Below are 53,322 nucleotides of genomic sequence, written 5' to 3' on the forward strand. Positions count from 1 at the left end.
GGGCGGGTGAAGTCCAGGTACGTGGCCTCCAGGCTCGGGCTCGCGTGGTCCGGCGGGACGAGCCAGAAGACGGCGTCCGCGCCGTCGAACGCCTTGCCGACGACATCGGGGTCGCCGTGCGAGCCCTGGACGATCTCGACGCGCTCGCGGGCGCCGGCCGCGAGCCGCGCCGGGTCGCGGACGACGACCCGCACGTCCTCGCCGGCGTCCAGCAGGCGCGCCAGGACCTTGCCGCCGATGGCGCCCGTCGGGGCGGTGATGACGATCATTTCGGAACCTCCGTGATGGGAACGCGCCCAGTCAACCCGGGGCCGCCGCGCACCTGAAGGACCGATCCGGGCACCATTGATACCCTCCGGGTATGGACGATCTGGAGGTCCGCCAGCTCCGCTATTTCGTGGCCGTCGCCGAGGAGCTGCACTTCGGCCGCGCCGCCGAGCGCCTCGGCATGGCGCAGCCGCCGCTGTCGCGCGCGATCCGCGAGATGGAGCGGCGGCTCGGCGTCGCGCTGCTGGAACGCACGACGCGGCAGGTCGCGCTGACGCCCGCGGGCGCGGTGCTGCTCCGCGACGCCCGCACCGCGCTCGACGCCGTCGCGGCGGCCGGGCACCGCGCCCGGCACGCGGGCCGCGCGCGGCCCGCCCTGCGCCTCGCGATGAAGGCCGACTACGACGCCGGGCTGCTGCCGGGCATCCTGGACGCCTACCGGTCCGAGCCGGCGGCGCTGCCCGTCGAGGTCCAGATGGGCGGTCCGGGCGAGCAGCTCCCGGCGCTCCGCGACGGCCGCGCCGACGTCGCGCTGCTCCCGACGCCGTTCGACGCCCGCGGCCTCGACACCGAGCCGCTGCTGACGGCGCCGCTCCTGGCCGCGCTCGCCGCCGCCGACCCGCTCGCGGCCCGCACCTCGCTGACGCTCGCCGACCTCGCGGGCCGCGTCCTGCCCGACGGCCTCCCCGCCGGCGAGGGACCGCGCCGGCCGTCCACCGCCCCGGGCGCGCCCCGCCGCGACCTCGCCCAGATCTTCAACCTGGTCGAGCTCGGCACCGCCGTCTGGTTCCTCCCCGACTGGCTCGCCGCCCGCCACCCCCGCCCGGCGCTCGCCTACCGCCCCGTCGCCGACGTCCCCCCGGTCACCCTCACCCTGGCCTGGCCCGCCGAGTCCCGCTCCCCCGCCCTCGCCGCCTTCGTCCGCACCGCCACCGCCCGCGCCGCCGCCCCGGCCCCCCGCTAGTCGCGGTGGCCGGTGCGCGCATCGATCACAGCCACTCCGCCGGGGGCGGGCCGAACGCGCGACGGCCGGCCCGCACGGTCAGTGTGGCGAGGGCCGCGTTCGCACCGCCGCCGATCGCGGCGCCGATGCCGAACGGCGCCACCCGGCCGAGGACGATGATCCCCTGCTTGGTCCCGTACTTCGTGACGAAGTTCTTTCCCAGGACCTTGTTGATCTGCTTCAGCGTCTCGACGGGCACCTTGGCGACGACCTGGCGCCCCCAGTGCTGCCCCGTGCGCTCGGCCATCTTGGTGATGGTCCCGCTGCCGGAGCCGCCGAGCATGATCCCCATGACGATCGTGCGGCGGCGCTCGACCTCGTCGAGGGGCACGCCGTGGACCTCGGCGATCGAGAGCGCGTAGAGAGTGCTCAGTTCGAGCGATGACAGGAACTCACCTGCCGACAGCGCCAGCGCCACTCCGGTGCCGACGCCGGGCGCGGCCGCGCTTCCCCCCACCGCCGCGCCCGATCCGGCCAAGGCGCTGACGTACATCCGCTCCAGGCTGCGGATCACCTGGGCGGGCGTCGCCTCCGGGTTCCGCTGGCGGGCGCGGGCGATGTTCTTGCTCACCAGCCCGCTCTGCGCCTCGATCGCCCTGTCGAGCAGTTGAAGAACCTTCCCCGCGGGGGCTTCCTCTACCGCATCCGGCCCGTCGAAAGCGTCTACCGCCATGTTCTGGACTCCTTGATTCATTCCATTCTGACCAAGCCCCCCATTCGACCAGTTGGACAGCTTTAACGCCATATAAACCGAGCAACCAAGGTTGTCCGTTAATGGCAACCGGGCGAGGAGCGCCCCCCGCTAGTCGCGGCGGCCGGTGGCGGCGATGGTGACGCCGAGGCCGATCATCATCAGGCCGCCGGTGCCGCCGATCGCGGCGAGGCGGCGCGGCGAGCGGGCGAGCCAGCCGCGGGCGGTCGCGGCCGCGAGGCCCCACGCGCCGTCGCAGAGCAGCGCGATCAGGCAGAAGACCAGCCCGAAGACCAGCATCTGGAGCGGCACGTGGCCGCGGTCGCGGTCCACGAACTGGGGCAGCACGGCGGCGAAGAACACCGCCGTCTTGGGGTTGGTGATCCCGACGAGGAAGCCCTGCCGGAGCGCCCGCCCGCGCTCGGCGGGGGCGCCGGCGCCCATCGCCTCCTGGAGCGAGCCGCGGTGCCGGAACGCCCGGACGCCGAGGTAGACCAGGTAGAGCGCCCCGGCGAGCTTCAGCGCCGTGAAGACGACGACCGACTCGGCGACGATCCGGCCCACCCCGAACGCGACCGCGGCGCTCAGCACCAGCGCGCCGAGCTCGTTGCCGGCGACGCTGGCGAGCGCGGTGCGGCGCCCGTGCGCGAGGGCCCGCCCGACGACGAACAGCACGGCGGGGCCGGGCACCAGGATGATGACGACGGAGACCGCGCCGAACGCGAGCACCTGCCCGAGAGAGACCATGCCCCGGATTATCGGACCCCCGCGCCGTCCGTGAGAAAGGGTTTTCCGTCGTCAGGCGCCGTACGGTCCGCCCGGACGCGTGCCGCTGCCGGGGCGGCCGCTCTCCGGGCGCGCGCCGCCGGGCCGGCTGCCGCTCGGGCGGCCGGCGCCGGGCCGGGCTCCTCCGGGTCGCACCGCGCGCCGTCAGCGGGGCCAGCGGGCCGGGCGGTGCCCGACCGGCAGCTTCCGCAGCTCGTGGAGGACGTGCGGCCTCTGCACGTCCAGCCAGTCCACCAGGTGGCGGAACGACACGCACCGCACCTCGGGCTTGCGGCACACCGTCCGCATGACGCTCTCGACGGCGTCCATGTAGACGCCGCCGTTCCACTGCTCGAAGTGGTTCCCGATGATCAGCGGGGCGCGGTTGCCGTCGTAGGCGCGGTGGAAGCCGCCCATGAGGCTCGCGCGCATCTGCTCGCCCGCGCCGAAGCCGCCGCCCTTCGGCTGGTTGGCCATGTAGTTGTAGTCCATCGACAGCACCTCGAACGGCCGGCCGGGCATCGGCAGCCGCTGGAGCGGCACGTCCCACAGCCCCTGGGTCCTGTCCGGCCACACCTGCGTGCCGTTGCCGCTGGAGTCGTAGCGGAAGCCGAGCGAGCGGCCGGCCGCGCGGGCGGCGGCGCGGCCCTCCAGGCAGGGGGTGCGGCCGCCGATGAGCTCCTTCTCGTAGTCGAAGGGCAGGGGCCGCATCCCCGTCCAGCCGGTCGTGGTCCGCCAGTGCTCGACGAACCACTTGGCCTGCCGGATCTCCGCGCGCCACTGCGCCGCGCTCCAGGCGTTCACGCCCGTCGCGCCGCAGAAGTGCCCGTTGTAGTGGGTGCCGATCTCGTTGCCGGCGAGCCAGGCGGCGCGCACCTCGTCCAGGGTGCGGTGCACGTCGGCGGGGCGGAACAGCCCGATGTCGGACGCGCCGCGCGCGTGGCCGGGCGGCCGGTAGCGCATCCGCTGCGACTTCGGCAGCACGTAGAGACCGCTGAGGAAGAACGTCTGGGTCGCGCCGTAGCGGGCGCCGAGGCGGCGGAAGTGCGAGAACAGCCGGTTGCCGTCCTCGCCCGCGCCGTCCCAGGAGAACACCACGAACTGCGGCGGGCGCTGCCCCGGGGCCAGGACGGACGGTCGCCGCGCGCCCGGCTGCGGCCCGGTGTCGGCGGTCGAGCCGTCGCCGATCAGCCGCCGCACCGCGGGCGCCGCCTCGGCGGACGTCTCGCGGCGGGCGGCGGACGTCCCGGCCGGCCGCTCCCGCGCGTCCGCCGGCCGGTCCGCGGCCTCGCGGCCCGCCCCGGCGAGCCCGCACTCGTGCGCCAGCGCGGCGGCGAGCGCCACGCCCGCCACCACGCCCGCCGTCTTGACCGCCGCCGTCGCCATCCCGGTCCCCCGCCCCTCGACGGTGTCCACCGTGGCAGCGCCCACCCGTAAAGATCTTGGACGCGGCGGCGGCTGACCGACTCCTTACCGCTCGTTGCCCCCCGCTTGCGCGGCCCGCGCCTCCTCCTCCGGCAGGCCGCGCAGCGCCGCCCGCCGGATCTTGCCGGTGGAGGTGCGGGGCAGCTCGGCCAGGAACCGCACCGAGCGCGGCACCCGCGTCTCGGGCAGCCGCCGCCGCGCGTAGGCGAGGAGCTCGCGCGCGGCGGCGTCGGCCGGCGACGCCTCCGGCCCGAGCACCGCGAACGCGCGGAGCGCCCCGTCACCGTCCGCGACGACGGCGGCCTCGATGACGGCGGGGTGCCCGCCGAGCACCCGCTCGATCTCCAGCGGCCGGACCGTCCCGCCCGCCGCCGGGACCTCGTCCGCCCGGCGCCCGTGCAGGTGGACGAAGCCCGCGGCGTCGACGTGCACGACGTCGCCGGTGGACAGCCAGCCGCCGGCGCCGAGCACCTCGGCGGTCCGGTCGGGCCGGTTCAGGTACCCGCGCATCACCGACGGGCCGCGCACGTGCAGCGCGCCCGGCTCGCCGACGGCGGCGGGCGCGCCGTCGCCGCGCCGCACCTCGATCTCGTAGGGGTCCAGCACGACGCCGAGGGTGCCGCGGGCGCGCCGGGCGACGGTGTTGGACACGAAGGTGTGGCCGACCTCGGTGCTGCCGAGGCCGTCCAGCACCGGGCAGCCGAGCATCCGCTCGATCCGGTCGGCGAGCGCGGGCAGCAGCGGCTCCCCGGCGGACGCCGCGGCGCGCAGCGACCCGGTGACGTCGGCGGTCCCCTCGGCCTCGACGAGCCGCGCGTACCAGGCGGGCACCGCGAACAGCAGCGTCGGCCGGTGCCGGCGGATCAGCGCGGCGGCGCCCGCCCCCGTCGGCCGGTCCGGCCACAGTACCGACGCCGCGCCACAGAACATCGGGAAGAACACCGACGCGCCGAGTCCGTACGGGTAGCACGCCTTGGCCAGGGAGAACGTGACGTCCCTGTGAGTCATACCGAGCGCGCCGATGCCGAGCGCCTGGAAGTACGCCTCGGGGTCGGTATGCGTATGCACGGCGCCCTTGGGCCGGCCCGTCGTCCCGGAGGTGTACTGCACGTAGGCGGGGGTGTCCGCGCCGGCGTCGGCCGGGTCGGGGACGTGCGCGGGCTCGTCGGCGAGGTCCTCGCCGGTCAGCACCTGCGCGGTGGGGAACCGGGAGGCCAGGTCCGCGCCGCACACGACGGCCCGCGGTCCGGCGTCGGCGAGGACGTGGGCGTGCGCCGCGGCGGACCGCTCGGGCCCGGTGAGGACGGCGACCGCGCCGAGCCGCAGGGTGCCGAGCAGTGCGGCGGCGAACCCGACCGAGTCGGGCAGCGCGATCAGGACGCGGTGGCCGGGCCGGACGCCCGCCGCGTGCAGCACCCCCGACGCGCGGGCGGCCGCATCGTGCACCTCACCGTGGCTGAAAACCGCCTCACCGGCGTAGAACAGCGGGTGGTCGCGCCACCCGTGGGTATCCGCGCGTCGAGCGAGCGCGGCCGCGAGATTGCCTGCCATGGCTGAGCTCCTCCTGCCTGCGAGCGACAAGCGGAGGTTACGCCGGGTGCGCGTGGCACCACGGGGCGTTCGCGCTATTTCGGTCCCGGTCCGGAGCCGATTAGGTCATACCTACGGAGGCCGCCGTTGTCATCCGGCAAAGATCTCCCAGCCGGTCCCCCGGCGCACCAGCAGGTCGCGGGAGAGCAGGCTGCCCGCCGGCACGTCCCAGTCGGACGCGGCGCCGTCCTCGCCGCGCTCCTCCGACCAGACGCGGCCGGTCGCCCAGCGCAGCTTGTCGATCCCGTCGGCGTGGCCGGTGCCCGAGGCGACGAACACGTCCCGCGCGGGCAGCGCCACCACGAGGTCGCCCTCGACGTCCTGGGCGAGCTTGTCGAGGAAACCGTCGTCGAGCGCGAGCCCGGCGGCGAGGCCGCCCTCGCCGAGGGTGACCGTGACGGCGCGCGCGTCGGGGTACCAGCTCAGCGACAGGTCGGGCCGCCGGTCGCGCAGGTTCACCACGGCGAGGCGCCGCAGGTCGCCGGGCGCGACGCCGAGCTCCTCGCAGTGCCGCGGCGCGACGTGCTCGTAGCGGCGGGCGTGCTCGTCGACGTGCTCCAGCGCGTAGGTGACGTAGACGTCGCCGGCGAGCGCGTCGCGGACCGGCTCCTCGGCCGGCGGCAGCGGGAACTCCAGCTGCACCTCGGCGGGCACCCGCGCCTTCATCAGCGGGACGATCAGGCTGGTCCGCGGAGCGGTCACGGGCGGTTCCTCCTGGGGGCGGACGGCAGCAGAGTGGATCACGATACCGGTGCGGCACCGGTGGCGGCCGGAACCCGCCCGTCCCCATGCGTGTCCCGCCCGCGGGGACGGCCCTAGCCGCCCCCGGACGAGCCGCCGCCCGGCGCCGGCGGGGCGCCGCCGGGCGCGACGACGGGCAGCCCGGCGGGCGCCCCGCCTTCCAGCAGGCGCCGCAGCGCGCCGGTGTCCAGGTGCTCGGCCACCAGGTCGCCGAGCACGTCGAGCGTCCGCTCGCGCAGCCCGGCGAACGAGGTAGCGGGGGCGGGCGTGAAGTCGCGCCCCGCGCGCGCCGCCACGTCGGCCAGGAACGCCCGCCGGAAGCCGTCGTTCTCCAGCGCGCCGTGCCAGGTCGTGCCGTAGACGGCGCCGTCCCGGCACCCGTCCAGGAACGGCTCGCCGCCGTGGACCTCGGCGATCCCGTGGTGGATCTCGTAACCGTCCACGTCCTTGCCGTAGGCGCTGCCGCGCGGCCGCGCGAGCGTCTTGTCCGCGCCGAACCGCACGCGCACCGGCAGCAGGCCGAGCCCGTCGACGACCCCGGCCCGCGACTCGACGTCGTCCTCGATCCGCTCGGCGAGCATCTGATAGCCGCCGCAGATCCCGAGCACCGGGCGTCCCTCCCGCGCCCGCCGCTCGACGGCCCCGGCCATCCCGTTGCCGCGCAGCCAGCGCAGGTCGCTCACCGTCGCCCGGCTGCCGGGCAGCACGACCAGGTCGGCGTCCGCCAGGTCCCCGGCGCCCGTCGCGTACCGGACCACCACGCCGGGCTCGCACCGCAGGGCGTCCAGGTCGGTGAAGTTGGAGATCCGGGGGAACCTCGCGACCGCGACCCGCAGCGTCTCCTTCCCGTACGGGGCTTCGGCGCCGCCCCTCGCCGCGTCCAGCGCCAGGCTGTCCTCGGCGTCCAGGTACAGCCCGCTCTGCCAGGGCAGCACGCCCAGCGTGGGGCGTCCGGTCAGCATCCGGAGCTGCTCCAGTCCGGGCGCCAGCAGCTCGCTCGCCCCGCGGAACTTGTTGATGACGAACCCCGCGACGAGTGCCTGGTCCGCCGGCTCCAGCAGCCCGACCGTCCCGTACAGCGCCGCGAAGACGCCGCCCCGGTCGATGTCGCCGACCACGATGACCGGCAGGTCGGCGGCCCGCGCGAGCCCCATGTTGGCGATGTCGCCCGCCCGCAGGTTGATCTCCGCCGGGCTGCCCGCCCCCTCGCAGATCACCGCGTCGTACGCGCTCCGCAGCTCCGCCAGGCTCGCCGCCACGGCCTCCCGCAACCGCTCCTTGAGCGCCCCGTACTCCAGCGCGTCCACGTCGGCGACCGGCCTGCCGAGCAGCACGACCTGGCTCCGCCGGTCGCTGCCGGGCTTCAGCAGCACCGGGTTCATCACCGCGCGCGGCGTCACCCCCGCCGCCTGCGCCTGCATGTACTGCGCCCGGCCGATCTCGGCGCCGTCCGCCGTGACCATCGAGTTGAGCGACATGTTCTGCGCCTTGAACGGCGCCACCCGCACGCCCTCGCGCGCCAGCCACCGGCAGATCCCGGCCGTCAGGACGCTCTTGCCCGCGTCCGACGTCGTCCCGGCGACCAGCAACGCCCCGCTCACGCCCGCCTCCACCACGCCGCACCCGCACAGACCACCGCAGCGCAGACCGTAACAGCCCGGGACAAACGCACCGCCCGCCGGACGTCGGCGACCTCGGGCGCCCGCCCGTCCCCCATCTCCGGCCGCCGCTCGACACGCCCGCCGTAGGAGTTCGTCCCGCCGAGCCGCACGCCCAGCGCCCCCGCGAAGGCCGCCTCGCACCGTCCCGCGTTGGGGCTCGGATGCTCGCCGCCATCGCGCCGCAGCACCCGCCAGGCGTCCGTCCGGGGCGCGCAGGCGACCGTCAGCAGGCCCGTCAACCGCGCCGGCACCCAGTTGGCGACGTCGTCGAGCCGCGCGGCAGCCCACCCGAACCGCTCGTACCTGGCGCTCCGGTAACCGACCATCGCGTCCAGGGTGTTGACGGCCCGGTACGCCAGCAGCCCCGGCACACCGGCCACGGCGCCCCACATCAGCGGCGCGACGGCCGCGTCCGAGGTGTTCTCCGCCACCGACTCGACGGTGGCGCGCGCGAGCCCGTCAGCGTCCATCCGCGCCGGATCCCGGGCGCACAGGTGCGAGAGGCGCCGCCTCGCGTTTTCGACGTCCCCCGCCTCCAGGAACCGGGCCATCGCCAGCCCTTCCCGGCCCAGCGACGTCCCGCCGAGAACGGCCCAGGTGGCCAGCGCCGTCACCCCGACCCGGGCCACGTCCCCCCGCGCGACCCGCTCGACCGCAACGCCGCCTGCCGCGACACCCCCGACGAGCGCCGCCGCGTACAGCACGCCGCGCGCCCGGGAGTCACCGTAGACCCGTCGCTCAGCAGCCCCAGCCGCCCGCCCGAACAGGGCCACCGGATGCCCGCGCCTCGGATCCCCGAAAACCCCGTCCAGCGCCACGCCCGCCAGCAGCCCCAGTGCTCTGCCCTCAGAGGCACGCATCCAGTTCGTCCCAGTTCCGTTCGAGCCAGTCCTGGGCGCGCCTGATGCGCGCCCCGGCTCCCCCGTGCCACATGCGCGCCCAGCCGCCGCCGTACTGCTCGGCGCGCCACTCCATCGCCCGGTAGGAGCGCTCGAACCGTACCCGCGACGCCGTCAGCAGCTCACCCCGGGTGGCACGGTCCAAACCGTAGGCGTCGCTGAACAGCCGCATCCGCCGACCCACGTCGACGCCGTACAGGCGCCAGTCCCGATCCGCCGGATCGGCGACCGGCGCCCAGTGCCGCAACGCCGTCACCACGTCGTACAACCTCGTCGTGGGCCGCGCCAGATCGAAATCGATCAGCCCGCAGACAACCCCACCCCGAAAGACAACATTCTCCGGCGTCACATCACAGTGCCCGATGAGCTCGGGCTCCCCGTCCAGGTTCGACGCCGCTGTGTCCCACGGCGCCCCCTCCGCCAGCCCGTACCCCTCGACCGCGTCGTGGTAGCGCCGCAACAGCCGGGCGACACCCGCCAGCGCCTCATCGCTCACCGCGTACGCCGGCAGCGGCCGCCGCGGCGTCTCCCCCGGCACCCAGCTGAGGACCTCGCGCCCGCGCCCGTCCACCCCGAGCACCCGCGGCGCGCCGTCGAACCCGACGTCCTCCAGATGGCGCAGCAGCCCGTGCACCGCCGGACTCTGCGGCCCGAGCGGCCTCCGCACGGTGTCCCCGACCCGCACGACCCCTTCGGTCACGTCCCCGCCGGACAGCGGGATCTCGATACTCGCAGCCACGAACGGCAACGATATGACCTTCACCCGACCGCCCCGACCGCATTACGATGATCCAGAGCAAGGCCGCGCCGCGCGGATCCACCCGTGCGAAGACCACCGGCCGCGCTCTACACTCGGGGCCGACAGGCGCCCATAGCTCAGCCGGATAGAGCATCGGACTTCTAATCCGACGGTCGGGGGTTCGAATCCCTCTGGGCGCGCCACCCGTGACGAGGCCGACGACAACGCCGTCGCGTCCGCCCGGTTCGCCTTCATCTCCGGCAGCAGGATGCCGCTGACGTCGCCGGTTCCCGCCGCTTCACCGTTTCCATAGACAATGAATATAAAATGGCTATGCTTCGGGCATGGGTCGTCACGATGCCGCCTCCGACGCGGCCGCCGCCATCGGGGCGGCGCTCTACGGGCTGGCCACCAGGGCCGCCCGGCGCCTGCCCCGGGACATGAGCCTGACGTCCGCCGCCACCCTGGCCACCCTGGACCGGACCGGTCCGCGGCGCATCACCCATCTGGCCGCGGTCGAGGGCGTCACCCAGCCCGCGATGACCGCCCTGGTCCGGGTGATGGAGGAGTCCGGCCTGGTCGAGCGGCGGGGCGACGCGGCCGACAAGCGGGTCACGCTGGTGTGCCTGACCGAGGCCGGCGCCTCCTACGTCCGGACGCGGCGCCGGGCGGGCGTCCAGGCGTTCGAGCGGTTGATCGGCGAGCTCGCCGACGACGAGGTCGAGGCGCTGGTGGCGGCCCTTCCGGCGCTGAAGCACCTGGAAGAGCTCGAAAGCCGGGAGCGCGAGGGGACGCAGCGGTGACGGGCCGGCCGGTCGGTGGGGGCGCGGTGGAAGCGTTACCGGCGGCGCGTCGGGAGGCGCGGCCGCTGGTCCCGGCCCTGATGTTCATCGCCCTGGTCGTGGCGGCGATCGCCAGCCTCGGGACGCCGCTCATCACCAGCGTGGCGACCTCGTTCCACGTCTCGCTCGGCAGCGCGCAGTGGACGCTGACCGTCGCGCTGCTCAGCGGCGCCGTCGCCACGCCGGTCCTCGGCCGGCTCGGGGCCGGCCCGCACCGGCGGGCCGCGATCCTCGCCACGCTGGCCGTCGTCGTCGCCGGCGGCGCGCTCACCGTGCTGCCGCTGCCGTTCGCGTGGCTGCTGGCCGGCCGGGCGGCCCAGGGCGTCGGGCTCGGGCTGACGGCGCTGATGATGGGCGTGGCCCGCGACCACCTCCCCGAGGAGCGCGGCGCGGCCGTGATCGCCCTGATCTCGGTGGTCTCGATCATCGGGGCCGGCGTCGGCTACCCGCTGGCCGCCTTGCTCGCCGAGATCGGCGGGGTGCGGACCGCCTACGGCTTCGGCCTGGCCGTCACCGCCGCCGCCCTCCTGACGGCGTGGCGCTCCATACCCGAAGCCCCCGAAGGCCGCTCCGCCCACGTGGACGTGGCGGGCGCGGTCGTCCTGGCCGCCGCGCTGCTGCTGGTGCTGTTCCTCGCCGGCGAACGGGATCTGTGGAGCCGTCACCCCGCCGTGGCGGCGGGCCTCGCCGTCGTCGCGGTGGTGCTGCTCTGCGTCTGGGCCGTCGTCGAGCTGCGCAGCACGACGCCGCTGATCGACGTGCGGGCGGTGCGGCACCCGGCGGTCGCCGGGGCGAACCTCGCCATGTTCGTCGGCGGGATCGGCATGTACCTGCTGCTCACGCTCGTCACCCGGTACGCGCAGACGCCGCACGGCGCCGGCTACGGCTTCGGGCTGACGACCTTCGTCGCCGGGCTGGTCCTCGTCCCGTTCTCGGTGCTGGGGTTCGTCGCCGGCAAGCTCACGCCGCGGATCCGGACGCGGATCGCGGGCCCCCTGCTCCTGGCCGGCAGCGCCGTCGTGGTCGGCGGCGGGTTCGCCCTGTTCGCGGCGGCCCGGTCGGACCTGGCCGAGCTGTTCGCGGCGATGGGCGTGCTCGGCTTCGGCGTCGGCGGCTTCTCGGCCGCGATGCCCGGCGTCATCCTGGCCGTCACCCCGAAGAGCGAGACGTCGAGCGCCATGAGCTTCAACTACGTCGTCCGCAGCGTCGGGTACTCCCTGGGCAGCGCCATCGGCGGCCTGATCCTCGCCGCGGGCACCGGGCCCGGCCGCCTCTTCCCCGACGACGGCGCCTACACCACCGCGGCGCTGGTCGGCATCGGCGCCATGGCGATCACTACGCTGGCAAGCCTCGCCCTCGCCCGGCGACGCCCGTCCACGACCGGCCCGTAAGTCAGACGCACGCATTCCCGCACTGGAGGTTCCATGCCCAAGGGCTACTGGGTCAGCGCCTACCGCGCCATTTCGGACCCCGAGAAGCTGGCCGCCTACAACAAGCTGGCCGGTCCGGCCGTCCAGGCCGGGGGCGGACGGGTCCTCTCCCGCGGCGTCCGGGTCGTCGCCCACGACGCCGGGATCGCCGAGCGCACCGTCCTGATCGAGTTCGACAGCTTCGAGCAGGCCGTCGCGGCGCACGAGAGCGCGGCCTACCAGGAGGCGCTGGCCGCGCTCGCCGACGGCGTCGAGCGCGACTTCCGCATCGTCGAGGGCATCGACTGACGGAGGGTTCCAGCGGCGGGTCATCGGATCAGGTGGGCGTGCGGGTGGTCGGGTGACGCCGGGCGCACGCGGAGCCGCATGTCGCGGGACGGGGGATCGGAACGGGGACGTCGATCGTCGAAGGTGGGGGTCGCGAGGAGGGTCCATGGCCGGGTTCTGGCTCGACATCGAGAAGGGTCTCGTCTCCGATGTGCTGTTCGCCGGGCTCGTGGCGTCGTCGGCGGTCGTCGTCGGGTGGTGGCTGCGGCGGCGGCGGGTGCGGAGGTTCTTCGGGGTCGTGCCGGGACGCGAGGTGATCCGGGTCGTGCTGCCGGGCATCGAGGTCCTCAAGAGCGCGACGCTCGGCACCGCACCGGTCCGCGAGGGCTTCTCCGGCGTGGCGATCAACGAGGTGGAGTACCGGTACGCGCTGGCCCTGGCCGGCGCCGTCGAGAGCAGACCGCTGGCCCGGGCCCTGTTCGCCGCGGGGGTGCTGGACCAGGTGACGTCGCGGCCGGTGGTCTGCAGGATCGAGCCCGGGCCGTCGGTGTCGGAGTTCCGGGCCGAGGTCGACGCCGGCCGGGAGCAGCAGGCCCGCGACCGCCTCCGGCAGGATCTGGGGTCCGAGTGCGTGGTCCTCGTCGGGGGCCCGGTCTACAACGTGCTGACCCACCTGGCGCAGTCCGAGCCGGGCTCGCCCGCGCGCACCGGTTTTCTGCGGCTCGAGGAGTCCGGACGCCCGGTGCGGGGCATCGAGATCACCGAACCCGGCGGCCGGGTCGAGCGGTTCCTCCGGAGCGAACCGGACGGCGACCGGTGGGGCGAGGAGTACCTCGCGCTGGAGTCGTTCCGATGGCACCGCACCCAGGTGTTCCTCTGCGCCGGCACCTGCACCGCGGGCACCGCCGCGGCGGTACGGATCCTGGCGGACTGGCGGACCCTGCAGCGCCGCTTCGGCGGTGAGCCGTTCACGCTGGTCTACCGGCTGCCGATCCGGGACGCCTCCGACCGGGAGAGGGAGCCGGACCTGGAGCGCGTCCAGCCCTGCTACGTGTCGCCGCGCCGCTGGTGAACCGTCAGCCCCTCGACCAGCGCGCGCAGCGTCCCCGGCATCGCGGCGGGGCCGTCCACGACGAGGTCGGCGTCCGCGCGCAGCGTGTCCCCGGTCTCCGGATTGGCCACCGCGACGCGGACGCCGAGGAAGTCGGGATCCCGCCCGGCCCGCCGCTCCAGGGCGGTGAAGGCCGCCAGGTCCGGCCGGCCGTCGCCGAAGTACCACGCGCAGCGGAGCCCCTGGACGGCGTCGGCCAGCACCGAGCCCTTGTCCGGCGTCATGGGCGGGATCAGCTCCGCCGTCATCGGCCCGATCTCCAGTCGCGCCCCGGTCCGCGCGGCCGCGTCCCGGACCCAGGACTCGGCGACGTGCTGCAGGTGCGGCGCCGTCCGGTAGTGGAGGGCCATCGACAGCCCCTTGTCCTCGACGAGCAGGTCCGGGTCGAGCTCGGCGCGGGCGCGTTCGACCAGCCGGGCCGTCGTGGACCGCCAGGGGACCACCGCCGGCAGGGTCCGCACCTCGCCGTCCAGGCTGCGCTCCAGCCCGTACAGCCCGTAGAGCGCCAGCCCGGGGACCGCGGCGAACCGGGACGCCAGAAAGTCCACGGGCCGTGCCGAGACGACGGCGGTCGTCCGGACGAGGCCGGCCAGCGCCGTCAGCGCGGGCAGCACTCCCGGGACGGGTTCGACGGCGGCGGGATCCTCCTGGATGGGGGCCAGCGTTCCGTCGAAGTCGAAGAAGAGCCCGGTATCGCGGGCGCGTTCCCGCGTCGACGCGGCCAACGCGATCAGCTCCGCCATGTCCGCCGTCCTCTCTCGCCCGCCGCCGGGCGCGCCGTACCGGTCCGACGATAGAGGGCGCCGTGTGCGTCAGGACTTGGCGCGTCCCTGCTTGAGGCGGAGCTCCTCTTCGCGGAACTTGGCGTAGGTGACGCGCTCGCGCTGGAGCCAGTCGGGGTTCTCGGTCTTGAGGGCCTCGATCTCGGCGGTGGTGAGGTGGCCGGTGACGCCGCCGCGGGCCAGGCCCGAAGCCGAGATGCGGAGCTTGGCGGCGGTGACCTGGCGGGGGTGGGGGCCCTCGCGGCGCAGCTCGGCGAGCCAGGTCGGCGGGTCGGCCTGGAGCGCGTTCAGCTCGTCCCGGGAGACCGTGCCCTCCTGGAACTCGGCGGGCGCCGCCGACAGCAGGATCCCCAGCTTCTTGGCCGCGGTCGCGGGCTTCATGGTCTGCGGGGTCTTCGCCTTGGACGCGCTCATGTCCCAAGGGTAGCCAGCGGCAGGGGGTCGTCCGGTCGTGACTAGGCTGGACGGGTGACCGAAGCTGAGTTCCGGCTGGCCTACGCGCCGGGTGTGACGCCCGCGAAGTGGGCCGGGGTGTGGGCCGAGCGGGTGCGGGACGTGCCGCTCCGGCTGGTCCAGGCGCCCGCCGCCGAGATCGTCCCCCTGCTGCGGGACGGCGGCGCGGACGCGGGGCTGGTGCGCCTGCCCGCCGACCGCGAGGGCCTCCACGTGATCCCGCTGTACGTGGAGACGACCGTGGTGGTCGTCCAGAAGGACCACGCGGTGGCCGCCGTGGACGAGGTGGAACTCGCCGATCTCGCCGACGAGGACGTGTTCGAGCCGCTCGACGACGTCTTGAGCTGGGACGTCCGTCCCGGCGAGCCCGCCTTCACCCGCCCCGAGGACACCGCCGGCGCGGTCGAGCTGGTGGCGACGGGGGCGGGCGTCCTCCTGGTCCCCCAGTCCCTGGCCCGCCTCCACCACCGCAGGGACCTCACCTACCGCCCCGTGACCGACGCCCCCCAGTCGCAGATCGGCCTGGCGTGGCCGGAGGCCGAGACGAGCGACCTCATGGAGGAGCTCATCGGCATCGTCCGCGGCCGCACCCCCAACAGCTCCCGCGGCCGCGCCCCCCAGCAGCCCGCCCGCGAGAAGCCCGCACAGAAGCGCCCCGCCCCCAAAGGCCGCCGCCAGCCCCGCCGCCGGTCGTGAGCGGAGAGCGATCAGCGGCCTTCCTCGACGGGTGAACGCCGAAGTCCTGGTGAGGCGCCGATCCTTCGGGCGATGGACGTCAAGGCAGCAGCTTGTGCTTGCGCGCCCAGCTGGGATACTCACCGCCGCTGCAGGGCAGCCGCATTCCGGTGTGGCGCAGAGCGTCGACGAGGCTGGCGACGTTCACCTCGGTGAGTTCGCCCTTCCTGCAGGCCCGGCTGAGCAGCCACAGTGTTCCGTGGACGTCGAGTCCATGCCTGCGGCCGACGGAGACCGCCTCCCGATCATCGGTGAGAGCCACGGCGTTCTGCAGTTCCGCCGTCGCGAAGATGCTGGCTTCGCCGCGGTCGCGGTCCCCGGAGCCGAGACGCTCGGTCCAGGTCACGAAAGCGCGGAGCTCCTCCAGCGTGTCGAGCCGTTTCACCTCCAGCCAGTCCAGTTCCTCGGCCTTGGCGAGAGCGAGCTGAGCGTTGGCTGCGCGGAGTTCCTCACAGACCACCCGGGTGGTGTAGCACGGCGTACCAGCGTGCAGATCCCGCAGGACGTCGATCCGATCCGCCAAGGCGAAATGGCTCAGCAGCATCGTGTCGAAGACCAGCGCCGTGGACGCGGGCGTCGGGGCTCTCATGGCGCGGTGTCGAGCTCCTCCCGGTCCGGGAGGTCGGACGCGTCCAGCTCGCCGCGCAGCATCTCGATCGCGCGAGCGCTGGAGATGAGGGAACCACGCCACGCCTGAAGCACGGCCTGCGCGTACAGGGGAGGCACCCGGATCGATTCCAGATCGGGTTGCGGCGCGAAGCGGACGGCTTCCATCAGCTCCGCCTTGGTGGGGCGGTCCTGGTGCCTGAGTTTCCGCCCGTCACCGACCCCCGCCTTGACGGCCTGGTGCACCGCGAGCGTCCACGACGTCCGGTACACGGCCGCCAGCCGGATCAGGTCGCGCCGGGAGCACTCGCCTTCCGTCGCCGCCTGTTCGACGGCCGACATGGGGAGCAGAAGCTCGGCCGCGAAACTGTTGATCACCCGTTCCCGGTGATCACGGGATGTGTGCACGCCGAGATCGCTGGAATACTCGTCGCCCAGCACGAAATGTCCCAGCTCGTGAGCGGCCGTCGAGCGACGCCGGCCGGGGTCGCCGGTCACGCTGACGACGGCGGCGGCCACCCCGCCCTCGATGAGCGAAGCGCCGTCCCCGGGTGTCTCCACCACGGCCACCAGTTGGCCCATCCGCTGGCACACGCCCATCAGGGACGCGACCGGGTCGGTGCCGAGATCGAGGACCCCCCGTACCCATTGCGCGGCCTCCACGGCGGAACGGTGATCCTGGACAGGCCGGTCGTAGGACTGGTGGGCGGGCAGGGCCAGACTTCCCAGCGCCACCAGCTGTTCGATGTCGGCGAGCCACGCCTGAAGCGCCGCTTCCAAACGGTAGGACTGGCCAGCCACGTCGCTCGTGGTGTCGTCGGAGAGTTCGACGCGGCGCGACAGCACCTCGGGCGGCCGGGTGAGGAAATGGGACATCGGCAGCTTGAGCACTTCGGCCAGCCTTGCGAGTTCCAGCGCGTCGACCTCACGCTTGCCGGCCTCGACCTTCACGACGATGGTGCGCCCCAGTCCCAACCGCTGCCCGAGCGCCTCTTGGGACAGGCCTGCGGCTATCCGAGCCTCGCGCACCCGCCGCCCCAGGTCAGGCCATGACCAGGTGCCATCCATAGTGCGATTTTGGCACACAGGCTCGAGATCGAGGAGAACGAATACGTAAAGAAAAGCTCTCGTCTCGACCGGTAGCCGGATCCGGCCAGAAGTGGCTTTTCAGTGATTTCACACCTTGATGGTCTTCGGAACAGCGGTCACCGTGAGTGGCGTGCATGCCTTCTTCCGGAGGTGAGCGTGGCAGGAGCCCCGCGACCCTCGACCGGGACCACCGCACGAGAGTGCGTGGCCGAGTTCGGCCGGACGATCGTGCAGAAGAGGGGGCTGGGCGGTGACGAGGAGGATCAACTCCGCGGCCCGCTGGAGACGTTGCTCCGCGCGCTCGGCTCCCTCATCGGCGTCGAGGCCGTCCCCTACGGGGAGGTCCGCCTGGCAGATCTGCGGGCGCGGCCCGACTACGCGGTGGACGTCGGAAGCGTGCGCGTCGGCCATCTCGAATTGAAGCGGCCCGGCAAGGGAGTTCCCGGAGCCCGGAATGGCGTCCGGCGAAGCGGGACCGCGAGCAGTGGGACAAGCTCCGCACCCTGCCCAATGTCATCTTCACTGACTCGATCACCTGGGCCCGCTACGAGTACGGCGAGCGCAAGGCGCTGATCAGGCTCGCGGACACCGTCTCCGGACTGCGCCGTCCGGCTGCGCGCCCTGTTGACGAACCGGTCGGCATGCTGCGCACGTTCCTGCTCTGGACCCCCGAGACGCCTCGAACGCTGAGCGAGCTCGTGAAGATCCTCGGTGGCCTGTGCGGCCTGCTGAAACAGGAAATGTACGCCGCCGTCACCACGCCGGCGCGGCGCCGGTCCCAGATGCGCTTGGCGCTGCTGGCCGACGAGATGAATCCCATCACGAGATCGCTCATCAGCTGAGCAAGCGGCATCTGCTGATGGGTCAGGCGTTCGGCGTTCTCACCGGCGGTGCGGACGGCGAACTGGACACGATCGAGACGCTGCGCCGTGTCCCTCCTTGGACGAGTTCAGGGCCGCCGGCCACGGCCGCTACGAGTCGGACCTCCACGGGATGCCGTGGGGCTTCCTGCGCTGGGCGACCTGGAAGGTCTTCGAGGCGGCGCGGCGGATGCCGGCGGGCGCGGTGGCGTTCGTCGTCCCGTCCAGTGTGATCACGAGCCGTGCCTTCCGCGGTCTGCGCGAGTATCTGCGGCGCCGTTGCGACCTCGGCTGGGTCATCGAACTCACTCCCGAGGGCAACCGGCCGCCGACCGCGACCCGGGTCTTCGGACCGGAGGTGGGTCGGCGGTTGTGCATTCTCGTCTTCGCCAGGAAGGCGGGCGCGGAATCGGCAGAGGCGAAGCGTGCTCAGGTCCGCTATCTGGAGCTGCAGGGGACGAGGACGGAGAAGGTGTCCGTTCTGGCGGGATTGACCACGACGGACCCGCGATGGCGGCTCTGTGACGACGGATGACAGGCTCCCTTCCTTCCTTCCGTCCGTCGATCCCGGCTGGGCGGCCTTCCCCGCCTTGGACGAACTGATGCCGTGGCGGTCGCGCGGAGTCACCCCGGGACGGACAACCGGCTCTTGGTCATGGCACGTCCGCCGGCGGACGTGCTGGGACACACGGTCCGCCCGGAGGACATGCTCGCCTATATCGCGGCCGTTACAGCCCATCCCGGGTTCACTCGCCGGTTCCGGGAGCAGTTGCGGCAACCGGGCGTGCGTGTGCCACTCACCTCCGATCCAGCGCTGTGGAACCGAGGAATCACGCTAGGACGCGAAATCCTATGGCTGCACACCTACGAACGACCGGACGGCGCAACCCCGCGACAAGCGCCGTTCGTCAGCTCTCGACGACTTCACGCAGATGTCCTGGAATCGGGACCTCACCGTGGAGTTCCTGGCCCTGCTGTCCGTCCTGACCGGATGCGTGCTACTACATCCGAACCAGGAAAGGCTTCTGGGCGAAATATGCGAGGGGCCGCTGATCAGCGGCGCCGATCTCGTAGCGGCCGCAGTGCTCCCGGTACCGGAGACGGCGACGAGAGCGCCCAAGGCGCCTCCTCCGGGCGATCGGCTCTCCGTGCAGGACTGACCTCCGCTGTCCTTGTCCTGGCTCCCAGGCCGCTCAGGCCTCGGTGGGGAGGCCGGTGAGGTAGAGCTTGCGGAGGCGGGTGGTGAGGTGCCAGGTGGTGCGGTCGCCGGCGCGGAGGTGGACGAGGGCGCCCGGGTTCAGGGTGAGGACGCTGCCGTCGTCGAAGGTGACGGTGCCCGTGCCGGCGAGGACGAGGAAGACCTCGTCGGCCTCGACGTCGGTGTCGGTTCCCGGGCCCGCCTCCCAGACGCCGATCTCCAGGGGGCCGCTCTCGTGCAGGACGGTGTGGGCCGTGGACAGGGCGGCGGAGGCGCCGTCGGGCTCGGCGGTCGCGGCCGCGAGGTCCTGGACGACGAGGCGGGCGGCGGCGATGCGAGGCGTGGTCATGGGGGCCTTTCGGGGTCGGTGCGTCCGCCGATCCTCGCGGACCGGCGGACGCGGGCGGGCGGCGGGGCGGCCGGTCAGGCGGTCGGGGCCGTCCGGTCCTGGACCTTGGTGCGGTAGAGCCAGAGGGCGACGGCGGCGACGAGGACGAGCAGCGCGATCACCAGTTCCTTGTAGCCGCCGTAGCCGGTGATCGAGAAGCCGGTGGCGCCGACGACCAGGACGACCAGCAGGAACGCCGCGAGGAGCCAGGCGAGCGGGACGAAGGCGTTCGGCAGCCGGATGGGGCGCGGGGCGTCGGGCCGGTCGCGGCGCAGCAGCGCGAAGCCGGAGATCGCCAGGACGTGGGTGAGGATGTAGCCGAGGTTGCCGGTCACGATGATGGCCAGCGGCGTCTTCAGCACCACCAGCACCACGACGTTGATCACCAGGGCGACGGCCAGCGCGCGGGCCGGGACGCCGCGCTTGTCGAGCACGCCCATCTGGCGGACGGTGGTGCCCTCGGTGCCCATGTTGTACAGGACGCGGGAGCCGTCGGCCAGGCCGGTGATCATGATGAGCAGCAGCGAGGCGATGAGGAAGACCGTCATGACGTCGGCGGCGCCGCCGACCAGGTCCTGGAAGGCGCCGACGTAGAAGGTGGTCGGGTCGTCGGCGATCTTCTGCTCGCCGACGTACCCGGCGAGGGCGAGCGGCAGCAGGACGAACACGCCGAGGGAGAACAGGACGCCGGCGCGCAGCGCGCGGGAGGTGTCGCGGACGGTGTCCTTGTACTCGGGGGCGAAGGTCGCGCAGACCTCGACGCCGAAGGACGTCCAGGCCATCACGTACAGCCAGACGAGCGCCTCGCGCAGCCCGGCGGCGCCGTGCAGGTTCCAGTGCAGGCCCGAGGCGCTCCAGTCGCCGGACGCGAACGGCAGCACGAGGAACACCGCGAGCGGGATGAGCAGCATGCCGCCGGTCAGGTAGACGACCCACAGCGCGACGTGCAGGCCGATCATGGCGGCGGCGAACAGCAGGACGATCACCGCGACGCCGACCAGGATCGGGAAGCTCAGCTCGGCCGGGCCGAGCGAGAGGGACCAGTCCTGGTCGGGGAACCACTGTGCCTGGACGAGCGAGCCGATGATGCCGGCGTAGACCGACAGCGCCGTCGTCCAGGGGAACCAGTAGCCGATGCTGGCGATCGGGCCGACGGCGGGGACGCGGCTGCGCCAGCCCTCGGCGGCGTAGTGGGCGATGCCGCCGGAGGCGTCGGGGAACATCGCGGCGAGCTCGGTGTAGATCCAGTTGGTCGCGGTGGCCAGCACCATCGACAGCGCCCAGATGGCGATGGCGCCCCAGGCGCCGAGGCCGCCGATGGACGCGCCGAGCGAGGCGATCAGGGCGGCGGGCATGGTCAGGGACATGGCGAAGCCGTCCCACCAGCGCATCTTCTTGGCCAGCGCGGGCGGTCCGGTGTCGGCCGGGGCGGCGGACTCGGGTGTGGCGGTCATGCGGGGGTCCTCCCGGAGGGGAGCGGGTCAAGGGGTGCTCCGAGTTATAGATCCAACAAAAGTTCACCGTCAAGACTCATGGATGAGCAATCGAAGCGGATCGTAAATAACGACTCGTGAGTATTGACAGGCATCTTCTGTTGATTGCAGGGTGAGGACCACGTGATCGCGGCCCGCCGGCCCGGTCGTCCCGCTCCCCGGTAGAGAGGCCGTTCCATGAGCAGCACCAGCCCCTTCTTCATCAACGGCGCTCCCGCCGCCGGGCAGGGCGGCGGGACCGTCGAGGTCCGCAGCCCCGGCACCGGCGAGCGGGTCGGCGCGATCCCGGCGGCGTCGGCCGCCGACGTGGACGCCGCGGTGCGCGCGGCCCGCGCCGCGCAGCCCGCCTGGGCGTCCACCAACGTGTGGGAGCGCGCCGAGCTGTGCCACCGCATCGGCGACGAGCTCGGCGAGCGGGTGGACGAGCTGGCGCGGCTGCAGAGCCTGGAGCAGGGCAAGCCGCTGGCGGAGTCGGTCGCCGACATCGAGGAGGCCGCCAAGCTGTTCCACCTGCACGCCGAGGACGCGGTGCGGCTGCACGGCGAGACGATGCCCTCGACCGACTCGCGCAAGCGGATGTTCACCTTCCACCGCCCGGTCGGCACCTGGGCGATCATCACGCCGTGGAACTTCCCGCTGCTGATGATGGCCGAGTTCGTCGCGCCCGGCCTCGCCACCGGCAACGCGCACGTCGTCAAGCCGCCGGAGAACACCCCGCTGACGGTGCTGAAGGCCATGGAGGCGTTCGAGGCGGCGGGCGTCCCGGCCGGGCTGGTCAACATCATGCCCGGCGGCGGGCAGGCCGGCGAGGCGCTGGTGACGCACGACGGCATCGACGCGATCGGCTTCATCGGGTCCTCGGCCACCGGCGCGCGCATCCAGGCCGCGGCCGGGCTGAAGCGCTCGGTCATGGAGTGCTCGGGCAACGGCCCGGTCGTCGTGCTCGCCGACGCCGACCTGGACGCCGCCGCCCGCGCCGCCGTCGACGGCGCCTACCTCTGCGCGGGGCAGGTGTGCTGCGCCACCGAGCGCGTCGTCGTGCACGCCGACGTGCACGACGCGTTCGTGGAGGCGCTGCTGCGCGAGGCCGGCCGCGTCGTGCTCGGCGACCCGTTCGACGCCGAGACCAACCTGGGGCCGCTGAACAACGAGGGCGTGGCCGCCAAGATGGACCGGCACATGGCCGACGCCCGCGAGCGCGGCGCGCGGATCCTGGCGGGCGGCGGGCGCCGCTCGGGCATGCCGACCGACCTGTACTACGAGTTCACCGTCGTGGACGCGGTGCCCGAGGACAGCCTGCTGTCGCGCGAGGAGTCGTTCGGCCCCGTCGTGCCGGTCATCACCGGCCGCGACGACGACGACCTGCTGCGCATCGCCAACGACGACAAGCTCGGCCTCCAGGGCGCGGTGTTCACCCGCGACATGGGCAAGGCGTTCCGGTTCATGGAGGAGATGGCCGTCGGCCAGGTCGTCGTCAACGACAGCAACTCCTGGTGGGACGTCAACATGCCGTTCGGCGGCGCGGGCGGCCGCGGCACCGGCTGGGGCCGCATCGGCGGCAAGTGGACGCTGCTGGACATGACCGACGTCCGCACCGGCGTCATCAGCGTCTGACGCCCTCCCCCGGGCCGGCCGCCCGGCGCCGGCCCGGGGACCTCCCGCCCCGCTCCCGCCGCACCCCCCGAGGACCGATGAACCCCACCGCCCCGCACCGCTCCCGGCTCGGCGGCGCCGCCCCGACGCCGTTCTGGCTGGACCGCCCGGACCGGCCCGCGCCGCTGCCCCGGCTCACCGCCGACACCCGCTGCGACCTCGCCGTCGTCGGCGGCGGCTACACCGGCCTGTGGACGGCGCTGCTCGCCAAGCGCCGCCGGCCCGGCCTGGACGTCCTGGTCGTCGAGCAGCGGACCTGCGGGCACGCCGCCAGCGGCCGCAACGGCGGGTTCTGCTCGCCGAGCATCACCCACGGCCTGGCCAACGGCGCCGAGCGTTGGCCGGACGAGATCGGCGACCTGCAGCGGCTCGGCATGGCCAACTTCGCGGCCATGGAACGCGACCTGGAGACCTACGGGATCGACTGCGGGTTCGTCCGGTCGGGCAAGGTGTCGCTCGCCGCCACCCCTTGGCAGGAGCGGGCCCTGCGGCAGGGCGCCGAGCTGGCGCGCCGCCACGGCGAGCGCGCCGAGTTCCTGGAGGGCGCCGAGCTGCGCGCCTACGTCGACTCGCCGCTCTGGTCGTCGGGCCTGCTGCTGCGCGACTACGCCCTGCTGGACCCGGTGCGGCTGGTGGACGGCCTGCGCCGGGCGTGCCTGGACGCCGGCGTCCGCATCGCCGAGAACACCGAGGTCACCGGCCTGCACGCGCCCCGGCGCGGCCGCGTCCGGCTGCGCACCCCCTACGCCGAGGTGGCGGCGGTTCAGGTGGCGCTCGCCACGAACGTGTACCGGCCGCTGCTGAGGCGGCTGCGCCTCAGCTGGATCCCCGTCTACGACTACGCGCTGGTCACCGAGCCGCTCAGCGAGGAGCGGCTCGCCGAGATCGGCTGGACGGGCGACCACGGGCTGTCCGACGCCGGCAACCAGTTCCACTACTTCCGCAAGACCGCCGACGACCGCATCCTGTGGGGCGGCTACGACGCCGTCTACCACTGGGGCGGCCCGGTGGACGAGGCGCTCACCCAGCGGCCGGAGACCTTCGACGTCCTCGCCGCGCAGTTCGCCGAGGCGTTCCCGTCGCTGGCGGACGTCGCGTTCACCCACGCGTGGGGCGGGATCATCGACTCCACGACCCGGTTCGCGATGTTCGCCGGGACGGCGTCGGGCGGCCGGATCGGCTACGCGCTCGGCTTCACCGGGCTCGGCGTCTCGGCCACCCGGTTCGGCGCCGAGGCGATGCTGGACCTGCTGGCCGGCCGCGCCACCGAGCGCACCCGCCCGGCGATGATCCGCCGGCCGCCGGTGCCGTTCCCGCCCGAGCCGGTCCGCTACCTCGGCGTGCAGGCGACCCGCCGGTCGCTGGACCGCGAGGACCGCACCGGCCGCCGCGACGCCTGGCTGCGGCTGCTGGACCGCCTCGGGCTCGGGTTCGACTCCTGACCCGGCATGATGGTGCGCCGGACCGACCACGACCCGAAGGGCGGAACGCCGCGATGGGCAGCACCAGCGCCGGCCGGCTCGACGACATCGACCAGCGGATCATCGCGATCCTGCAGGCCGACGGCCGCCGGCCCTACAGCCAGATCGCCGAGGACCTGGCGATCCCCGCCTCCTCGGTCCGCTACCGGGTGCAGCGGCTGGAGGAGACCGGCGTCCTGCAGATCGTCGGCATCGCCAACCCGCTGACGATCGGCTTCGACCGGTTCGCGATGGTCGGCCTGCGGGTGCGGCCCGGCACCGCCCCCGAGGTGTGCCGGGCGCTGCGCGAGCTCCCCGAGACCTCCTACGTGATCATGACGGCGGGCGGCTACGACGTGATGGCCGAGGTGATCTGCCGCGACACCGAGCACTTCACCGACCTGATGAACCGCCGCCTGCACCTGATCGACGGCGTGGTGTCGACCGACTCGTTCTTCGTGCTGGAGGTGCACAAGCTCGCCTACGGCTGGGGCGTCGGCGAGGTCGAGACCGGGCTGCCGAACGCCCCCGAGCCCCCGCGCGAGGCCGGCCTCGACCAGCGCTGACGCCGCCGCCCGCCGCGTCAGGCGAGCGGCACGGGCGTCCCGTGCTCGTCCCGGGGCCGGGGGCCGAGGATGCGGCGGTCCCGCTCGTCGATCGGCACGTCGTTGATGCTCGCCTCGCGGCGGCGCATCAGGCCCCCGGCGTCGAACTCCCACAGCTCGTTGCCGTAGCTGCGCCACCACCGGCCCGAGGCGTCGTGCCACTCGTACTGGAAGCGCACGGCGATCCGGTCGTCGCCGTAGGCCCACAGCTCCTTGCGCAGGGCGTAGTCGAGTTCGCGCTCCCATTTCGCGGTGAGGAAGCGCTCGATCTCCTCCCGGCCGGTGAGGAAGGTGTCACGGTTCCGCCAGACCGAGTCGGGCGTGTAGGCGAGGGCCACCCTCGCCGGGTCGCGGGTGTTCCACGCGTCCTCGGCGGCCTGGACCTTGGCGCGGGCGCCGGCTTCGGTGAAGGGCGGTACGGGCGGGCGGGTCATGGGTTCCTCCGTGGGAGCCGTCGGTCGTGTGCCCCCATGCTGGCGGCCCGCGCCGGCGCCCAGCCATGGCCGTCCGGCCTAGAATCCCTCGTATATGGACATCGCGGTGCTCGCCTACGACGGCGTGCGGCTCCTGGACGTCACCGGGCCGCTGGAGGTCTTCAGCACGGCGGCGCGCTTCGGCGTCCCGTACACGGTGCGGCTCTGCTCGCCGGACGGCGGGCCGGTCGCCACCTCGGCGGGCGTCCGGCTGGAGACCGCCGCGCCGCCCGCCCGCGCCCACACCCTCATCGTCCCCGGCACGCCCGAGCTGCCCGCCGGGCGGCCGCCCGCGCGGGTGGTCGAGACGGTCGCCGGGTTCCGGGCGGAGCGGTACGCGTCGGTCTGCACGGGCGCGTTCGTCCTCGCCGAGGCGGGCCTCCTGGACGGCCGCCGTGCCACCACCCATTGGCGCCACGCGGCCGCGCTGGCCCGGCGGTACCCGTCGGTCGAGGTCGAGCCGGACGCCGTCTACGTCCGGTCCGGCGCCGTCCTCACGTCCGCCGGGGTCAGCGCGGGCGTCGACCTGTCGCTGGCCCTGGTGGAGGACGACGCGGGGGCCGGGCCGGCGAGGGACGTCGCCCGCGATCTCGTGGTGTTCCTGCGGCGCCCCGGCGGGCAGTCGCAGTTCTCGGTCGCGGCGCGCACGCCGTCCCCCTCTCACGCGGCGCTCGGCGAGCTCGTGCGCGAGGTCGCGGCCGCGCCCGCGGCCGACCACTCCCTGGCGGCGATGGCGGGACGCGCCGGGCTGAGCGTCCGCCACCTGACCCGGCTGTTCCACCGGCAGATCGGATCCACGCCCGCCGCCTACGTCGAGGCCGTCCGGCTGGAGGCCGCCCGGATGATGCTCGACTCCGGCGAGACCGTCACCGGCGCGGCCGCGCGGTCGGGCATGGGCAGCGACGAGACGCTGCGCCGCGCCTTCATCCGCCACCTAGGAGTCACACCGTCCGCCTATCGCTCGCGCTTCCGCAGCTCGGGCGACGGGTCGTGATGGGCGCCGGCCACGACATCGGCGGACAGGGGGAGCACGACGGCGGCGATGGCGGCGATGGTGTCCTGCGGGACGCCCGCTGCGGTCAGGGAGGCCACCAGGTGCTCGGCCACGCGGTCGAAGTGGCGCTGTTCGATGCCGAGGCCGTGGTGGACCGCCTCCATCGTGCGGCCCTGGTAGACGGGCGGCCCGCCGAGGGCCTGGGCGAAGAACTCGACCTGGCGGCCTTTCAGCTTGTTGAGGTTGGTGCCGACGAAGAACGCGCTCAGCGTCCCGTCGGCGAGGATCCGCTCGTAGAGGTCGTCCACCACCGCGGTGAGGGCCGGTTCGCCGCCGATCGACTCGTAGATGCTCATGCCGTTCTCCTCCGGACCGCGCCACCCCCCTAATTGGCGCACCGCCAATAGGTGTGCCGGACAGGGTACGTCGGACGCCGCCAGGACGCCAGGGCGCGTGATCGGGCTCTCGCTTTTCGCAAGCGATACGGGATGGTTCTCGATCAGGAGGTGCCGATGAGGGCCGCGGTGCCGCGAGGCGGGACCGTCGAGGTCGTCGGCTACGGTCCGGGCACCCGGCGGTGCTGTCGCCCTGCGCGACCCGGCGGGAGGCCGCCTGGGCGCGTGACTCCGGCGGCCCCGGGACGCGAGCATCGACGCGCGCGTCCTGGAGGCGACCCGGGCCCTGCTGGCGGAGCGGGGCTTCGACGCCACGACGGTGCAGGCGATCGCGGAGCGCTCGGGCGTGCGCGCCTCGGCCGTCTACCGCCGCTGGGCGACCCGCACCGAGATCATCGAGCGGGCGGTGCTCCCGGGGCCCGCCTCCGTCAGCGTCCGCGCGACCGGCGACCTGCCCGCCGACCTGCGCCGCTTCGTCGGCGCCTACCTCGCCGTCCTCGGGGCGCCCGCCGCGCGGGCCGCGATGCCCGGCCTGCTCGCGGCCCACGACGGGGCGCACGGGCACGCGGGCCGGCCCGAGAGGTGGCTGGCCGTGTCGGCCCGCCCGCAGTTCGCCGACATCCCGGCCGCCGCGCCCCTGAACGGCGGTCACCGGGCCGCGGCGGTGCGGAAGGTGCGGCGGTAGGCGTCGGGCGGGACGCCGACGGTGCGGTGGAAGTGGCGGCGCAGGGTCGCGGCGGTGCCCATGCCGGTGGCCTCGGCGATCGCGTCGATGCCGTCGTCGGTGGTCTCCAGGAGCTCCTGCGCGCGGTGGACGCGCTGGGTGAGCAGCCACTGCAGCGGGGTGGTTCCGGTCATGGCCCGGAAGTGGCGGCCGAGGTGGCGGGAGCTGAGGTTGGCGCGGCGGGCCATGTCCTCGACGGTGAGCGGGCGGTCCAGGCGCGCCGACGCCCAGGCCAGCACGTCGCCGAGCGGGTGGTCGGGCCGCTCGGGGACGGGCGCCGCGACGAACTGCGCCTGCCCGCCGGGGCGGTGCGGCGGGACGACGAGGCGGCGGGCGATCGCGTTCGCGGCCGCCGAGCCGTGGTCGCGGCGCACCAGGTGCAGGCAGAGGTCCAGCGCGGCGGCCTTGCCGGCCGAGGTGAGGACGCTGCCGTTGTCGATGTAGAGGACGTCGGGGTCGACGTCCACCTCGGGGTGGCGGGCGGCCAGGTCGCCGGTGTGCGCCCAGTGCGTGGTGGCGCGCCGCCCGTCCAGCAGACCGGCGGCGGCGAGGACGAACGCGCCGGTGCAGAGGGACGCGACGCGGGCGCCGGCCCGGTGCGCCGCGCGCACGGCCTCGACGAGGTCGGGCGGCGGCGGGACGTCCACGTCCGCCCAGCCGGGGACGATGACGGTGCCGGCGGTGGCGAGGCGGTCCAGGCCGGCGTCGGGCTGGAGCAGGAAGCGGCCGTCGGTGCAGACGGGGCCGGCTCCGCACACCGCGAGCTCGTACCAGGACGCCGCCGCGGCGGGCGGCGGCGAGCTGAAGACCTCGTGGGCGAGGGACAGCTCGAAGTGCAGGATCCCGTCGGTGACGGCCAGCGCGACAGTGCTCACGTCCGGAATTGTACGCATCATGTCGTTCCGGACGCTCGTGCGCGGACCCCGGCGGCCGCCACGATGAGGTCATGGATCGTGAAAGCGGGACGCGGGTGGCGGTCGTCGGGGCCTACGGGCACACGGGCCGGTTCGTGGTGGCGGAGTTGCGGCGGCGCGGGCACGTCCCGGTCCTCGTGGGGCGGGACGCGGCGAAGCTGGACGCGCTCGCCGCCGCGACGGGACTGGAGGCGCGGCGGGCGGACGTCACGGACGCCGCCGCGCTGGCGCGCGCCCTGGCCGGCGCCGCCGCGGTGATCAACGCGGCGGGGCCGTTCGCGGTGACGGCGGGGCCCGTCATCGAGGCGGCGCTGGCGGCGGGCGTCCCCTACGTGGACGTCGCCGCCGAGATCGAGGCGAACGCCGACACCTTCGCGCGGTTCGCCGGGCCGGCCCGCGCGGCGGGCGGGGTCGTCGTGCCCGCGATGGCCTTCTACGGCGGGCTCGGCGACCTGCTGGTCACGGCCGCGCTCGGCGGCCTCGCCGGGGCCGAGGAGGTGCACGTCGCCTACGGCCTGGAGAGCTGGCACCCGACGGCCGGGACGCGCGCCGCGGGCGCGGTCTCGCACGCGCGGCGCGGCGGGCGGCGCGTCCGTTTCAGCGGCGGGCGGCTGGAGTACCGCGACGACGCGGCGCCGCGCGAGAAGTGGACGTTCCCCGAGCCGCTCGGCGTCCGCGACGTCGTCGGGGAGTTCTCGATGGCCGACGTCGTGACGGTCCCGAGCCACCTGGCCGTCCCCGAGGTGCGCACGTACATGACGGTCGAGGCGGCCGGCGACATCGCCTCCCCCGACACCCCGGCGCCCGTCGCGGCCGACGAGCACGGCCGGTCCGCGCAGCCGTTCGTCGTGGACGTCCTCGTGCGGGCCGGGGGCGGGGAGCGGCGCGCCGTGGCGCGCGGGACCGACATCTACGCGGTGACCGCGCCGCTCGCCGTCGAGGCCGTCGAGCGGATCCTGGACGGCCGGACGCGCGCGGCCGGCGTCGCGTCGGCGGGCGAGATCTTCGACGCCCCGGACTTCCTGCGGGCGCTGGCGCCCCACATCACCGTCGAGTTCGGCGGGGAGGCCACCCCGGCGCGCAGTTAAAAGACACATGTGTTTGTATGGGTGCGAACGCCGGCCCGCGAAGCGGAAGGACGCCAGACGGTGCAACCCGCGTACGGAGGCCCGCCCGCCCCACCGTTCCCTCCCCCGCCGCCGCCCGCGCGGCGCGTGCCGCCCGCCGTCCTCGCGGTCGTCGTCGCGGCGGTGCTCGCCGTCATGGCGGCCGCCGCGTTCGCCGTCTACGCGATCGCCGACCGGCGGAACGCGCCCTACGAGCGCAACCTCCGCGAAGCCCGCGCGCTCGGCGCGCCCGCCGGTTTCGCGCGGCGGGCCGAGCGCAACGCCGGGGGCGGGACGGCGCGGGTGACGTTCGCCAGGACGTGCGCGGGCCGCCCCTGCGACAGATCCGACATCCGCGACGCGGCGCTGGCGGTGACCGGCTGGCTCAGGACCCGGCAGGGCATCCAGGCCGTCATCGCCATGCCCGCGCAGGACGGCGAGAGCTGCGCCATCGGGGTCCGGACGTCGCCGGGCCGCCCCCCGATCACCCGCGCCGGGGTCGCGCTGACCCCGGCACGGTCGATCGAGCTGGCGCTCGATGTCGGCTGAGGACAGGTCGGCCGAGGAGGAGTTCGCCGCGCGCCGCGGCCTGCTCATGGGCGTCGCCTACCGCGTCCTCGGCCGGGTCGCCGACGCCGAGGACGTCGTCCAGGACGCCTGGCTGCGCTGGTCGGGCGTCGCGGCGGGGACGGTCGCCGACCCTGAGGGGTTCCTGGTGACGGTCACGACGCGGCTCGCCATCGACCGGCTCCGCCGCGTTCAAGCGCGGCGCGAGACCTACATCGGCGAGTGGCTGCCCGAGCCGCTGCTGACCGAGCCCGGCCCCGACGTCGCCGAGGACGTGATCCGGGCCGAGTCGGTGTCGCTGGCCCTGCTGGTGGTGATGGAGACGCTGACGCCCGCCGAGCGGGCGGTGTTCGTGCTCCGCGAGGTGTTCGCCTTCCCCTACCCCGACATCGCCGCCGCGCTCGGCAAGAAGGAGCCGGCCGTGCGGCAGCTCGCCGCCCGCGCCCGCGCGCACGTGCAGGAGCGCCGCCCCCGGTTCGAGGTGGCGCCCGACCGCTGGCGGCAGGTCACCGACCTGTTCGCGGGCGCCTGCCTGACCGGCGGCGTCGAAGGGCTGATGGACCTGCTCGCCCCGGACGTGCGGCTCGTCGCCGACAGCGGCGGCAACGCCGTCGCGCCGCGCCGCGCCATCGTCGGGCGCGAGGAGGTCGCGCGGTTCGTCCTGCACATCATCAAGCTCAGCCCGTCGTTCCTGCGGTCGGTCGGCGTCGGGCCCGGCACCCCGACCGAGTACCGGCTCGTCACCGCCAACGGCGGGCCGGCCTTCCAGGTCGTGGCCGGGGAGCGCCCGATCGTGCACTTCCAGGTGCAGGCCGAGGCGGGCGAGGGCGGGAAGGTCGCCGCCTGCTACCTGGTCGTCAATCCGGAGAAGCTCGGCGGCGTCCTGTCACAGGACGGGCCCGCGCTGCGTCCTTGACGGCATGACGACCGACATCACCATCATCGGCGGCGGCCTCGCCGGCCTGACCGCGTCCGTCGCCTGCGCGGAGGCGGGCGCGAACGTCCTGCTGTACGAGGCGCACCGCACGCTCGGCGGCCGCGGGCGGGCGACGCCCCCGCCCTACATCGCCCACGACGGCGCGCACGTGTTCTACGCCGACGGCCCCCACTACCGGTGGCTCGCCGAGCGCGGCTTCGTCAAGGGACTCGGCTGGCCGTCGCCCGCCGCCCTGGCGAAGGCGCGGTTCCGCGTCGGCGGGCGGCTCCGCCTCGCGCCGCCCGCGCGGATGCTGCGCGCGCAGTCCCGCCGGTGGCTGAAAGCGCCCGTGGACGAGGACTTCGGCACCTGGGCGGCGGCCCGCTGGGGCGAGGACACCGCCCGGCACATGGCCAACGCCATCAGCGTCGTCACCTACGACGCCGACACCGGGCGGCTGTCGGCGGCGTTCGTCTGGGACCTGTTCCAGCGGGTCCTCGGGCCGAACGTGCCGGCGATCCGCTGGGTGCGCGGCGGCTGGCAGACCGTCATCGACCGCATGTCCGCGCGCGCCGCCGAGCTCGGCGTGAAGATCGAGACGGGCAGCCGGGTGGACGCGCTGCCCGAGGGCGGCCCGGTCGTCGTCGCGACCGGGCCGGACGCCGCCGCCCGGCTCCTCGGCGCGGCCGCCGGCGACCTGGCGTGGCCGGGCGGGCACGCCGTCCTGCTCGACGTCGCCGTCCGCGCGAGCCGCCGCGACCGCACGCTGGCCTTCGACCTGGACGAGGGCGGCTTCCACGAGAGTTACACGATGCAGGACCTCGGTATGGCCCCGGCCGGCGAGTCGCTCTACCAGCTCCAGATGCCGGTGCGGGACGGCGAGCCCCACGACGGCGCGCACCGGCGCCTGCGCTCGTTCGCCGACGAGCTGCTGCCCGGCTGGGCGGACCGCGTGACCTTCCGGCGCAGCGCCGTCGCCAAGGGCCGCACCGGCGCGCTCGACCTGCCCGGCCGGACCTGGCGCGACCGCCCCGCCATCGACCGCGGCGGCGGCGTCTACCTGGCCGGGGACACCGTCGCCGCGCCCGGCATGCGCGGCGAGATCTCGATCAACAGCGCGCTCGCCGCCGCCCGCCTCGCCGCCGGCGCGCCCTAGAGGTCCTTGGCCATGCAGATGGAGAACGTCAGCCACTCGTAGGGCGGGAAGACCGGGACGCGGACGTAGCCCGCGCGCTCGTACAGGCGGACGGCGTCGGGCTGCCGGTCGCCCGTCTGGAGCACGACGCGGGACGCGCCGAGGGCGCGGGCGGCGTCCTCGGCCGCCGCCAGCAGCGCGGTCGCGACGCCCGTGCCGCGGGCGGCGGGCGCCACGTACATGCGCTTGAGCTCGACGGCGCCCTCGCCGTAGGCGCGCAGCGCGACGTGGCCGACCGCCGTCCCGCCGCCGTAGGCGACGCCGACGTACACCACCTGCGCGGACTCGACGCCGAGCGTGCCCTCGACCCGCTCCTCCCGGTCGGCCGCCCCGGCGAGGACGGCCGCGATGCGGTCGGCGTAGCGGCTCTCCATCTCCTCCTGCATGGCGTCGCGCAGCCCGGCGCCGGCGGGGTCGTCCCAGCCGGTGGTGCGGACCTCGAAGCGCGGGCCGGCCACCGCGGTCATCGGCATCCCCTTCCGAGCACGGACCGGTCGATCACCCCATGCTAACCAAAACGGTAGGTATTGGAGGAAAATCACCTCAAGCTCCGGTGGTCAGGACGACGAGCCGCCGCGTCGCCCGCGTCATCGCGACGTAGCGGTCGACCGCGCCTTCCACGCCCCCGCCGAGCGCCGCGGGATCGACGAGGACGACGAGGTCGAACTCCAGGCCCTTCGCGAGGACGGGGGTCAGCGACCGGACGCGGGGCCGCTCCCGGAACGCGGGGGCGCCGATCACGCAGGCGGTCCCGTCGGCGTGCCCGGCGAGCCAGCCGTCCAGGACCGATTCCAGCTCGGCGGCGGCGCCGTAGGCGACGGGGACGCCGGTGCTGCGGACCGAGACGGGCACGTTGGCGTCCGGGAGCGCGGCGCGGATCACCGGCTCGGCCGCCGCCATGACCTCCGCCGGGGTGCGGTAGTTGACCGTCAGCGAGGCGAGCTCGACCCGGTCGAGGCCGGCGCGCGCCAGCCGCTCCCGCCACGACCCGGTGAACCCGTGCCTGGCCTGCGCCCGGTCGCCGACGATCGTGAAGCTGCGGGACGGGCAGCGCGACAGCAGCATCCGCCACTCGGCGTCGGTCAGCTCCTGCGCCTCGTCCACGACGATGTGCGCGAACGGGCCGGCGAGCGCGTCGGGGTCGGCGGCGGGCAGCGCGTCCTCGTCGACCAGGGTGTTCTGCGCGTCCTCGCCGCGCAGCATGGTCACCAGGCCCTCGCCGTCGTCGTCGGCGGCGATCAGGTCGTCGACGACGCGGTTGCGGTGCTCGCGCTCGGCGGCGACGGCGGCGTCGTGCCGCTGCCTGCGCCGCGACGCGCGCGGGTCGCCGAGCCGCTGCCGGGCGGCGTCCAGGATCGGCAGGTCCGCCGCCGTCCACGCCCGCGGGTCGGCGCGCTGGAGGCGGCGGACGCCGGCGGCGTCCAGCCAGGGGGCGCAGAGCCGCAGGTAGGCGGGGACCGTCCACAGGTCCCCGACGAGGTCGGCCGCCTCGATCAGCGGCCAGGCCCGGTTCAGGGCGGCGACGAGCTCGCGGTCGCGCAGCAGCGCGGCGCGGAGCAGGTCGCCCGGGACCTCCTCGTCGCCGTCGTGCTTGTCCCTGATGATCTCGACGAGCTCGTCCCAGACGCGGTCGCGCGCCTCGTTGTGCGGGGTGCCGGGGTCGGGGGCGGCGAACGCCTCGGCCCAGTCGGCGGCGGTCAGCCGGACGTCCGCCCAGGGCGTGGCGACGTCCATCCCGTCGGCGGGCGGCCGCTCGTAGAAGCGGACGGCCTGCTCGACCGCTCCCACCAGGTCCGCGGACGCCTTCAGGCGGGCGACCTCGGGATCGGGCTCCTCCCCCGCCGCCGCGCCCTCGGGGACGAGGTCGCGCAGCGTGCAGGTCCGCACGCCCTCCTCGCCGAGGCTCGGCAGGACGTCGGCGACGTAGGCGAGGTAGGGCTGGTGCGGACCGACGACGAGGACGCCGCCGCGGCGGCGGCCGAGGCGCGGGTCGGCGTAGAGCAGGTAGGCGGCGCGGTGCAGGGCGACGACGGTCTTGCCGGTGCCCGGCCCGCCGTCCACGACGAGCGCGCCGCGCGACCCGGCGCGGATGACGGCGTCCTGGTCGGCCTGGAGGGTGCCGAGCACGTCGCGCATCCGGGCCGACCGGGACGTCCCGAGGCTCGCGATGAACGCCGACCGGTCGTCGAGCGCGGCGTTCCCGTCCAGGCCGCCGGGGGTGAACGCCTCGTCCCAGTAGTCGTTGATGCGGCCGCCGGCCCACCGGTACCGGCGGCGGCTCGCCAGCCCCATGGGGTCGGCGTGGGTGGCGCCGAAGAACGGCTCGGCGGCCGGCGAGCGCCAGTCGAGGAGCAGGCGGCGGCCGCCGGCGTCCTTCAGGCCGAGCCGCCCGATGTAGACGGGCTCGCCGCCGTCCTCGGCGACCATCCGGCCGAGGCAGAGGTCCAGGCCGAAGCGGCGGAGGGCGCGCAGGCGGCCGTTCAGCCGCCGCACCTCCTCGTCCCGGTCCAGGGCCTGCTGCCCCGCGCCGCCGGGCTTGCGCAGCTCGCCCGCGAGCCGGTCGGACAGGTCGGCGACCGACCGCTCCAGGCTCGCGCCGATGGCCGCGAAGTGCCGCTCGTCGGCGGCGATCAGCGCCGGGTCGGCCTTGGCGGCGAGCCGCTCGGGCAGGTCGAACACTCCGGTCGTCATGGTCATGCACATCCCCCGTTTCCGCAGGCCGCGGGCCTCGGCCGACGATTGTGCGGCACGAGGGGGGCCTTGCCGCAAGCCCCGGGGTGCGCTATACGTTGGTAATGGCGGGGAGTGCGCTCCCCGCCTTTCGCATGCCCGGACCCGGCTGCCCCTCCGTGAGGGCGGTCAGGGTGGCGAGGAGCTCGGAGGCGGTGACGTCGTCCAGCTCGCCGAAGGGCGTGCCGTAGTCGTGCGGGGTGCGCGCGTGCGCCAGGGGCGCGAGCAGGATCCACCGCAGCGTCTGGTCGGACCACATGCCGGGCAGGCCCACCTCGATCCCGGGGTCCAGGGAGAGGGTGACCCACCGGTCCGGCGCGACGCGGCCCGAGACGTCGTGCTCGATGCCGGTACTCATGCCGGCCCGCGCTAGGGCAGCGCGCCGACATTGTTGATCCTTTCGCCGGGAACCGGCCACCCCGCCTTCGGCGCGAAATGCCCCATTAGTCGGCTCGGGTGCGCCATGATCGGGACCGGTGGCGCCCGGCCACCCCTGGCAACGGCTCGCGTTGGGACTCCGGTTGAAGAAGAGACTCGTCCTCGCGGGCGCCGGCGTGGCCGCCGGCGCCCTCGCCTGCGGCGCCGCCGTCGCGCTGGCCGGCCACGGGCCGGAGGCCGCCGCGCGGCCCGGCCAAGTGCGCTCGATCGCGCTCGGCGACCTGCCCGGCGGCACCGCCGCCCGGCCCCTGAAGGGGCTGGCGCGCCCGAAGACCGAGCCGTTCAGCCTCCTCGGCGTCACCTGGGACCGGCCCGGCGCGGCGCTGGCGGGCACGGTGCAGGTCCGCACCCGCGCCCAGGCCACCGGCGCGTGGACGGCGTGGCGCCCCGTCGCCGCCGAGGCGCAGGACCGCCCCGACGGCGCCGAGGGCGCGGGCACGCGCGGCGGGACGGCCGGGCTGTGGGTCGGGCCCTCCACCGGCGTGGACGTCCGCGTCGCCGGGAGCCGCGCCCTCCCGGCGGGCCTGCGCGTCGACCTCGTCGACCCCGGGACGCCCGGCCGGTCCCGGCGCGGCGACCGCCCCGTCGCGCTCGCCGCCGCGACCGACGCGGCCACCCCCGCCGACCCGTCCGAGCCGCCGTCCGAGACGCCGGCCGAGGACCCGTCCGGAACCCCGTCCGCGACGCCCTCCGAGACCTCCACCGGCACCGCGACCCTCTCCCCCGAGGCGTCCGCGGCGCCCGAGCCGTCCGGGACGCCGCCCGCGAGCGCCGCGCCGTCCGCCCCCGCCGCCGCGGAGCCCGCGCCGACGGCCTACCCCACGGTCGGGACCGCGCCGCGTCCCGCCATCGTGGCGCGCGCGGCCTGGGGCGCCGACGAGTCGATCGTCAAGGCGCCGCCGACCTACGACACCGACGTCAAGGCCGTGTTCGTGCACCACAGCGACACCGGCAACGCCTACACCTGCGCCGAGTCCGCCGCCGTCGTCCGGTCGATCATGCTGTACCACGTGCGGACCGAGGGCTGGGACGACCTCGGCTACAACTTCCTCGTCGACAAGTGCGGCACCGTCTTCGAGGGCCGCGCGGGCGGCACCGAGCGGGCCGTCCACGGCGCGCACACCTACGGCTTCAACACCGACACGACCGGGATCGCCGTCCTCGGCACCTACACCGCCGCCGACGACAAGGACACGCCCGGCGTGGCGCCGGCGCAGGCCGCGCTGGACGCCGTCGCCAAGGTCGCCGCCTGGAAGCTCGGGCTGACCGGCCGCGACCCCGGCGGCAAGGTCACCCTCACCTCGGCGGCGCCGGACGGGACGGGCGGCAAGTACCCCTTCGGCACGCCGGTCTCCTTCGACGAGATCGCCGGCCACCGCGACGGCTACGCCACCGCCTGCCCCGGCGTGCAGCTCTACGGCAAGCTGCCCGCGATCCGCGCCATCGCGCAGCAGTGGAGCAGCCCGGCCACCGGCATCGCGCTGGCGTCCCTCGGCGGCGCCGCCAAGAGCGGCGGCACCTACTACACGCGCGGGACCGTCACCCCCTCCTGGAAGCCGGGCCCCTTCGCCTCCGTCCAGGTCCGGGTGGACGGCGCCGCCAAGGCCACCGTGACGAGCGCGGCGACCTCGGCGCCCGTCACCCTCGCGCCCGGCGCCCACACGCTGGCGCTCCGCGCCGTCACGCTGGACGGCAAGACGCTCGACTCGCCGTCCTACCCGGTGTACGGCGACGCGACGGCGCCGAAGTTCGGCTCGCCCGCCGCGCTCTGGCTGCGGACCGGGACGGTCTCGACGACGTACGTGCCGCTCGCCCTCGGCTGGAAGGTCACCGACGACCGCGCGCTGAAGTCGGTCGTGGCGACCGCGCCGAGCAGCGCCTCCTTCGCCCTCACCGCGACCCGCTGGAACGCCGGCGCGCGCCCCGGCGCCCGCACCTGGACGCTCGCCGCCACCGACGTGGCGGGCAACCGCGCCACCTCGTCGGTGACCCGCACCGCCGCGCTCGTCGCGGAGACGTCCGCCACGCGGACCGGGACGTGGAAGACCAGCACGACCAGCTCCTACCTGGGCGGGCGCGGCCTGTACAGCAGCGCCAAGGGCGCGAGCGCGACGTGGAGGTTCACCGGGCGGTCCGCCGGGCTGATCGTGAAGCGGGCGTCCAACGTCGGCGCCGTGTACGTCTACGTCGACGGCAGGAAGGTCGCGACGCTCGACACCCGCGCGGCCAAGACGGCCTACCGGCAGCTCGCCTACACCAGGACCTGGAGTTCCAGCGCCGCCCACACCATCAAGATCGTCGTTGCGGGCACGGCCAAGCGGCCCACGGTCGGCATCGACGGCATCGCCTACGTCAGGTAGCGGGCGAGGGCCTGCACGGCGTAGCCGTTGACCATCGTGTCGCACCAGTAGGTGAGGCCGTTGTAGTAGTAGCCGACCTGGCTGCCGTCCCATCCGCCGTCCGCGCGCTGGTGCGCGGCGAGCCACGCCGCCGCCGACGCCGCCGCCGGCTCGTCCGCGCGGCCCGTCGCGGCGAGGCCGAGGAGCGCCCACGCGGTCTCCTCGGCCGACGAGGCGGCGCCGTGGCCGTCGCCCCAGCCACCGTCGGGCGACTGGTGGGCGAGCAGCCAGCGCGCGCAGCCGCGGGCGACCGGGTGGTCGCCGAGGCCGAGGCGGCCGAGGGCCTCCAGGACGTGCGCGGTGCCGGCGGCGGTGTCGCGGAACCAGACGCACGACATCGACCCGTCGGCGTTCTGGTGCCGGGCCAGCCAGCGCACCGCCCGGTCCAGCCGGTGGTCGCCGCCGACGGCCTCCAGCGCGAGGATCGCGTGGCCGGTCAGCGCCGCGCACGGGGCGTCGAACATGGTGCGGCCGTTGCGGATGAAGCAGCCCCACGAGCCGTTGCGGTTCCGCATCGCGTGCAGCCAGTCCACGCCGCCGCGCACGTGCGGGTCGTCCGCGGGGACGCCGAAGCCGGCGAGCGTCGCGACGGCCAGCGAGGTGTCGTCGACGTCCGGCCACGACGACGGCATCGCCCAGCCCCAGCCGCCGGGCGGGCAGCCGGTGGCGAACAGCGGCTCCCGCCGCTGCGACGCCTTGATCCAGTCGATCGCGGGCCGCAGCCGCGCGTCGCCGCCGAGCCCGGCGGCCTGCATCCCCTGGCTCGCGTAGCAGGTGCCCGACAGCTCCAGGTCGCGGTCGATCGGCCAGGACCCGTCGGCCCGCACCGCGTTCCGCAGGTAGCGCAGGTAGTGCTGGACGATGTCGTCGCCGACGCCGGCGAGCGCCAGCCCGAACACGATCAGCGCGACCATGAACGCCGACTCCTCCGAGCCGCCGTCGGGGCCCTCGAACGCCAGCATCTCGCGCAGGTAGGCCAGGGTGCGCTCCTCGGCGCGGGCGTTGATCCGCGACCGGACCCGGCCGAACTCGCGGGTGTGCACCTGCATGATCGCCCACGAGTAGATGCCGGGCAGGATGAACGAGACGCGCTGGTGCAGCCGGTGCGGCAGCAGCACGATCTCGATCGGGATGCGCTTCACCCGCGCCGGGTCCCACAGCCCGGCGAAGATCAGGTAGACGCGCACGATGACGTTCAGCGTCGCCTTGGTGAGGTCCTCGATCGCGGCCTCGCCGCCGAGCGCCTCCAGCGCCGCCCTGCCGCGCTCGATCTCGGCGCGCGCCGACGGCCGCACCGCGTGCAGCGCCGACAGCGTGATGGCGGTGCCGTTCACCGAGGACGGGCCGCCGGGCACGTCGCCCCAGCCGCCGTCGGCGTTCTGCTCGGCGACGATCCAGTCCAGGCCGCCGTCGATCAGCGCGGCCGAGCCCGCCGGGTCGGCGACGTGCAGGGCGATGACGACGGCGGCGGTGGACACCGCCGAGGAGGGCAGGTATCCCTCCCAGGAGCCGTCCGGCCGCTGGGCGGACCAGAGGCCCGCCACGGCGGCGGCGAGGGCGCCGTCCAGGTCGGGCTTGGCGGGGGTGACGCGGGGAGCGGTCATGTGCGGTTGTCCTCCATGATCGGAGCCGGCCGGCCGAACTCGTGGTGGGCGCGCATCCGCGCCTGGAGCAGCGCCGTCACCAGCACCGCGGGCGCCGCGGCGAGCAGCGCCGCGGCGGGGCCCGCGGCGAGGCCGACGAACGCGCAGGCCAGCACGGTCCGCTCGACGACCAGCAGGGCGTGGGCGCGCAGCGCGACGGCCGGCGGCATCGGCTCGGGCGACCGCACCAGCAGCGCGATCGCCGCCGCCGCCAGCGCCGCCGACACCGCGAGCAGCGCGTAGCAGGCCGCCCGCCCGGCGGCGGAGGCGGGCGTGAACGCGGGCACGGCCGCGGCGACCGCCGCCCACGCGAGCGTCATGCCCGCGACGACGCGGAGCGCGGGCCGCGCGCCGTGCCGCACCGGGAACGTCTCGTAGCCGGCCGCGCGGTCCCCGGCCACGTCGCGCAGCGTGCCGACGAGGTTGGACTGGGTGTCGTGCAGCAGGAACACGAGCGCGACCGGCAGGACGCGGAGCGGCGGCCACGTCGCCGCCATCATCGCGCCGAACGCCACCACGAACGCGGTGAGGCTGCCGCGCACCAGGTTCCCGCCGATCCCGCGCGCCTTCAGGACGGCGCTGTAGCCGATCCCGGCGGCGAGCGCGGCGGCGACGAGCAGCGGCGTCCACGGGTTCGCCCACACCGCGAGCAGGCCGCCCGCCGCCACCAGGACGATCATCATGGCGAGCGCCGTCCCCGCGCGCAGCCGCCCGGACGGGATCGGCCGGTGCGGCTTGGCGCCGGCGTCCAGCTCGCGGTCGAAGTAGTCGCCGCCGTAGTGGCCGCCGATCCAGCCGAGCGTCGGCACCAGCCAGGCGAGGGTGAGCGCGGCCGGCCCGGCCGACCCGTCGGTGAGCAGCGCCCCCGCCAGCCCGACCAGGCCGATGTAGAGCATCGTGTAGGGCCGCCAGGTCTCGACGTGCGCCGCCAGGGTGCGCTGGAAGGCCACGGGCGCCTCCTCCCGGGAGTGCCGGCTAGGGATGCGTGCGGCGGCCCACGACGCCGACGTGCACGGCGGATTCGGCGTCGCCGTCGGCGTCGAAGGGCACGCCGAGCGGGTCGGGGGCGAGGTCCAGGTGGTGCAGGATCGTGGCGACGTTCACCATCACCTGCGTCTCGGCGATGCCCGACCCGAGGCAGGTGTGCCCGCCGACGCCGAACGGGGCGTAGGCGCCGGGCTGCCGATGCTCCATGCGGGGCGGCGCGTAGCGGTCCACGTCGAACTCCGCGGCGCGCGGGAACAGCTCGTCCAGGTGGTGGGAGACGTCGTAGACGACGATGACGCTGTCGCCCTCCCGCACGAGGTGGCCCTCGAACACGAACGGCTGGACGGCGGTGTACCACTGGCGGGACGGGCCGGGGTAGAGCCGCAGCGCGTCCATCATCGCGCCGCGCAGCGTGTCGGCGCCCTTCAGCCGCTCCCAGGTGAGCGGCCCGGCGAACCACTCGTCGGCCTCGGCGCGGACGCGCGCGGCCGCCTTCGGGTCGTTGAGCAGCAGGTACAGCAGGAACGCCGACCGGTAGGACGCGGTCTCCAGGCCCGCGAGGAGCGGCCCGACGGTCGCGGCCATCAGCATCGGCGACGGCTCGTCGTCCGGGCCGAGCGCGTAGGCGGTCAGCAGGTCGGTCAGCAGGTCGTCCGGCCACGCGTCGGCGGGGATCGCGCGGCGCGCCTGGATCGCCTTGTGCCCGAGCTCGAAGACGCGGTCGCGGGCGCGGATGTAGGCGGGGTCGGACAGGGCTGCGGCGGCCTCGGTGCGCAGCAGCGTGGCGACCTTGGTCGTCCGCACGAAGATCACCAGGTCGTCCAGGTAGCCGCCCGCCGGATGGCCGATGAGGAGCCGCCCGAGCTGCTCGGACACCACGCGCTGGATGGCGGGGACGACGGCGGTGCGCTCGCCGGGCCGCCAGCCGAGCACCTGCTCCTCGACGTAGCGGACCATGTCGCCGATGCGGCCGGTGACGGCGCTGCGGGCGTAGCCGCGGCTGGTCAGCGTGCGGTGGCGGCGGTGGCCCTCGCCCTCGCGGGTGTGGCCCTCCATCTTCAGCTCGCTGCTGAAGTCCTCCCAGTGCCGGTCCGAGCGCAGCTTGACGTCGCTCTGGTGCATGCTCGCGGCCTTCATCGTGAAGGTGTTGGCCGCCGGGCCCGCGAGCACGGTGAAGGACGCGCCCTCCTTGCGGGCCAGCTCGCCGGGCTGGTCGATCAGGAAGATCGGCCCGTGCGCGCGGTAGCAGTCGATGAGGTAGGCGAGGTCGTCGACGCTGCCCTCGCGGGCGGCCCGCGGGGGGCGCGGCGCGTCCTCGACCGGCGGCTCGGGCGCGGCGGGTCCGGGGCCGGGTCCGGTGTCGGTGGCGTGCCCGGTGGCGGGTTCGGTCGTCATGCGATCCTCCTTGCGGTCGGGGCCGTCACCAGACGACGCGGAGCTCTTCGAGGCCGCTCACCATCAGCCCGGTCCGGCGCGGCGGCTCCGCGCCGGGGTCGGCGAGCCGCAGGCCGGGGAAGGCGCGGAGCAGCGTGCCGAGGGCGATCTGCAGTTCGGCGCGGGCGAGCGCGGCGCCGAGGCAGAAGTGGGGGCCGAGGCCGAAGGACAGGTGCGGGTTCGGGTGGCGACCGACGTCGAGCTCCTCGGCGTCGGCGAAGCGGGCGGCGTCGCGGTTGGCGGCCATGACGCCGGCGAGCACCATCTCGCCCGCCCCGATCGTGACGCCGCTCAGCTCGACGTCCTCGCGGGCGAAGCGCTGGCGGTCCACGTCGCCGAGCGTCTGGAAGCGCAGCAGCTCCTCGACGGCCGGCTCGACCAGCGCCGGGTCCGACCTGATCCGGTCGGCCTGGGCGGGGTCGCGCAGGAGCTGCAGGACGCTGAGGCCGATCGCGTTGATCGTCGACTCGTGGCCGCCGATGAGCAGCCCGACGGCGAGGTAGACGAGCTCGGTCTCGGTGAGCCGCCGCTCGCCGTCGCTGGCGGCGACGAGGGCGCTCAGCAGGTCGGTGCCGGGGCGCTCGCGCTTGCGCGCCACCATGTCGGTGAAGTAGCCGATCAGCCCGCCCCAGGCCGCGACGACCTCGTCGCGGCTGTAGGCGGTGACCGACAGGGTCCGGTCGGACCAGCCCCGGAACTTCTCGGCGTCCTCGGCCGGGACGCCGAGCAGCTCGCAGATCACCGTGATCGGCAGCGGCGCGGCGAACATCTCGACGAGGTCGGCCGGCGGCCCGTGGCGGCGGAGGCCCTCCACCAGCCCGTCGGTGAGCCGCTGGATGGCGGGGCGCATCGCGTCGATGCGGCGGGGCGTGAACTCGCTGCCGACGACGGCCCGCAGCGCCCGGTGCGGGGCGCCGTCCATGCCGAGCGTGCGGGCCTCGCCCGCCTCGTTCGGCGGGGTGGCGCGGTCGCCGTGCCGGCCGGACGAGCCGCCGGGGTTGAACAGGCGGCTGAAGCGCGGGTCGGACAGGACCGCGGCGACGTCGTCGTAGCGGGTGACCAGCCAGGCGTCCTCGCCGTTGGGGAGGCGGACGGGGCAGACCGGCTCGCTCTCGCGGAGCCGGCGGAGGCGCTCCGCCGCGCCCGGACCCATGATGTCGTCGAGGAGGTGGGGCTCGCGTGGCCGGACCATCGGGCGGCTCCTTCCCGTCGTCGCCCCTCGACGATGGCACGGCGGCGGGGCCCGCGGACCGCCCGGTATCCCTAGTGTTGCCCTAGGAACTTCCTGAGGACGGGGCCGCGCCGCCGGGCTCGGCCGGGGCCTTGCGGGCCTTCTTCGGGATGGGCGCCTCCTTGAGGAACAGGCTCGCGACCAGCGGGATCACCAGGATCAGCGCGGCCAGCAGGAACACCTGGTGCATGACGTCGGCGAGGCCCTCGCGGACGGCGGCGACGGCGGCGTCGAACTGCGGCTGCCGGGCCGGCGGCAGCTTCGCCCGCAGCGCCTCCAGCCGCCCGGGGTCGAACAGCGCCTGCACGTCCTGCCGCCCGCCGCCGCTCCCGCCGCTCCCGCCGCCGGCGAGGGCGTCCGGCGGGAGGTGCGCGGCGGCGAGGCGCTCGCGCACCCGGTCCGCCATCCCGCCGGTCAGCACGGCGCCGAGCAGCACGACCGCGACGGTCCCGCCGAGGTTGCGCCAGAAGTTGACCTGGCTCGTCGCCACGCCCACCACCCCGCCCGGCAGGGCCGCCTGCACGATGGCGGTGGACAGCGGCCAGACGAGGCCCATGCCGGCGCCGGTGAGGGCGAGCGCGGCGACGACCGTCCCGTGCCCGGTGTCCGGCCGGGTCGCCGACAGCAGCCAGGTCCCGGCGATCATGCAGAGCACGCCGGCGGTGCCGAGGAAGCGGTAGCGGCGGACCCGGGCGAGGAGCTGCCCGGCGAGCGGCGCGGCGACCAGCATCCCGACGAGCAGCGGCGCGAGCAGCGTGCCCGAGCCGGTCGCGCTCACCCCAAGCACGCCCTGGTAGAGCAGCGGCACGTAGACCGCGAGGCCGTACAGCCCGACCGAGGACAGGCCCGCGATGACGATCGCGAGGGTGAACACCGGCCGCCGGAACAGGCCGAGCGGCACGATCGGGTCGGCGGCGCGGTGCTCGGCGAGCAGCAGCACCGGCAGCGTCCCGGCCGACACCGCCAGCAGCCCCAGCATGAGCGGCGACGTCCACCCGTGGTCGCCGCTGATCGACAGGGCGACCAGCAGCGGCACGACCGTCGCGGTGAGCAGGACGCCGCCGGCGAGGTCCAGGTGGCGGCGGTCGCCGCGGTTGGGCAGGTAGGGCAGGAACGCGACGGCGAGCGCGGTCGCCAGGAGCCCGACCGGCACGTTGATGTAGAAGATCCACCGCCAGCCCCAGCCGTCGGTGATGTAGCCGCCGAGGGCGGGCGCCGCCGCCGACGCGAGCCCGATGATGGCGCTGAACGCGCCGTGCAGCATGACCCGCTGGCGGAGCGGCCAGATGTCGGCGAGCACCGCGAACGTCACCGCGGTCAGCACCCCGCCGAAGACGCCCTGCACGCCGCGCATGGCGACGAGGACGAGCGCCGTCGAGGACGCCCCGACCAGCCAGGAGGTGACGAGGAACCCGGCGAGGCCGCCCACCACCAGCGGCTTGCGGCCGAACAGGTCGCCGAGCTTGCCGGCGATCGGGATGACCACCGTGGAGGTCACCAGGTAGGCGGTGGTGACCCAGGAGTAGTAGCCGAGCGCCCCGAGCTCGCCGAGGATGCGCGGCATCGCGGTGCCGACGATCGTCCCGTCGAGCGCGACGACGAGCAGCGCGATCGCGACGCCCACCGTCGCCGCGACGCGCCGGGCGGCCGGCAGGCCGGGCGCGCCCGGCGCGGTGTCGCGGACCGTCCCCTCGGTCCCGTCAGCCACGGCCCCTCCCCGTGCCGCGGTCGCGGGCGCGCCGGGCGGGCGCGCGCCCCTCGCCGGCGGCGCCCGCCGGGCCGTCCGTGCCGTCCGGCCCGTCCCCGGGACTGCTGCGGGCGGCCTTGGCCTCGGCCGTCGCGCTCTTGATGTTCGCCAGCAGCCGCAGGCAGAGGTGGCGGAGCCGGACGAGCTCCGCCTCGCCGATGCCCTCGGTGACGCCGCGCTGCTGCGCCACCCGCCGCGGCCAGATCTCGTCCACCCGCTCGCGGCCCTTGGCGGTGAGCCGGGCGCGGACGAGGCGGCGGTCGGCGCTGTCCTGGCCGCGGCGGGCCAGGCCGTCGGCCTCCAGCCCGTCGATGAGGCCGGTCAGCGACGGCGGCGCGATCTCCAGGAAGTCGGCGAGCTGGACGAGCGGCATCCCGGCCGGCTGCTGGCGCAGCACCAGCAGGATCTGCAACCGCGCCTCGCTGAGGCCGTGCGCGGCCGCCCAGCGCTCCATCGTGGTCCGGCTGACGCGGGCGGCCCGCCCGATCGCCGAGAACGCCTCGACGACCGCGAGCACCTCGGGCGGCAGGTCCGCGCCGACGAGGGCGCGCACCCGCGGGTCGTAGAGCAGGCCGTCGCCGTCCTCGGCCAAGCCGTCCGGGACGCGGACGCGGGGGGCGGGGTCGTCCATCGAACTCCTTAGGTCCCTGTTCATGAGGAACCTAACTATAGGCGCCGGCGCGCCGCCGCCCCGGACCCGCTATGGGATCTCGCAGCACCGGCCTAAGGAATCCAACGGCCGCCTTCCGATTCCGTTGACACTTCGCGCACCGCTCCCAAAGATCCGATATCAGCGCCCATGGAAGAGGGACGGGAAAATGTTCGAAATTCGCTTGGTCCAGCAGGCCGCCTGGGACGTTCCCGTCGACAGTATGCCGCTGGCCTCGGGATATCTGAAGGCCGTCCTGGACTCCCGGGACGACCTCGGCACCGAGACCAACACCGAGATCTGTAATTTCCGGGGCGGTGCGAAACTCACCGAAATGGCCCGCGAATTGCTGGGCGACGGCCGCGCCCCCGATCTGGTGGCGTTCTCGGTGCTCGGCTGGAACTACCGCAGCTTCGGCTGCCTGGCCGAGACCTACAAGCAGCTGAACCCGCGCGGGACGGTGGTGTTCGGCGGCGTCCACGTCGCCAACCAGGCCGAGCGGGTGTTCCGCGAGTTCCCCTGCGTGGACGTGGTCGTCAACGGCGAGGGCGAGCTGACGTTCGCCGACCTCGTCGGGTACCTGCTGGAGCGGCGCGGCGACCTCGACCCCGCGCACGTGCAGGGGCTGTCCTACCGCCGGCCCGACGGCACGGTGGAGACCACGCCGGACCGGCCGCGCATCGAGGACCTCGACATCATCCCCTCGCCGTTCCTGACCGGCGCGATCCCGATGACGAACGCCGCCGGCGGGTTCCGCTACGACGTCGCCCTGATGGAGACCAACCGCGGCTGCCCCTACAAGTGCTCGTTCTGCTACTGGGGCGGCGCGGTCGGGCAGCGGGTGCGGTCGTTCTCCCGGCAGCGCCTCGCCGAGGAGCTCGACTACTTCGGGTTCCACAAGGCGCCCGTGGTGTGCCTCTGCGACGCCAACTTCGGGCTGCTGGAGGCCGACGAGGAGTTCGTCGAGGACCTCATCGGGACGCGCCGCAAGTACGGGTACCCGAGGGCGCTGGAGAGCAGCTGGGCCAAGAACAAGTCCGAGCGGTTCCGCCGGATCGTCACGGCCCTGAAGGAGCACGACTTCCACAGCTCGTTCATGCTGTCGCTGCAGACGCTGTCCAGCGACGCGCTGACGGCGATGGACCGCAAGAACATGAAGCTCAACCAGTGGGAGAGCCTGGTCGACTGGCTGGCGGGCGAGGGCATGGACTGCGTCGGCGAGCTGATCTGGGGCGCGCCCGGCGAGACGCCCGAGAGCTTCCTCGCCGGCTACGACCGGCTGTCGGAGCGGCTGACCCGCACGGCGGTCTACCCGCTGCTCCTGCTGCCCAACACCGCCTACACCGACCAGCGCGAGCTGCACGGCTTCGTCACCGTCCGCGGCGACGACGACGACTTCGAGTACGTGCTGACGAGCCGCGGCGCGACGCTCGCCGAGTCGCTGCGGATGCAGCGGTTCGTGTTCTGGGCGCGGCTGCTGGACGAGAACCACTATCTGCACCACGTGTGGGCGCCGGCCCGGACGCTCACCGGGCTGACCCAGTCGCAGATCATCACCGGGCTGATGGAGCACTTCGAGGCGGCGCCGGAGCCGGCGGCGGCGGCGTTCCTGGACCTGATCCCGGTGCTCGCCGAGTCGCCGGGCGTGGTGCGGGCGCTCCGCGCGCTCTACGAGTCGCCGGAGCTGGAGGAGATCGTCGCGCGCTGGTGGCGGACGGTGATGGTGCCGGCCTTCCCGCCCGCGTGGCGCGGGTTCGCGGCCGCGCTGTACGAGTTCGAGCGCTGGTCGCGGCCGCTGTACGTGCAGCCCGGCCGGGCGCTGCCGGCGGGCTGGCGGCAGGACGGCCCGGACGCCTACGTGAGCGAGCCGGTGCCGTTCGCCGTGGACGTCGCCGCGCTGCTGGAGCGCGGCGTCACCCCGGCGTCGCCGCCGCCGGAGCCCGAGGGCGCGTCGTACGTGTTCCGCAGCCCCGCCGGGTTCTACTACAACGCCGACAACCACGAGATCTCGCGCGGCTACCGCGGCCTCGCCCGCGACGTCCGCCAGGCCGACTTCGGCCGGGTCCCCGCCGCTCCCCCGTCGGCGTGACCCCGCTCCGGCCCTCCGACGAACCCGTCGCCCGGCTCGTCCGGGCGGCGGGCGGCGACGCCGGGGACCGCGACGCGGCGGTGGCCGCGCTCGGCGCGGCGGCGGTGGCGGGCCTGCTGGTGGAGGAGGTGCTCGCCCGCTGCGACCCGCTGCCCGCCGACCGGCCGGTGCGGCTCGGCCTGGACCTCCTGCACGGCGACCTCGTCCTGCACCACGGCCTCACCGTCGCCGCGGGCGGCGTCACCGCCGAGGCGGGCGCGCCGGACGGGCCGGCCGGCCGGATCCGCTGCTCCCTGACCGGGCTGCTGCGGGCGCTGTACGGGACGCGGCGAGGCCTGCCCGACGTCGAGGTGGAGATGTGCTGGCCGCCGCTGGAGGCGGTACCGGGCTGGATCGGCGCGGCGTCGCGCGCGACCGAGTGCGTCCTCGGCGCGTTCGGGCCGGGCGACGCGGGCCTGGACCGGCTCGCCGTCCGCTACGGGTCGGACAAGTGGGGCGCGCTGCACTGGTACACCCCGCACTACGACCGGCACTTCGCCGCGCTGCGCGACGAGCCCGTCCGCCTGCTGGAGATCGGCGTCGGCGGGTACGCCGACCCGGACGCCGGCGGCGCGTCGCTGCGCATGTGGCAGCGCTACTTCCGGCGCGGGCTGATCTACGGGCTGGACGTGTTCGCCAAGCCGGGCGTGACCGGCCCGCGGATCCGGGTGCTGCGGGGCGACCAGGCCGACCCGGACCTGCTGGCGGAGATCGGCCGCGGGCTCGGCCCGTTCGACATCGTCATCGACGACGGCAGCCACGTGTCCCGGGACGTCCTCGCCTCGCTGCGCGGCCTGTTCCCCCACCTGCGGCCCGGCGGCCTGTACGCCGTCGAGGACCTCCAGACGTCGTACTGGCCGGCGTTCGGCGGCGGCCCGCCGGACGGCCCGGCCGAGACGACGGTCGGGTTCCTCGCCGCGCTCGTGGACGGCCTGCACCACCAGGAGCGCGGCGGCGAGCCGGGCCCCTTCGACCGGACCGTGGCGGGCCTGCACTGCTACCGCGGCCTCGCCGTCGTCGAGAAGGGCGCCAACACCGGGCCGGGCGCGCCCGCGTGGGTGCCGAGGGAGGCGTGAGCGGTGCGGATCCTGGTCTGCGCGATCGGCCAGCTCGGCCACCTCAACCCGATGATCGCGATCGCGCTGCGGCTGCGCGCCGCCGGCCACGACGCGCGGATCGCGACCGGCCCCGGCGTGGCGGGGTACGCCCGCGCGGCGGGCGTCCCGGCGCTGGCGATGGGCACCGGCGGGGAACTGCGCAAGGACTTCGCCACCGAGGCCGAGGGGCGCGGCGCGGCGCTGCTCGACCGGGAGGCGCCGCGGTGGATCGGCGACCTGCTGGCGTACGCCGCGGACTGGCCGCCCGACCTGGTCGTCCGGCAGTGGATGGAGGGTGCGAGCCTCGTCGCCGCCGAGCGGCTCGGGGTGCCGCACGTGGTGTGCGAGGTGTGCCTGCGGCTGCCCGAGCGGTACCGCGAGTACGACCCGGCGGCGCGGACCGCCCGCGCCTACGGCGTGGCGCCCGGCTTCGCCGAGGGCAGCCTCTGGCTGAGCTGCTTCCCGCCGAGCTTCGCCCGGCCCGGCACGCCGCGCAAACCGCACGAGCACCACGTCAAGCCGCTGCTGTACGACCGGCACGGCCCGCGGGGCGCGGACGGCCTCGCGGCCGGGGCGGACGGCGCGCCGCTCGTCTACGCGACGCTCGGCACCATGTACAACCAGGTCCCGCACGTGTTCGAGAGCCTGGTGGAGGCGTTCGCCGGGGAGGACTACCGGGTCGTCATCAGCACCGGCCCGGACCGCGATCCGGGGTCGGTGAAGGTGCGGTCGCTGCCGCCGAACGTGCGCGTCACCCGGTACGTGCCGAACTCCGCGATCGTCCCGCGCGCCGACGCGGTGATCTCGCACGGCGGGTTCAGCACGGTGATGGCGGCGCTGGCGCACGGCGTCCCGCTCGGGCTCGTCCCGCTCGGCTCCGACCACGGCACGAACAGCGGCCGCTGCGTGGACCTCGGGGCGGGCCTCCGCTACCCGCACTGCCGGACCGAGCCCTACGTGCACGTCCCGCCCGCGGACGTGGCGGCCGGGCCGCTGCGGGAGATGGCGCGCGAGCTGCTGGCCGACGGCCGCTACCGGGAGGCCGCCGGGCGGCTGCGCGACGAGATGGCGGCGCTGCCCGGCCACGACCGCGCCGTCGAGCTCATCGAGGCGGTGCCCCGCTAGCGGGGCGCCTTCCGCCAGAAGACGGCGGAGTGGTCGATCTCCTCCAGGTCGGCGGTCTCCCCCGCCGCGTCCAGGTGGTCGTGGACGGCCGCGCGGCACTCGTCGATGACGAGGTAGTCGTCCACGACGACGTACCCGCCGGCCGCGACCTTCGGGTAGAGCGCCGCGAGGGCGTCGCGGGTGGAGCCGTAGAGGTCGGCGTCCAGGCGGAGCAGGGCGAGCCGGTCGACGGGCGCGGCGGGGAGGGTGTCGCCGAACCAGCCGGGCAGGAACCGCACCCGCTCGTCGAGGAGGCCGTAGGTGTCGAAGGCGTGCCGCACCTCCGCCAGGGAGGTGCCGCGCAGGAAGCGGGCGTAGGCGGAGTCCGCGGCCGCCCCGGCCAGGGCGCCGGCGATCCGGCCGGCGAGCGGCGAGTCGCCGCCGGGCTCGCCGGGGCGGGGGAAGCCGCGGAACGAGTCGGCCGCCCACACCGTCCGGTCGGTCCGGCCGTGCGCCTTCAGCAGGCCGCGCAGGAAGATCGTGGTGCCGCCGCGGGCGACGCCGGCCTCCAGCAGGTCGCCCGGGACGCCGTCCGCGAGGATCCGCCCGACCAGCGCCTCCAGGTGGTCGAGCCGGGCCAGGCCGACCATGGTGTGGGCGCGGCTCGGCCAGTCCGCGCCGGCCCGGCGCGCCGCCGCGTCGAAGCGGTCGCCGGGCCGCCACGGCGTCGGGATGGGCGGGTCCTCCTGGAGGAGGCCGAGCAGGCAGCGCTTCAGCAGGTCCAGGTAGAGCCGGGCGCCGGGGTCCGGCGGGGCGGTCATGCGAAGTCGAAGGAGAAGGTCACGTCGACCTGCGCGTCGCCGGGGCGGAGGACGTAGCCGCCCTCCCCGGTCAGGCCGGCGAGGCCGCCGATGCCCGAGTCGGGCACCACGAACCACTCCACCTCCACCGACCCGTCGGAGTAGCCGCCCTTGGCCTGGAGGACGAACTCGCCGGTGCGGCCGCCGACGGTGCCGACGACGTGGGTGAGGCCCGCGATGCTGCTCAGCGAGTCGTCGGCGCGGACGTAGGCGATGAGGCACTCGGAGGTGGCCTCGCCCTCGATGACGCCGGTGAACCGCTGCGTGACGTGCGCCCGGTTCAGCTTGCGGTCGGGGTCGATCTGCAGGTAGAGCTCCTCCTCCCAGGACTTGACGTCGATGTGGCCGGTGCCGTGCTGCTTCATCGCGGTGCCTCCCCGCGGCCGTCGCCGCGTAGCTCTCTCGGTGGGGCGAAGACCATGTGCTCCCGGACGGGCTCGACCTCCTCGACGGCGCCGTAGCCGGCGGCGGCGAGCAGGTCCAGGACGCCCCGGACGAGGACCTCGGGGACCGACGCGCCGCTGGTGACGCCGACGGTCCGCACGCCCTCCAGCCAGGCCGGGTCGATCTCGCCGGCGTCGTCGACGAGGTGCGCGGCGGCCGCGCCGTGCAGCGCGGCGACCTCGGCGAGCCGGACGGAGTTGGAGGAGTTCGGCGAGCCGACCACGAGGACGAGGTCGGACCGCGCGGCGATCTCCTTGACGGCGGTCTGCCGGTTCTGGGTGGCGTAGCAGATGTCGTCGGACGGCGGGTCGCGCAGCTCGGGGAACCGCTCGCGGAGCGCCCGCACCGTGGCGAGGGTCTCGTCGACCGACAGCGTCGTCTGCGACAGCCAGGCGACCTTGGCGGGGTCGCGGACGCGGAGCCGCGCCACGTCCCCGGGGCCGTCCACGAGGTGGACGTGGTCGGGGGCCTCGCCGCTCGTGCCGATGACCTCCTCGTGGCCCTCGTGGCCGATGAGCAGGATGTCGTGGTCGTCGGCGGCGAACCGCACCGCCTCCTTGTGGACCTTGGTGACCAGCGGGCAGGTCGCGTCGATCGTCCGCAGGTTCAGGCCGCGGGCCTGCTCGTGCACGACGGGCGCCACGCCGTGCGCGGACAGCACCAGGACGGCGCCCTCGGGCACCTCGTCCGCCTCCTGCACGAAGACGGCGCCGCGCTCCTCCAGCGTCCGCACCACGTGCGTGTTGTGCACGATCTGGCGGCGCACGTAGACGGGCGGGCCGTGCCGGTCGAGGGCCGCCTCGACCGCCTCGACGGCGCGCGCGACCCCGGCGCAGTAGCCGCGCGGCCGGGCCAGCAGCACGCGCCGGCCCGCGCGCGCCGCCGCCCGCTCGGCCGCGCGCCGGCGGGCCCAGGCGTCGGCGGCGAGGACGTCGTCCAGGGTGCCGGCGGCGCCGTCGCCCGGCCGGTCGCCGAGGACCTCGCCGACGACGTCCACGATGTCGACGAACCGGAGCCGGCCGGCGAGGAACGCCTCGACGCACGCCTCGTTGGCGGCGTTGTAGACGGCCGGGGCCGTCCCGCCGGCCCGGCCCGCCTCGCGGGCGAGCCGCACGGCCGGGAACGCCGCGTCGTCCAGGGGCAGGAACTCCCAGGTGTGCGCCTCGGCCCAGTCGACGGCGGGCGCGGCGTCCGGCACCCGGTCCGGCCAGCCGAGGGCGAGCGCGATCGGCAGCCGCATGTCGGGCGGGCTCGCCTGCGCGAGCGTCGACCCGTCGGTGAACTCCACCATCGAGTGGACGACCGACTGGGGGTGGACGGTCACCTCGATGCGGTCCAGGGGCACGCCGAACAGCCGGTGCGCCTCCAGCACCTCCAGGCCCTTGTTGACGAGCGTCGCCGAGTTGACCGTCACCAGCGGCCCCATCGTCCAGGTGGGGTGGCGGAGCGCCTGCTCGGGGGTGACGCCGGCGAGCTCGGCGCGGGTCCGGCCGCGGAACGGGCCGCCGCTCGCGGTGAGCACGAGCCGCCGCACCTCCTCGGCGCGGCCGCCGCGCAGGCACTGCGCGATCGCCGAGTGCTCGGAGTCGACCGGCACGAGCTGCCCGGGGCGGGCGCGCCGCTCGATCAGCGGGCCGCCCGCGACGAGCGACTCCTTGTTGGCGAGCGCGACGGTGCGGCCCGCGTCCAGCGCGGCGAGCGTGGCGCGCAGTCCCGCCGCCCCGGCGATGCCGTTGAGGACGAGCGCGCTCGGCGTCGCCGCCAGCGCGGCGACCTCGCCCGGCCCGCCGAGGACGGTGGGCGTCCCGGCGCCGCCGGCGGCGGCGTAGGCGGCCCGGAGGCGGGGCACCGCCCCCGCGTCCGCGACGGCGGCGACCGGGCACCCGAACTCGACCATCTGCCGCGCGAGCGGCTCCGCCCGGCCGCCGCTCGCGGCGAGCGCGGCCACCCGGAACCGGTCCGGGTTCGCGCGGACGATGTCGAGCGCCTGCGTCCCGATGGAGCCCGTCGAGCCGAGGATCACCAGGGCGCGGCGGCTCACGCGAGGGCCTCCGGATCGATCTCGATGCCCATCTCCGCGGCGATGCGCATGGCCTCCTCGATCAACGTCTCCACGATCTGGGCCTCCGGCACCGTCTTGACCACCTGGCCCTTGACGAAGATCTGCCCCTTGCCGTTGCCCGACGCCACACCCAGATCGGCCTCACGCGCCTCACCCGGCCCGTTGACCACACACCCCATGACCGCCACCCGCAACGGCACCGGGAAGTCCTTCAAACCCGCGGTGACCTGCTCGGCCAACGTGTACACATCCACCTGCGCCCGCCCGCACGACGGACACGACACGATCTCCAGACCCCGCTGCCGCAACCCCAGCGACTCCAGGATCTGAGT

Annotated in this window: 52 protein-coding genes, 1 tRNA gene and 2 pseudogenes (1 of these 55 only partly in view); 23 read left to right on the forward strand and 32 right to left on the reverse strand. The window is 74.9% G+C overall.

All coding sequences use genetic code 11. The features are described from left to right. On the reverse strand, positions 1–269 hold the 5' end (the start) of the coding sequence (locus tag K1Y72_RS17870) for an NAD(P)H-binding protein (protein ID WP_220167480.1). It extends 610 nt beyond the left edge of the window; only the first 269 of its 879 coding nucleotides appear in the window; its start codon is at positions 267–269; its stop codon lies beyond the left edge, outside the window. A gap of 92 nt (positions 270–361) precedes the next feature. Between K1Y72_RS17870 and K1Y72_RS17875 the strand changes: the two genes are divergently transcribed. Next, complete coding sequence (locus tag K1Y72_RS17875; protein WP_220167481.1) at positions 362–1,231, forward strand: LysR family transcriptional regulator; 870 nt, start codon at positions 362–364, stop codon at positions 1,229–1,231. 25 nt (positions 1,232–1,256) lie between these two features. On the opposite strand, the gene K1Y72_RS17880 is transcribed toward K1Y72_RS17875, so the two are convergent. From K1Y72_RS17880 to K1Y72_RS17915, 8 genes are all read right to left on the reverse strand, one after another. Then, positions 1,257–1,943, reverse strand: coding sequence for a hypothetical protein (locus K1Y72_RS17880; protein ID WP_220167482.1), 687 nt, complete (start codon positions 1,941–1,943; stop codon positions 1,257–1,259). A gap of 129 nt (positions 1,944–2,072) precedes the next feature. Next, on the reverse strand, positions 2,073–2,708 hold the full coding sequence (locus tag K1Y72_RS17885) for a LysE family translocator (protein ID WP_220167483.1): 636 nt from the start codon (positions 2,706–2,708) through the stop codon (positions 2,073–2,075). A gap of 183 nt (positions 2,709–2,891) precedes the next feature. After that, the gene (locus K1Y72_RS17890) at positions 2,892–4,157 is read right to left on the reverse strand and encodes a polysaccharide deacetylase family protein (protein ID WP_308287123.1); all 1,266 of its coding nucleotides are present in this window, start codon (positions 4,155–4,157) and stop codon (positions 2,892–2,894) included. A gap of 39 nt (positions 4,158–4,196) precedes the next feature. Further along, entirely contained in the window at positions 4,197–5,702 is a 1,506-nt protein-coding gene (locus K1Y72_RS17895; RefSeq protein WP_220167484.1) for an AMP-binding protein, read from the reverse strand. Between the two features lie 129 nt (positions 5,703–5,831). Next, positions 5,832–6,443 carry a DUF1444 domain-containing protein gene (locus K1Y72_RS17900; protein WP_308287124.1) on the reverse strand — a complete coding sequence of 204 codons (612 nt, stop codon included), beginning with the start codon at positions 6,441–6,443 and terminating at the stop codon, positions 5,832–5,834. 113 nt (positions 6,444–6,556) lie between these two features. Beyond that, entirely contained in the window at positions 6,557–8,083 is a 1,527-nt protein-coding gene (locus K1Y72_RS17905; protein ID WP_220167485.1) for a cobyric acid synthase, read from the reverse strand. Beyond that, a complete protein-coding gene (locus tag K1Y72_RS17910) occupies positions 8,080–9,003 on the reverse strand; it encodes a cobalamin biosynthesis protein (RefSeq protein ID WP_220167486.1) in 924 nt (307 codons plus the stop codon). The genes K1Y72_RS17905 and K1Y72_RS17910 overlap by 4 nt, the downstream gene beginning before the upstream one ends. Next, complete coding sequence (locus K1Y72_RS17915) at positions 8,990–9,781, reverse strand: phosphotransferase enzyme family protein (protein ID WP_220167487.1); 792 nt, start codon at positions 9,779–9,781, stop codon at positions 8,990–8,992. Before K1Y72_RS17915 ends, K1Y72_RS17910 begins: the two co-directional genes overlap by 14 nt. Before the next feature lie 126 nt (positions 9,782–9,907). On the opposite strand from K1Y72_RS17915, the gene K1Y72_RS17920 reads away from it, so the two are divergent. From K1Y72_RS17920 to K1Y72_RS17940, 5 genes are all read left to right on the forward strand, one after another. Next, positions 9,908–9,984: transfer RNA gene (locus tag K1Y72_RS17920), tRNA-Arg, on the forward strand. A 141-nt stretch (positions 9,985–10,125) separates the two neighbouring features. Continuing rightward, positions 10,126–10,584, forward strand: a complete 459-nt coding sequence (locus K1Y72_RS17925) for a MarR family winged helix-turn-helix transcriptional regulator (protein ID WP_308287125.1) — start codon at positions 10,126–10,128, stop codon at positions 10,582–10,584. Between the two features lie 26 nt (positions 10,585–10,610). Beyond that, positions 10,611–12,014: an MFS transporter gene (locus K1Y72_RS17930; protein ID WP_220167488.1), complete on the forward strand. Its 1,404-nt coding sequence runs from the start codon at positions 10,611–10,613 to the stop codon at positions 12,012–12,014. A 33-nt stretch (positions 12,015–12,047) separates the two neighbouring features. Continuing rightward, positions 12,048–12,341: a DUF1330 domain-containing protein gene (locus K1Y72_RS17935; RefSeq protein ID WP_220167489.1), complete on the forward strand. Its 294-nt coding sequence runs from the start codon at positions 12,048–12,050 to the stop codon at positions 12,339–12,341. Between the two features lie 145 nt (positions 12,342–12,486). Then, a complete protein-coding gene (locus tag K1Y72_RS17940; protein WP_220167490.1) occupies positions 12,487–13,392 on the forward strand; it encodes a hypothetical protein in 906 nt (301 codons plus the stop codon). Here the strand turns inward: K1Y72_RS17940 and otsB are convergent. Then, positions 13,368–14,174 (reverse strand): trehalose-phosphatase, encoded by an 807-nt coding sequence (otsB, locus tag K1Y72_RS17945; RefSeq protein ID WP_220167491.1) that lies wholly within the window; start codon positions 14,172–14,174, stop codon positions 13,368–13,370. The genes K1Y72_RS17940 and otsB overlap by 25 nt on opposite strands. Positions 14,175–14,243: 69 nt before the next feature. Further along, complete coding sequence (locus K1Y72_RS17950; protein WP_220167492.1) at positions 14,244–14,627, reverse strand: DUF5997 family protein; 384 nt, start codon at positions 14,625–14,627, stop codon at positions 14,244–14,246. A 54-nt stretch (positions 14,628–14,681) separates the two neighbouring features. Between K1Y72_RS17950 and K1Y72_RS17955 the strand changes: the two genes are divergently transcribed. Then, complete coding sequence (locus K1Y72_RS17955; protein WP_308287126.1) at positions 14,682–15,362, forward strand: LysR family substrate-binding domain-containing protein; 681 nt, start codon at positions 14,682–14,684, stop codon at positions 15,360–15,362. 79 nt (positions 15,363–15,441) lie between these two features. Here K1Y72_RS17955 and K1Y72_RS17960 read toward each other — a convergent pair whose 3' ends face one another. Both K1Y72_RS17960 and K1Y72_RS17965 read right to left on the reverse strand, forming a co-directional pair. Then, positions 15,442–15,990, reverse strand: coding sequence for a PIN domain-containing protein (locus tag K1Y72_RS17960; RefSeq protein ID WP_220167493.1), 549 nt, complete (start codon positions 15,988–15,990; stop codon positions 15,442–15,444). Next, on the reverse strand, positions 15,987–17,075 hold the full coding sequence (locus K1Y72_RS17965; protein ID WP_220167494.1) for a helix-turn-helix domain-containing protein: 1,089 nt from the start codon (positions 17,073–17,075) through the stop codon (positions 15,987–15,989). The genes K1Y72_RS17960 and K1Y72_RS17965 overlap by 4 nt, the downstream gene beginning before the upstream one ends. 662 nt (positions 17,076–17,737) lie before the next feature. Here K1Y72_RS17965 and K1Y72_RS17970 point away from each other — a divergent pair. The 3 genes from K1Y72_RS17970 (at position 17,738) to K1Y72_RS37585 (ending at position 19,175) form a co-directional block, all read left to right on the forward strand. After that, entirely contained in the window at positions 17,738–17,938 is a 201-nt protein-coding gene (locus K1Y72_RS17970; RefSeq protein WP_220167495.1) for a hypothetical protein, read from the forward strand. A 97-nt stretch (positions 17,939–18,035) separates the two neighbouring features. Then, positions 18,036–18,491 (forward strand): hypothetical protein, encoded by a 456-nt coding sequence (locus tag K1Y72_RS17975; RefSeq protein WP_220167496.1) that lies wholly within the window; start codon positions 18,036–18,038, stop codon positions 18,489–18,491. A gap of 120 nt (positions 18,492–18,611) precedes the next feature. Further along, the gene (locus tag K1Y72_RS37585) at positions 18,612–19,175 is read left to right on the forward strand and encodes a type ISP restriction/modification enzyme (RefSeq protein WP_372452913.1); all 564 of its coding nucleotides are present in this window, start codon (positions 18,612–18,614) and stop codon (positions 19,173–19,175) included. Here the strand turns inward: K1Y72_RS37585 and K1Y72_RS17985 are convergent. Then, on the reverse strand, positions 19,150–19,503 hold the full coding sequence (locus K1Y72_RS17985; RefSeq protein WP_220167498.1) for a cupin domain-containing protein: 354 nt from the start codon (positions 19,501–19,503) through the stop codon (positions 19,150–19,152). The genes K1Y72_RS37585 and K1Y72_RS17985 overlap by 26 nt on opposite strands. A gap of 74 nt (positions 19,504–19,577) precedes the next feature. Beyond that, positions 19,578–20,996 (reverse strand): APC family permease, encoded by a 1,419-nt coding sequence (locus K1Y72_RS17990; protein ID WP_220167499.1) that lies wholly within the window; start codon positions 20,994–20,996, stop codon positions 19,578–19,580. Between the two features lie 216 nt (positions 20,997–21,212). On the opposite strand from K1Y72_RS17990, the gene K1Y72_RS17995 reads away from it, so the two are divergent. The 3 genes from K1Y72_RS17995 to K1Y72_RS18005 all read left to right on the forward strand — a co-directional run bounded on the left by K1Y72_RS17995 (position 21,213) and on the right by K1Y72_RS18005 (position 24,714). Continuing rightward, on the forward strand, positions 21,213–22,649 hold the full coding sequence (locus tag K1Y72_RS17995) for an aldehyde dehydrogenase family protein (protein ID WP_220167500.1): 1,437 nt from the start codon (positions 21,213–21,215) through the stop codon (positions 22,647–22,649). Between the two features lie 77 nt (positions 22,650–22,726). Continuing rightward, complete coding sequence (locus tag K1Y72_RS18000) at positions 22,727–24,130, forward strand: NAD(P)/FAD-dependent oxidoreductase (protein WP_220167501.1); 1,404 nt, start codon at positions 22,727–22,729, stop codon at positions 24,128–24,130. A gap of 53 nt (positions 24,131–24,183) precedes the next feature. Then, positions 24,184–24,714, forward strand: coding sequence for an Lrp/AsnC family transcriptional regulator (locus K1Y72_RS18005; RefSeq protein WP_220167502.1), 531 nt, complete (start codon positions 24,184–24,186; stop codon positions 24,712–24,714). Between the two features lie 17 nt (positions 24,715–24,731). On the opposite strand, the gene K1Y72_RS18010 is transcribed toward K1Y72_RS18005, so the two are convergent. Then, positions 24,732–25,187 carry a nuclear transport factor 2 family protein gene (locus tag K1Y72_RS18010; protein ID WP_220167503.1) on the reverse strand — a complete coding sequence of 152 codons (456 nt, stop codon included), beginning with the start codon at positions 25,185–25,187 and terminating at the stop codon, positions 24,732–24,734. A gap of 94 nt (positions 25,188–25,281) precedes the next feature. Here K1Y72_RS18010 and K1Y72_RS18015 point away from each other — a divergent pair, with 94 nt between their 5' ends. Beyond that, positions 25,282–26,220, forward strand: coding sequence for a GlxA family transcriptional regulator (locus K1Y72_RS18015; protein WP_220167504.1), 939 nt, complete (start codon positions 25,282–25,284; stop codon positions 26,218–26,220). Here the strand turns inward: K1Y72_RS18015 and K1Y72_RS18020 are convergent. Beyond that, positions 26,181–26,576: a group I truncated hemoglobin gene (locus K1Y72_RS18020; protein ID WP_220167505.1), complete on the reverse strand. Its 396-nt coding sequence runs from the start codon at positions 26,574–26,576 to the stop codon at positions 26,181–26,183. The two genes, K1Y72_RS18015 and K1Y72_RS18020, sit on opposite strands and share 40 nt — an antisense overlap. A 307-nt stretch (positions 26,577–26,883) precedes the next feature. Here K1Y72_RS18020 and K1Y72_RS18025 point away from each other — a divergent pair, with 307 nt between their 5' ends. Then, positions 26,884–27,300, forward strand: a complete 417-nt coding sequence (locus K1Y72_RS18025) for a TetR/AcrR family transcriptional regulator (RefSeq protein ID WP_258572729.1) — start codon at positions 26,884–26,886, stop codon at positions 27,298–27,300. On the opposite strand, the gene K1Y72_RS18030 is transcribed toward K1Y72_RS18025, so the two are convergent. Then, the gene (locus K1Y72_RS18030; RefSeq protein WP_308287127.1) at positions 27,264–28,214 is read right to left on the reverse strand and encodes a helix-turn-helix domain-containing protein; all 951 of its coding nucleotides are present in this window, start codon (positions 28,212–28,214) and stop codon (positions 27,264–27,266) included. The two genes, K1Y72_RS18025 and K1Y72_RS18030, sit on opposite strands and share 37 nt — an antisense overlap. A 71-nt stretch (positions 28,215–28,285) precedes the next feature. On the opposite strand from K1Y72_RS18030, the gene K1Y72_RS18035 reads away from it, so the two are divergent. From K1Y72_RS18035 to K1Y72_RS18050, 4 genes are read left to right on the forward strand one after another with little or no spacing between them, the layout of a single operon-like run. Then, positions 28,286–29,341: a saccharopine dehydrogenase NADP-binding domain-containing protein gene (locus K1Y72_RS18035; protein WP_220167507.1), complete on the forward strand. Its 1,056-nt coding sequence runs from the start codon at positions 28,286–28,288 to the stop codon at positions 29,339–29,341. 60 nt (positions 29,342–29,401) lie between these two features. After that, positions 29,402–29,908, forward strand: coding sequence for a hypothetical protein (locus tag K1Y72_RS18040; protein WP_220167508.1), 507 nt, complete (start codon positions 29,402–29,404; stop codon positions 29,906–29,908). Further along, positions 29,898–30,842 (forward strand): RNA polymerase sigma factor SigJ, encoded by a 945-nt coding sequence (sigJ, locus tag K1Y72_RS18045; RefSeq protein ID WP_220167509.1) that lies wholly within the window; start codon positions 29,898–29,900, stop codon positions 30,840–30,842. Before K1Y72_RS18040 ends, sigJ begins: the two co-directional genes overlap by 11 nt. A 4-nt stretch (positions 30,843–30,846) precedes the next feature. Further along, a complete protein-coding gene (locus tag K1Y72_RS18050) occupies positions 30,847–31,998 on the forward strand; it encodes an NAD(P)-binding protein (RefSeq protein ID WP_220167510.1) in 1,152 nt (383 codons plus the stop codon). Here K1Y72_RS18050 and K1Y72_RS18055 read toward each other — a convergent pair. The 3 genes from K1Y72_RS18055 to K1Y72_RS18065 all read right to left on the reverse strand — a co-directional run bounded on the left by K1Y72_RS18055 (position 31,995) and on the right by K1Y72_RS18065 (position 35,125). Continuing rightward, entirely contained in the window at positions 31,995–32,504 is a 510-nt protein-coding gene (locus tag K1Y72_RS18055; protein WP_258572641.1) for a GNAT family N-acetyltransferase, read from the reverse strand. The genes K1Y72_RS18050 and K1Y72_RS18055 overlap by 4 nt on opposite strands. Positions 32,505–32,580: 76 nt before the next feature. Then, complete coding sequence (gene helR, locus K1Y72_RS18060) at positions 32,581–34,728, reverse strand: RNA polymerase recycling motor ATPase HelR (protein WP_258572643.1); 2,148 nt, start codon at positions 34,726–34,728, stop codon at positions 32,581–32,583. Positions 34,729–34,819: 91 nt separating this feature from the next. Continuing rightward, a complete protein-coding gene (locus K1Y72_RS18065) occupies positions 34,820–35,125 on the reverse strand; it encodes a hypothetical protein (protein ID WP_220167513.1) in 306 nt (101 codons plus the stop codon). A gap of 163 nt (positions 35,126–35,288) precedes the next feature. Between K1Y72_RS18065 and K1Y72_RS18070 the strand changes: the two genes are divergently transcribed. Continuing rightward, on the forward strand, positions 35,289–37,565 hold the full coding sequence (locus tag K1Y72_RS18070) for a peptidoglycan recognition protein family protein (RefSeq protein ID WP_220167514.1): 2,277 nt from the start codon (positions 35,289–35,291) through the stop codon (positions 37,563–37,565). Here the strand turns inward: K1Y72_RS18070 and K1Y72_RS18075 are convergent. From K1Y72_RS18075 to K1Y72_RS18100, 6 genes are all read right to left on the reverse strand, one after another. Continuing rightward, positions 37,553–39,208 carry a prenyltransferase/squalene oxidase repeat-containing protein gene (locus K1Y72_RS18075; protein ID WP_220167515.1) on the reverse strand — a complete coding sequence of 552 codons (1,656 nt, stop codon included), beginning with the start codon at positions 39,206–39,208 and terminating at the stop codon, positions 37,553–37,555. The two genes, K1Y72_RS18070 and K1Y72_RS18075, sit on opposite strands and share 13 nt — an antisense overlap. Beyond that, on the reverse strand, positions 39,205–40,197 hold the full coding sequence (locus tag K1Y72_RS18080) for a UbiA family prenyltransferase (protein WP_220167516.1): 993 nt from the start codon (positions 40,195–40,197) through the stop codon (positions 39,205–39,207). The genes K1Y72_RS18075 and K1Y72_RS18080 overlap by 4 nt, the downstream gene beginning before the upstream one ends. A gap of 25 nt (positions 40,198–40,222) precedes the next feature. After that, complete coding sequence (locus tag K1Y72_RS18085) at positions 40,223–41,629, reverse strand: cytochrome P450 (protein ID WP_220167517.1); 1,407 nt, start codon at positions 41,627–41,629, stop codon at positions 40,223–40,225. 25 nt (positions 41,630–41,654) lie between these two features. Beyond that, positions 41,655–42,860 (reverse strand): cytochrome P450, encoded by a 1,206-nt coding sequence (locus tag K1Y72_RS18090; protein WP_220167518.1) that lies wholly within the window; start codon positions 42,858–42,860, stop codon positions 41,655–41,657. An 82-nt stretch (positions 42,861–42,942) separates the two neighbouring features. Continuing rightward, a complete protein-coding gene (locus tag K1Y72_RS18095) occupies positions 42,943–44,607 on the reverse strand; it encodes an MDR family MFS transporter (RefSeq protein WP_220167519.1) in 1,665 nt (554 codons plus the stop codon). Then, entirely contained in the window at positions 44,600–45,277 is a 678-nt protein-coding gene (locus tag K1Y72_RS18100) for a MarR family winged helix-turn-helix transcriptional regulator (protein ID WP_220167520.1), read from the reverse strand. The genes K1Y72_RS18095 and K1Y72_RS18100 overlap by 8 nt, the downstream gene beginning before the upstream one ends. Before the next feature lie 187 nt (positions 45,278–45,464). On the opposite strand from K1Y72_RS18100, the gene K1Y72_RS18105 reads away from it, so the two are divergent. Genes K1Y72_RS18105 through K1Y72_RS18115 form a run of 3 tightly spaced genes read left to right on the forward strand, consistent with a single transcriptional unit; the run spans position 45,465 to position 49,645 of the window. Beyond that, positions 45,465–47,384: a KedN5 family methylcobalamin-dependent radical SAM C-methyltransferase gene (locus K1Y72_RS18105; RefSeq protein WP_220167521.1), complete on the forward strand. Its 1,920-nt coding sequence runs from the start codon at positions 45,465–45,467 to the stop codon at positions 47,382–47,384. Further along, positions 47,381–48,499, forward strand: a complete 1,119-nt coding sequence (locus K1Y72_RS18110) for a class I SAM-dependent methyltransferase (RefSeq protein ID WP_220167522.1) — start codon at positions 47,381–47,383, stop codon at positions 48,497–48,499. The genes K1Y72_RS18105 and K1Y72_RS18110 overlap by 4 nt, the downstream gene beginning before the upstream one ends. Before the next feature lie 3 nt (positions 48,500–48,502). Beyond that, positions 48,503–49,645, forward strand: coding sequence for a glycosyltransferase (locus K1Y72_RS18115; RefSeq protein ID WP_220167523.1), 1,143 nt, complete (start codon positions 48,503–48,505; stop codon positions 49,643–49,645). Here the strand turns inward: K1Y72_RS18115 and K1Y72_RS18120 are convergent. The 5 genes and pseudogenes from K1Y72_RS18120 to K1Y72_RS18140 all read right to left on the reverse strand — a co-directional run. Next, positions 49,642–50,445 (reverse strand): TylF/MycF/NovP-related O-methyltransferase, encoded by an 804-nt coding sequence (locus K1Y72_RS18120; RefSeq protein ID WP_220167524.1) that lies wholly within the window; start codon positions 50,443–50,445, stop codon positions 49,642–49,644. The genes K1Y72_RS18115 and K1Y72_RS18120 overlap by 4 nt on opposite strands. Continuing rightward, the gene (locus K1Y72_RS18125; protein WP_220167525.1) at positions 50,442–50,849 is read right to left on the reverse strand and encodes a DUF3224 domain-containing protein; all 408 of its coding nucleotides are present in this window, start codon (positions 50,847–50,849) and stop codon (positions 50,442–50,444) included. Before K1Y72_RS18125 ends, K1Y72_RS18120 begins: the two co-directional genes overlap by 4 nt. Then, positions 50,846–51,790 (reverse strand): 4-hydroxy-3-methylbut-2-enyl diphosphate reductase, encoded by a 945-nt coding sequence (locus K1Y72_RS18130; protein ID WP_220167551.1) that lies wholly within the window; start codon positions 51,788–51,790, stop codon positions 50,846–50,848. The genes K1Y72_RS18125 and K1Y72_RS18130 overlap by 4 nt, the downstream gene beginning before the upstream one ends. Before the next feature lie 12 nt (positions 51,791–51,802). After that, positions 51,803–52,951: pseudogene (gene dxr / locus K1Y72_RS18135) on the reverse strand (1-deoxy-D-xylulose-5-phosphate reductoisomerase); the annotation flags it as partial. Positions 52,952–52,965: 14 nt separating this feature from the next. Then, positions 52,966–53,322, reverse strand: a pseudogene (locus K1Y72_RS18140) (flavodoxin-dependent (E)-4-hydroxy-3-methylbut-2-enyl-diphosphate synthase); the annotation flags it as partial.

It is taken from the genome of Actinomadura parmotrematis, from assembly GCF_019458805.1.
Lineage (GTDB): Bacteria > Actinomycetota > Actinomycetes > Streptosporangiales > Streptosporangiaceae > Spirillospora > Spirillospora parmotrematis.

What these genes read in the sequence shown, in the direction of transcription:
- K1Y72_RS17875 (WP_220167481.1), top strand. Translation starts at nt 362, where the DNA reads ATGGACGATCTGGAGGTCCGCCAGCTCCGCTATTTCGTGGCCGTCGCC.
- K1Y72_RS17880 (WP_220167482.1), bottom strand. Translation starts at nt 1,943, where the DNA reads ATGGCGGTAGACGCTTTCGACGGGCCGGATGCGGTAGAGGAAGCCCCC.
- K1Y72_RS17885 (WP_220167483.1), bottom strand. Translation starts at nt 2,708, where the DNA reads ATGGTCTCTCTCGGGCAGGTGCTCGCGTTCGGCGCGGTCTCCGTCGTC.
- K1Y72_RS17895 (WP_220167484.1), bottom strand. Translation starts at nt 5,702, where the DNA reads ATGGCAGGCAATCTCGCGGCCGCGCTCGCTCGACGCGCGGATACCCAC.
- K1Y72_RS17910 (WP_220167486.1), bottom strand. Translation starts at nt 9,003, where the DNA reads ATGCGTGCCTCTGAGGGCAGAGCACTGGGGCTGCTGGCGGGCGTGGCG.
- K1Y72_RS17925 (WP_308287125.1), top strand. Translation starts at nt 10,126, where the DNA reads ATGGGTCGTCACGATGCCGCCTCCGACGCGGCCGCCGCCATCGGGGCG.
- K1Y72_RS17935 (WP_220167489.1), top strand. Translation starts at nt 12,048, where the DNA reads ATGCCCAAGGGCTACTGGGTCAGCGCCTACCGCGCCATTTCGGACCCC.
- K1Y72_RS17940 (WP_220167490.1), top strand. Translation starts at nt 12,487, where the DNA reads ATGGCCGGGTTCTGGCTCGACATCGAGAAGGGTCTCGTCTCCGATGTG.
- otsB (WP_220167491.1), bottom strand. Translation starts at nt 14,174, where the DNA reads ATGGCGGAGCTGATCGCGTTGGCCGCGTCGACGCGGGAACGCGCCCGC.
- K1Y72_RS17950 (WP_220167492.1), bottom strand. Translation starts at nt 14,627, where the DNA reads ATGAGCGCGTCCAAGGCGAAGACCCCGCAGACCATGAAGCCCGCGACC.
- K1Y72_RS17960 (WP_220167493.1), bottom strand. Translation starts at nt 15,990, where the DNA reads ATGAGAGCCCCGACGCCCGCGTCCACGGCGCTGGTCTTCGACACGATG.
- K1Y72_RS17965 (WP_220167494.1), bottom strand. Translation starts at nt 17,075, where the DNA reads ATGGATGGCACCTGGTCATGGCCTGACCTGGGGCGGCGGGTGCGCGAG.
- K1Y72_RS17970 (WP_220167495.1), top strand. Translation starts at nt 17,738, where the DNA reads ATGCTGCGCACGTTCCTGCTCTGGACCCCCGAGACGCCTCGAACGCTG.
- K1Y72_RS37585 (WP_372452913.1), top strand. Translation starts at nt 18,612, where the DNA reads ATGGCACGTCCGCCGGCGGACGTGCTGGGACACACGGTCCGCCCGGAG.
- K1Y72_RS17985 (WP_220167498.1), bottom strand. Translation starts at nt 19,503, where the DNA reads ATGACCACGCCTCGCATCGCCGCCGCCCGCCTCGTCGTCCAGGACCTC.
- K1Y72_RS17990 (WP_220167499.1), bottom strand. Translation starts at nt 20,996, where the DNA reads ATGACCGCCACACCCGAGTCCGCCGCCCCGGCCGACACCGGACCGCCC.
- K1Y72_RS17995 (WP_220167500.1), top strand. Translation starts at nt 21,213, where the DNA reads ATGAGCAGCACCAGCCCCTTCTTCATCAACGGCGCTCCCGCCGCCGGG.
- K1Y72_RS18000 (WP_220167501.1), top strand. Translation starts at nt 22,727, where the DNA reads ATGAACCCCACCGCCCCGCACCGCTCCCGGCTCGGCGGCGCCGCCCCG.
- K1Y72_RS18005 (WP_220167502.1), top strand. Translation starts at nt 24,184, where the DNA reads ATGGGCAGCACCAGCGCCGGCCGGCTCGACGACATCGACCAGCGGATC.
- K1Y72_RS18010 (WP_220167503.1), bottom strand. Translation starts at nt 25,187, where the DNA reads ATGACCCGCCCGCCCGTACCGCCCTTCACCGAAGCCGGCGCCCGCGCC.
- K1Y72_RS18015 (WP_220167504.1), top strand. Translation starts at nt 25,282, where the DNA reads ATGGACATCGCGGTGCTCGCCTACGACGGCGTGCGGCTCCTGGACGTC.
- K1Y72_RS18020 (WP_220167505.1), bottom strand. Translation starts at nt 26,576, where the DNA reads ATGAGCATCTACGAGTCGATCGGCGGCGAACCGGCCCTCACCGCGGTG.
- K1Y72_RS18035 (WP_220167507.1), top strand. Translation starts at nt 28,286, where the DNA reads ATGGATCGTGAAAGCGGGACGCGGGTGGCGGTCGTCGGGGCCTACGGG.
- sigJ (WP_220167509.1), top strand. Translation starts at nt 29,898, where the DNA reads ATGTCGGCTGAGGACAGGTCGGCCGAGGAGGAGTTCGCCGCGCGCCGC.
- K1Y72_RS18050 (WP_220167510.1), top strand. Translation starts at nt 30,847, where the DNA reads ATGACGACCGACATCACCATCATCGGCGGCGGCCTCGCCGGCCTGACC.
- K1Y72_RS18055 (WP_258572641.1), bottom strand. Translation starts at nt 32,504, where the DNA reads ATGACCGCGGTGGCCGGCCCGCGCTTCGAGGTCCGCACCACCGGCTGG.
- helR (WP_258572643.1), bottom strand. Translation starts at nt 34,728, where the DNA reads ATGACGACCGGAGTGTTCGACCTGCCCGAGCGGCTCGCCGCCAAGGCC.
- K1Y72_RS18065 (WP_220167513.1), bottom strand. Translation starts at nt 35,125, where the DNA reads ATGAGTACCGGCATCGAGCACGACGTCTCGGGCCGCGTCGCGCCGGAC.
- K1Y72_RS18075 (WP_220167515.1), bottom strand. Translation starts at nt 39,208, where the DNA reads ATGACCGCTCCCCGCGTCACCCCCGCCAAGCCCGACCTGGACGGCGCC.
- K1Y72_RS18085 (WP_220167517.1), bottom strand. Translation starts at nt 41,629, where the DNA reads ATGACGACCGAACCCGCCACCGGGCACGCCACCGACACCGGACCCGGC.
- K1Y72_RS18090 (WP_220167518.1), bottom strand. Translation starts at nt 42,860, where the DNA reads ATGGTCCGGCCACGCGAGCCCCACCTCCTCGACGACATCATGGGTCCG.
- K1Y72_RS18100 (WP_220167520.1), bottom strand. Translation starts at nt 45,277, where the DNA reads ATGGACGACCCCGCCCCCCGCGTCCGCGTCCCGGACGGCTTGGCCGAG.
- K1Y72_RS18105 (WP_220167521.1), top strand. Translation starts at nt 45,465, where the DNA reads ATGTTCGAAATTCGCTTGGTCCAGCAGGCCGCCTGGGACGTTCCCGTC.
- K1Y72_RS18120 (WP_220167524.1), bottom strand. Translation starts at nt 50,445, where the DNA reads ATGACCGCCCCGCCGGACCCCGGCGCCCGGCTCTACCTGGACCTGCTG.
- K1Y72_RS18125 (WP_220167525.1), bottom strand. Translation starts at nt 50,849, where the DNA reads ATGAAGCAGCACGGCACCGGCCACATCGACGTCAAGTCCTGGGAGGAG.